We start from the raw sequence: 57,244 nt of genomic DNA on the forward strand, positions 1-57,244 counted from the left end.
TCATGTCGTCTCAAAATGTTGCGATGCCTGGAATTTCTTCGCCAACGACCTCGCCCGCGTTGCTTCTGTCACAACGCGAAGCTGGGCACAGGTCAATCTTTAAGGCCGTTGGTATAACAGGTGCGCCGAACAAGGGGTATCAAGAAAGAAACAAGGCCATAACAGGCCCCTGTTCCGGACGATCGACAATGAGAAGGAGGCCGCCGGCATCGCGACGGTCATGGGCGCGACGATGTCCTGATTCGTGCCGCGGTTGAATCACGGCAAGCCGGGTCATGCCAAATGCCATCGACGATAACTCTTCCAAGCCCCTCCATGAGAGGCGGTATCAGGTAGCGGGCCGATCCTTGGCGGCCAGCGCGTCGGCGCGCTTGCGATACGCGCGATACGCCAGCAGGCCGCCAAGGATCATCCCGCCCGGGGCAAGCACGACGAGCGCGGCAACGCCGGCCTTGTTGAGGGTCTTTCTGTCCACGCCTCGTGCTGTAGCGGCGAAAGCTGAACGGCAGCTTGATCGTCCGCGCCGCCCCGAAAGGAGCGGCGCGGATGGTTACGCCAGATCGGCGAGCACGAAATCGGCGCAGCGCTCGCCGATCATCATCGAGGGCGCATTGGTGTTGCCCGAGATGAGCTTGGGCATGATCGAGGCGTCGGCGACATACAGCCCCTCGACGCCGCGTACGCGTAGCCGCGGGTCGCACACCGCCTGCTCGTCCGAGCCCATCCGCGCGGTGCCGACCGGGTGATAGATCGTATCGGCGCGGGCGCGGATCAGCCGTTCGAGCGCGTCGTCATTGTCGAGGTCGATCGGGTAGCGATCCTTGCCCTTGTGATTGCTGAGCGGCGGCGTTTCGAGAATGCGGTACATTGCGCGCACGCCGAGCTTGAGCAGCGCGATGTCGCGCGGATCGGTCAGGAAGGCGGGATCGATCAGCGGCGCCACGCGGGCGTCGATCGAGGCGAGCCGCACGGTGCCGTGGCTTTCCGGTCGCAGCACGCAGACATGGCACGAAAAACCGTGCGACTTGAGCTTGGTGCGGCCATGATCCTCGAGCACCACGGGCACGAAGTGAATCTGGATGTCAGGCGCGGGCGCGTCGCGGTTGAGCGTCAGGAAGCCCCCTGACTCGGCAAAGGGCGAGGTCATCGTGCCGCGCCGCTTGCGCAGCCATTGCACCAGCGAGCCGGCAAAGCCGAGTGTGCCGAGCAGCGAACTGCCGAGGAAGTACCGCCCCCTGGTCTCGAATGCCGCGACGTAATCGAGATGGTCCTGCAGGTTGGTGCCGACCGCCGGGCGGTCGATATGCACGGCAATGCCCATGTCGCGCAGATGGCGCCCCGGGCCGATTCCCGACAGCATCAGCAGTTGCGGCGTGCCGAACACGCCGCCGGCGAGCACCACCGCGCGGCGCGCGCGGATCTCGCGCGATTCGCCGTCCTGCAGATAGGCGACACCCCAGGCGCGCCCCTCGTCGAACAGTACGCGCTCGGCGACTACCCCGGTCAGCACGGTGAGATTCTCCCGCCGCGCCGCGCCCTCGATATAGGCGCGCGACGAACTCCAGCGCTCGCCGCCCTTTTGCGTCACCTGGTAGAGACCGACGCCTTCCTGCCGTGCGCCGTTGAAATCGTCATTGGCCGGGATCTGCAACTGGCGCGCGGATTCGACGAACTCGACCGAGCCAGGATGCGGATCGCACTGGTCGGAAACGAACAGCGGGCCGTCGCCGCCATGAAAATCATCGGCGCCGCGCATGTTGCGCTCGGCGCGTTTGAACACCGGCAGCACCTCGTCATAGGACCAGCCGGGGCAGCCCATCGCCGCCCAATTGTCGTAATCCCATTTGTTGCCGCGCAGATAAAGCATGGCGTTGATCGCGCTCGACCCGCCAAGCCCGCGCCCACGCGGCTGGTACCCGCGCCGACCGTTGAGCCCGACCTGCGGCACGGTCTCGAAGCGATAATTGGTCGCGTCGTTCTGAAAGGCGAGGAAACCCGGGATGCGCGTGCGCAGCCCGGTGTTGCGCCCGCCCGCCTCGAGCAATGCGACGCTGTATTTGCCGCCCTCGCTCAGCCGACCGGCGGCCGCAGCCCCACCCGAGCCGCCGCCGACGACGACGATATCCGCTTCTTCCACCAGGCTATTCCCCCCGCTGTTGAGTCTCGGCCCAGCGCGCCTTGATCGTCTCGGATGTATCGCGGCTGCCGTCATGGCTCCACCCCGGCGGCATGACGAGATAGCCCAGTTTGGCACGCAAGCCGGGCGCCGCCCACATGTCGCGCGCAATGCCGACCCATTCGTGGAACGCCGCCCAAAGCAGGTTGAACGAGCCGAGATTCTTGACGATGCCATAACGGGGCCGTTCGTCGTCGCGTTCGGGCGTGAAGGTGCCGAACAGCCGATCCCAGACGATGAACACCCCGGCATAATTGGTGTCGAGATAGCGCGGGTTGGTGGCGTGGTGGACGCGGTGGTGCGACGGCGTGTTCATCACCGCCTCGAACCAGCGCGGCATCAGGCCGATCACCTCGGTATGGATCCAGAACTGGTAGATCAGGTTGATCCCGCCGACGAACAGCAGCATTTCCGGCGGAAAGCCGATCACCACGAGCGGCAGGCGGAACAGGAAGGAGAGCGAGAAGAAGCCGGTCCAAGTCTGCCGCAAGGCGGTCGACAGGTTATAATGCTGGCTTGAATGGTGGATGACGTGGCTGGCCCAGAACCAGCGCACGCGGTGCGCCATGCGGTGGAAGACATAATAGGCCAGGTCGTCGATGACGAAGGCGAGCACGAACCAGTACCAGGCATAACCGAGATCGAAGACCCGGAACTGCCAGAACCACAGCGCGAGCGCATAAGCGAAGCCGCCGGTCAGCACGCCGGCGACGGTGCTGCCCGTGCCGAGCGCGAGCGACACGAGCGTGTCCTTCGGCTCATAGCGTTTGCGGTCGCGCGCCCAGGCGACGAGCATCTCTGCCAGCACCAGCAGCACAAAGGCGGGTACGGCATAATCGACGGGATTCGGCAGCTTCATCGCGGCTTGCTTACATCAATGTCAGTGGCGCTTCCAGTACCTCAACGTCGATCGGGAGCACGCCGAGCAGCGTCACCGCGCCGAACAGCCGCTCGCCGGTTTCGACCGTGACGCCTTCGACCGCCTCGCGGATGCGCAGCGGCGGCAACAGCCGGCGCACCGCTACCTGCGCACCGTGGCGTTTGAGTACCGCGATCGCGCCATTGCCGGCGACCAAGGCGGCATTGCCATCCTGCCCGACGAGCGCGTGACGCGCCTCGAAGCCGACCAGCGCCTCCTCGGCGAAGCGGCGCGCATCGGCGGCGGTGGCGATCTTGCTCTCACCGAGCCGCAGCATCCGCGCCACGCCGGCGAGCAGCAGGATGGCGACGATCGATCCGCCGAGCTGCATCCAGTTCATGACTGGCCCGACAGCTGGTCGAGCAGCGGCCTGATCCCCGACAGGTCGTAGCCCGCGCCAGCGCCCTTGGCGACGAGCTCGGCCGGATCGCCGCCGGCGGTGGCCGAGGCCAAAGCCCAGAGATTGCACGAGCGCGTGCCCGAGCGGCAATAAGCCAGCACCGGGCCGCCGGCCGCGCCGAGCGCCGCGACCATCGCTGCGACCTGCGGGTGCGAGAAGCCGGCATGGGTGATCGGGATTTCGGTGTAAGCCAGCCCCGCCGCCTCGGCCGCCGCGCGGATCTCGGCGCCATCGGGCTGGCCGGGTTCCTCATCGTCGGGGCGGTTGTTGACGATCGCGACGAAGCCGGCCCGCGCGATCTCGCTCACGTCCCAGGGGGTGATTTGCGGCGCGACCGAGATGCGGTCGTCGATCTTCCTGATGTTTGCCATAAACTCGCCTTGCATCGCTCCGCCGGAATCGGGCGGATCAGTGCTCGCGTATCACCGCAAGGAACGCGTCGCCATAGGCCTCGAGCTTGCGCGAGCCGACGCCGGTGATGCGCGACAGCGCGTCGCGGTTGGTGGGCCGCAGCAGCGCCATCTCGCGCAGCACCGAATCGTGGAAGATGACATAAGGCGGCACCTGCGCCTCTTTGGCCAGCTCGCGGCGGCAGCTGCGCAGCGCCTCGAACAGCGGATCGCCGATCGGATTGGGCGCGGCGGCGCTGCCCTTGCCGCGCCGCCGCGCCTCGCGCGCCGGCGGGACGATCAGCGTGACGACCTCGCCGTCCTTGAGGATCGGGCGCGCGCCGGGACCGAATTCGAGCCCGCCATGCGCGTTGGCGCGCAACGCATCGCGCAGCATCAGCGCACGCCCGACCAGCTTGAGCAACGCGACTTCCGCGCCGTCGACGATACCGAACACCGACAGCGCCTCATGCCCGTTCATCAGGCTGCGCTCGCTCGACTGGCCGGTGAGGATGCTCTCGACATAACCCGCGCCGAACATCTGCCCGGTGCGGAACACCGCCGAGAGATATTTCTTCGCCGTCTCGGTCGCGTCGACGCCCTTCGGGGGATTGAGGCAATTGTCGCAATTGCCGCAGCTCTCGGCCGGGCTCTCGCCGAAATGCTTGAGCAGGATACGCCGCCGGCACCCCGCCGTCTCGACCAGCGCGCCGAGCGCGTTGAGCCGCGTGCGTTCGCCCGGCTGGCGCGCCGGCTCGACCTCGCCGATGCGCTGGCGCGCCTTGGCGAAATCCTCCGCGCCCCAGAAAAGATGTGCCACCGACGGGTCGCCGTCGCGCCCGGCGCGGCCGGTTTCCTGGTAGAAGGACTCGATCGACTTGGGCAGGCCGGCGTGTGCGACGAAGCGCACGTCGGGCTTGTCGATGCCCATGCCGAAGGCGACCGTGGCGCAGATCACCATATCTTCCGAAGCGACGAAATCGGTCTGGTTGCGCGCGCGCACCGCGGGGTCGAGCCCGGCATGATAGGCGCGTGTCGGGCGGCCGGTGCGCCCGAGCTGTTCGGCGAGCTTCTCGGTCGCGGCGCGCGTCTGGGCATAGACGATGCCCGGGCCGGGCTGTTCGGCGATGAGGTCGGCGATCTGCCGCGCGACATTGTCCTTCGGGCTGATCAAATAGCGGATATTGGGCCGGTCGAAGCCGGCGACGATCAACCCTTCATGCGGGATGCCGAGCTGATCGAGAATGTCGGCGCGGGTATGCGCGTCTGCAGTGGCGGTGAGCGCAAGCCGGGGCACATCGCCAAAGGCATCGAGCAGCGGGCGCAACAGACGATAATCGGGGCGGAAATCATGCCCCCATTCTGACACGCAATGCGCCTCGTCGATCGCGAACAGGCTGAGCCGGGCCTGGCCGAGCATGTCGCGGAAACCCCCGCCCGAGGCGCGCTCCGGCGCGACATAGAGCAGGTCGAGCTCACCAGCGCGGAAGCGCGCTATCGTCTCGGCCTGGTTGGTATCGACCGAGGTCAGCGTCGCGGCGCGAATGCCGATCGCCTCGGCGGCGCGCAGCTGGTCATGCATCAGCGCGATCAGCGGGCTGACCACGACGCAGGTGCCGTCGAGTACGACCGAGGGCAATTGATAGCAGAGCGACTTGCCCGCGCCGGTCGGCATCACCGCCAGCGTGTTGGTGCCGGCCAGCACGCGATCGACCACTTGGCGCTGGACGCCGCGGAAATCGGGAAAGCCGAAGGTCGATTGCAGGGTGGGAAGCGGATCACGCGGCATCGCGCGCTCTTGCACGTGCCGCCCGGTCCGGTGCAAGCGTGGCGGATGCAAATCGTACGCGACAACAAGGCCGAGCAGGAATTCGAACTGGTGGTCGACGGCCACCGTGCGCTCGCCGCCTATCAGCTCGAGGGCGACACGATCGTCTTCACCCACACCGTCGTGCCCAAGGCGATCGAGGGACGGGGCGTCGCCAGCACGCTGATCCGCGCCGCGCTCGACAGCGCGCGCGACCAGGGGCTGAAGGTCGTGCCGCAATGCCCGTTCGTCGCGGCCTATATGAAGCGGCACCCCGAGACGCGGGATTTGCTGGCGTAGGGCCGCAATGTCGGGCCGGGCTGGCTGGGATAACGGGCTGAAAGTTGCCGGCGGCGGGCGTTGCGACACCTGCGATCACCACCGCCATGCCGGACTTGTTCCTGCATCCACCGTTCCGCAAATCCATCGGCCTTTGGCCAGGCGGCTTAGTGGACCCCGGAACAAGTCCGGGGTGACGGATAGAGGCGTGGCGAGCGGCGGTGCGAAAGAAGTCGCCCGGCCACCGCGCGCCTACTCCGCCGCGAGCGCCTGTTCGCGTTCCTGTGCCTGGCGCGACCACATCTCCGCGTAGAGCCCCTTCTTGCGCAGCAGCACGGCGTGACTGCCGCGCTCGACCACGCGGCCGGCCTCGAGCACGACGATCTCGTCGGCATGGACGACGGTCGACAGGCGGTGGGCGATGACGATCGTGGTGCGGCCGCGCTCGATCGCCTGCAGCGTGTCGAGGATCTCGCTTTCGGTGCGGCTGTCGAGCGCCGAGGTCGCCTCGTCGAGGATCAGGATCGGCGGGTTCTTTAGCAGGGTGCGCGCGATCGCCACGCGTTGTTTCTCGCCGCCCGACAGCTTCAGCCCGCGCTCGCCGACGCGCGTTTCATAGCCGTGCGTCTGGCCCTCGATGAAACCGGCGATCGAGGCGCCCTTGGCCGCGCGCTCGATCTCGTCCTGGCCGGCGCCTTCGCGGCCATAGGCGATATTGTAGCCGATCGTGTCGTTGAACAGCACGGTATCCTGCGGCACGATGCCGATCGCGCCGCGCAGGCTCGCCTGCGTCACCTCGGATATGTCCTGCCCGTCGATCGTGATGCGCCCGCCGGTCAGGTCGTAGAAACGGTACATCAGCCGCGCGAGCGTCGACTTGCCGGCGCCCGACGGCCCGACCACCGCCAGCGTGTTGCCGGCGGGAATGTCGAGATCGATGCCGTGCAGGATCTCGCGATCGGCATCATAGCCGAAATGCACGCCCTCGAAGCGGACATGGCCATGCCCAACCTTGAGCGACGGGGCGTCGGGGATATCGACGATCTCGCTCGGCGTATCGACCAGATCGAACATCGCGCCCATGTCGAGAATGCCCTGGCGGATGGTGCGATAGACCATGCCGAGCAGATCGAGCGGGCGGAACATCTGCGACAACAAGGTCGAGACGAAGATGACGTCGCCGGGTGAGAAACGCCCCTGGCCCCAGCCCCAGGCGATCAGCCCCATGCCGAAGCCCATCATGACGTTGGTGATCAGCGCCTGGCCGATATTGAGCCACGCCAGCGAATTCTCGCTGTGCGTCGCGGCGTTGGCATAGGCAACCATCGCCGCCTCGTAGCGCCGGCCCTCGCGCTCCTCGGCGCCGAAATATTTGACCGTCTCGAAGTTGAGCAGCGAATCCACGGCATGCGCCACCGCACCGGTGTCGAGATCGTTCATCTGCGCGCGCAGCGCCGCGCGCCAGTCGGTCACCCAGCGCGTGAAAGCGATATAGGCGACGACCATCGCGACCGTCGCGGCGACCAGCCAGGCGCCGTAATTCTGGCGAAACAGGTTGAGCACCAGTGCCAGCTCGAGCACCGTCGGCGCGATGTTGAACAGCATGAAATAGAGCATCGTGTCGATGCTCTTGGTGCCGCGCTCGACCACCTTGGTGACCGCGCCGGTGCGCCGCTCGAGATGAAAGCGCAGCGACAATTGGTGGAGGTGGCGGAACACCTTCGATGCCAGCCGCCGTGTCGCCTCCTGCCCGACGCGCTCGAAGATCGCGTTGCGCAGATTGTCGAACAGCGTGGTCGAGAAGCGTGCAGCGGCGTAACCGACGACCAGCGCAACCACCAGCCATGCCGTGCTGCGATCGCCAAGCGACATCCGGTCGACGGCGTATTTGAGCGAATAGCCGATGACATAGACCTGCATGACCTTCGACGCGACGACGAAGAACATCGCACCGACGATCCGTGCCTTGAGCGCGGGTTCGCCGGCCGGCCAGAGATAGGGGAGGAAGCGGCGCAGCGTCGGTAGCATGGGACGGTCGACGCTGGGGGTTTCGGTCAATGGGGGCATCGCTACGCCATGTAGGCGCGGTCAAGCCCATCCGAAAGCGTTCCGTGGAACCTTGCGGGCATCTCATCGCTTTTATCTCCAGGAAATAGGAGACAGGGCATGGAACCGCTCTTCTACGTCATGGCGATCATGGGCTGCGGGGATGGATCGGACCAGTGCGCGCAGGCGCGCGTCGAGCCGGTGCATTACCAGTCGATCCGGGCGTGCCAGGTGGCGATGCCGGCCGCGCTCGCCCGCAACAGCGACCTGTCCTTTCCGGTGATCAGCGCCGCCTGCCGCGCCAGCGGCCAGTTGCTGGCGCAGCAGCGCGGCGACCAGCACGGGCGCGGCTAGTGGATTGATTTTTGACATTCGCGCCCCCCTAACCGGATAGGGCGTGAGCGAATGTCAAAATCTTAAAATCCACTAGCATCATACAGTTGCTAGTGGTCCGGAAGATTCTGACATTTGCCCGCAACCTAGCCGAAAGCGGTAGCAAATGTCAGAATCGGACCACTAGGCTGGCGGGCATTCTGCCGCTAAGAGCCCGGCGTTGATGTTACCGGGGGCGCGATGATCCGCAAAATTCTGGCTATCGTAGCAGGCCTGGTTGCAGCCTTCCTCATCATCCTGCTGGTCGAAGGCGTGGACGAGCGGCTCTATCCCGTCCCGGCCGATCTCGACACGACCGATGCGGCGGCACTCGGCGCCTATGTCTTCGCCATGCCGATGGCCGCCAAGTTGCTCGTCGTGGGCGGCTGGCTGCTCGGCGCGCTTGGCGGGGTGTGGCTGTGCCTGCGGATCAGCGACCGGCGCTGGACAGGCTGGATCATCGTCCTGCTGCTGATAGCGGGCGGCGTCGCCAACATGATCCAGTTCGGCCATCCGTTGTGGATGCAGGCCGGCGCGGTCATCGCCCCGCTGCTCGGCGGCTGGATCGGTGCGCGATTGCACCCGCGGCCCTATCCGGGCGAGCCTTTACTCGGGTAGCGTCGACTCGGTCTCGATCATCGGCAGTGCCCAGCGAATCTGGTCGCGCAGCAAGGCCTCGAGATCCTCGGCGCCGACATTGTGCGCCGTGGCGCGCTTGCGCAGCAAGGTGGCAAGCAGGCTCGCCCGCGTCGAGGGTGGCGGCGGCGTACGGCGCCCGCCCGACAGGGCGCGCGACAGTCTGACGGACAATGCGGTCATCGACCCGTCCCTTTGATCAAATGCGTCAACAAGCGTGCCTTATCGCGCGGCGCGGTAACCCGCATATGACCGGCAATGGTTAGCGCGGCCTTCACGCCACCGGGCGGCGCCACAGATCGGGGTCGCGCGGCCGCAACGGATAAAGGCTGTGCCGCCGCGCGGCATCGCCCGCCGCCCTGGCGATAAAGCCGAGCTTGGCCGCGGCGCTCGTCGTCACGCGGTGATCCCAGGCATGTTCGCCGCGCGCCGCCACGGCGCGGCCGATCGCGCCATAGATTCCCGCCGCCGACAACACCGCCCAGGCCGAGCGGAACGGCAGCGCGGGCGTGCCGTAGCGCGCGCTCTGCTCGAACGCCGCCGCGCGTGCCGCCAGCCGCCCGGCGAGTATCGCGAGGCGCGGGCGGAAGTGCGGCTTCATATGCTCGCCCGGCGGGATATCCATTTCGACCAGCCAGGCGACCGGCAGGTAACAGCGCCCGACACGATCGTCCTCGGCAATGTCGCGCGCGATATTGGCGAGCTGGAAGGCCATGCCGAGATCGCAGGCGCGGTCGAGCGTCGCCTCGTCGTCGGGCGCCACGCCCATCGCCACCGCCATCATGCAACCGACCGCGCCGGCGACATGGTAGCAATATTGGTAGAGATCCGCCTCGCTGTGCGGCCGCCATTCCTCAGCATCGAGCGCGAAGCCGGCGATGAGATCGCGCGCGAAACGCGGCGGCATGGCGGTTTCGGCGGCGACGATGCGCAGCGCGTCGAACGCCGGATCGCCGACGACCTGACCGGCGAGCGCCGCCTCGGTCATCGCGGTGAGGCGCACGAGCCGTGCTGGCGCATCGTCGACGCGCGTCATGCCGTGCCCATGGTCCTGCCCGTCGGCGATGTCGTCGCACGCACGGCACCAGGCGTAGAGCAGCCATGCGCGTTCACGCGTCGTGCGATCGAACAACAGGCTAGCGGCGGCGAAGCTCTTCGATCCCCGCGCGATCGACTCGCGGGCGGTCGCCACGATCGCGTCGCGGGTGGGGAGTGCCGTCATTGCCCCTCGCTCCGTTCGCCCAGCCCGAACGGGGAGAGTGATGTGGCAGACCGTGCCCTCAAAGGTCACTGGCCTTCATCTTGGTGATCGTCTCGATCGGCACATAGCCCGCCATCTTCGCGAGCAGCCCGTCGAGTGCCGCATCGACCAGCAGCACGCCCTGATGCTGCGGGCGCAGGAAACCGACCTCGCCCATCTTCGCATAGAAGGCGATCAGATGGTCATAATAGCCGGCGGTGTTGAGCAGCCCGACCGGCTTGGCGTGATAACCGATCTGCGCCCAGCTCAGCGCTTCCCACAATTCGTCCATCGTGCCGGTCCCGCCGGGCAGGTTGACGAAGCCGTCGCTGAGATCGGTAAAGGCCTGTTTGCGCTGGTGCATCGTCTCGACGACGTGGAGCTCGGTCAGCCCGCGATGCGCGACCTCGGCATTGACCAGCGCTTGCGGAATGATGCCGATCACCTCGCCGCCCGCCGCCAGCGCGCTGTCCGCCACCGCGCCCATCAGCCCGAGCCGGCCGCCGCCATAAACGACGCCGATGCCGCGCTCGGCCAGCGTCCGCCCGACCGCGCGCGCGGTCTCGATATAGACCGGGTCGCTCGGCGTGGCCGAACCGCAATAGACCGCCAGACGCTTCACTGACCTTCCTCCCCGTGGCACATGGGGAGGGGGACCGCCGAAGGCGGTGGAGGGGCAAAGCCCCAAACGCATCGCTCGCGGCGTTCCCCTCCACCAGCTTCGCTGGTCCCCCTCCCCAGCGAGCTGGGGAGGAACAACAATGAAATCATCGCGGTCCCTCCAGCATCAGCGCGGCGGTCGCCTTGGCGCTGCCGACGACACCGGGGATCCCCGCCCCCGGATGCGTGCCCGCGCCGACGAAATAGAGGTTGGAGATCTGGTCGTCGCGATTGTGGACGCGGAACCAAGCGCTCTGCGTCAGCACCGGCTCGAGGCTGAAGGCGCTGCCGAGATGCGCCTTGAGGTCGTGCGCGAAATCGTTCGGCGCATAATGGAACTTGGTCACGATGCGCTCATGGATGTCGGGGATCAGCCGCCGCCCGATCTCGTCGAGGATGCGCTTTTCGAGGATCGGCCCGATCTCGTCCCAGTCGACCGGGAACTTGCCCATGTGCGGCACCGGGGCGAGCGCGTAGAAGGACGAATGCCCCTCCGGCGCCATGCTCGGGTCGGTGACGGTCGGGTGGTGGAGGTAGAGCGAGAAATCCTCCGACAGCACGCCGTGATCGTAAATGTCGGACAGCAGCCCTTTGTAGCGCGGGCCGAACAGGATCATGTGGTGCGGGATGCCGGGCCAGGTGCCCTTGATGCCGAAATGCACCACGAACAGCGACGGCGAGTAGCGCTTCTTCTCGAGCTTCGCGCGGGTGCGCTGCGCCGAGCGCGAGTCCGACAACAGGTCGCGATAGGCATGCATGATGTCGCCATTGACCGCGACCATGTCGGCGTCGGCCGACCAGCCGCTCGCCGTCGTCACGCCGGTCGCGCGGTCGCCGAGCGTGGCGATGTGTGTGACCGCGTCGTTCAGCCGCATCACGCCGCCGAGCCGCTCGAAATGCGTCACCATGCCGGCGATCAGCTTGTTGGTGCCGCCCATCGCGAACCATACGCCGCCATCGCGCTCGAGCTTGTGGATCAGCGCATAGATCGCGCTGGTGGTGAACGGGTTGCCGCCGACCAGCAGCGTGTGGAAGGACAAGGCCTGGCGCAGATATTCGCTCTTCACGAAGCTCGACACCATCGAATAGACCGAGCGCCACGCCTGATATTTGGCCAGCGCCGGCGCCGCCTTGATCATCGAGGCGAAGTCGAGAAACGCGACATGGCCGAGCTTCTCATAGCCCTCATGATAGACCCCGGCCGAATATTCGAGGAACTTGCGATAGCCGGCGACATCCTCCGGATCGAGCTTGGCGATCTCGGCCATCAGCACATTGTCGTCGTTGGTATAGTCGAAATTGGTCCCGTCGGGCCAGTTGAGCCGGTAGAAGGGCAGCACCGGGGCGAGCGTCACGTCCTCCGCCATGTCGTGGCCCGACAATGCCCATAATTCCTGCAGGCACGGCGGATCGGTGATCACGGTCGGGCCGGCGTCGAAGGTGAAGCCGTCCTTCTCCCAATAATAGGCCCGCCCGCCCGGCTTGTCGCGTGCCTCGACCACCGTGGTTTCGACGCCGGCCGACTGCAGGCGGATGGCGAGCGCAAGGCCGCCGAACCCCGCCCCGATGACGATTGCGCGGCGGCTCATGATTGCCCCCGGATCGCGCGGATCGCCCGGCCGATCGGCACCGGCGGCTTGCCGGTCAGCACTCTTAGCTTGTCGAACATCGTCGATTGTCCCGCATAGAACCGGCCGATCAGCCGGGGGTTGAGGCGATAGAAGCGTTCCAGTACCCGATAGCGCTCCTCGGGTTCAGCAGCACGAAAAAGCATCTTGTCGAGCATCCGGTAGAAGCCGCGCCCGCGCCAGGTCCGCGATGCGACGCGCCAGGTCAGGTCGTGCAGCGCGGCGCCCGACAGGTCGGACGTGTCGGCGATCAGCGCCGCCATGCGCACGGCGTCGGGCAGCGAATAGCCGGTGGTCGGGTGGAACAGCCCGGCGCGCATCCCCGCCTTGGCCACCTTGTTGCCACCGCTCTGCCAATAGGCCGCGAAATCGCCGCCCAGCGCGACCGGCAGGACGCCGGTTTCCTCGCGTGCCGCCTGCTCGACCTGCCAGCCGCGCGCGGCGACATAATCATGGACGCGGCCGCGCAGCAGCTCGGCATCGATGTCCGGCGTGTCGCTGTAATAGGTGTCCTCGACGAACATCCGCGTCGCCGCCAGCGGCAGGCAGTAGACAAAGCGATAGCCATCATGTTGCGGCACGGTCGCATCCATCACCATCGGGCGCGGATCGTCATGCGATTCGTCGAGGCGGAACTCGACGCCGAGAAATTTCTGCCAGCCAAGCTCGAGGCAGCCAAGATCGCCCGGCCCGCGCGCATCGATCACGCCCTTGGCCTCGATCCGGTCGCCATCGGCCAGCACCACCGCGCGCGGCCCCGCCGCGAGCACCTTGCGCCCGAGCAACAGCGCGCGCTCGGGCAGTGCGCCGCGTACCACCGTGTCGAGCCGCTCCGACTCGATCGAATAATAACCCATGCGAAAGGTGCGGGCGTGCGCGGGAAAGGCGATGTCGTAGGCCGTCCAGCCATAGCTGATCAGCGGCGCGACGATCCAGCGATCCTCCGCCGCGACGTCGGCGGCGAAGAACGACCAGATGTGATTGCCACCCAGCGCGCGCGCCGACTCGACGATGCGCACGTCGAGATCGGGCCGCTTCTTCGCCAACGCCAGCGCGATCAGCGAGCCGGCGAGGCCGCCGCCGACGATCGCGAGGTCGCAGTTGATGGTGGACGGCATGCCACAGCCCTAACCGAAATAGCGGTCGCTGCAAGCGCCTCTAAGGGCTTGTGGCGCGCGCGATGGCGGTTAGGATGGCGCCGGGGAGATCGCGACATGCGCAGCGTGGCACTGGCATCTTTGCTGATGATCGTCGCCAGCCCGGCCGCCGCGCAGCGCACCATCCCGAGCGCCGATCTCGCTACGGTCAGCGCGCGCGGCCAGGCGATCTACGACTATGACCAAGCGGCGTGGCACACCACCGACGCGATGACGGAGAAGCATCTGCCCGATGCCGCGCTGCGCGCCATTCGTGGCTGGGTGGTCGAGCCGCAGGGCGACGCGCTGCGGGTGAGCTATTTCGGACTTACGGACGGCAGGCCCTATACCATCTATCTCGCCGACTACGTCCATGGCGCGGTGTCGAACGAGCGCGTCCCGGCTGCCGACAGCGATCGCGCGCTGTCGCCGCTCGCGCTGCGCCTTGCCGCAGCGCGCGTTGCGGCGGTGGCCGCCGGCGAGACGTTGCTCAAATGCAACGACCGCGCCTTCAACACCGTCGTCCTGCCGCCCGGACCGGATGGAATCATCCCGGTCTACCTGCTCTCGGCGCAGCTGGTGAACGACCAATATCCGATGGGTGGTCATCACGAGATCGACATCGCCGCCGATGGCCGCATCGTCGCGCAACGCGATTTCACCCGCTCCTGTCTGACAGTCGGCGACGCCGCAGCGCCGGCTGGTGGCAAGCCGGTGAGCATTTTCGTGACCCATCTGCTCGATCCGCACCCGACCGAGATACACGTCTTCACCTCGCTGACCGCCCATCAGCCCATCTTCGTCGGCACCCCGGACGGCGCGTTGTGGACCGTCGCCGGGGCGCGCATAGACCGGGAAGACCCACCCAAGCCTGCCCGCCGCTGACGAATTCTCACGCCGCGTTGCGCAGCGGCATCTCCTCACGCATCGCCTGGGCGACCGAGGGGCGGGTGCGCGTCTTTGCCCGCCATGCCGCGAGCACCGGCCATTCGCCGATCGCGATCCCGGCATGCTCACACCAGTTGAGGACGGCGAGCAGATAGGCATCCGCGACACTGAACGATCCGGTCAGATAATTCTGCCCGGCGAGATGATCCGACAACAGCGCGAAGCGCCGGTCGAGCAGCGAGCGCGCCCAGTCACGTGCGCCGTCGCTCGACCGCGTCGTCATCAGCGGCGCGAACACGCCCTTGTGAAGCTCGGTCGAGACGAAATTGAGCCAGCGCATCATCTGGTAGCGTTCGTCGCTATAGGGCGGCGGCGCCAGCACGCCCTCGGCGGCGAGATCGGCAATATAGGTCAGCACCGCCGATCCTTCCGACAGCGCCAACCCGCCGCGCGTCTCGATTGCGGGGACATAACCCATCGGGCTGACCGCCGCGAACGGGCGACCATCGGGCAGATTGCCGCCCGGTGTCACCATGACGAAGTCACAATCGAGCTCGGCCTCGATCAACGCGATCCGCGCGGCGAGCGAGCAGGCGAAGGGAATGAAATACAGCTTCATGACGACTCCTCCTTGATTTTCATACTATCTCGCACATAATTGAGTGGATCAAGATTTATTTTTTGCGAAGTGGTATAAAATTGAGCGACGGCACCATCGGTCACCAGGATTCGGCAAAGGCGCGACGTGGGCGCGGGCGGCCGCGCGGCTTCGATCCGGAACAGGCATTGAAGGCGGCAGGCGAGCGCTTCCGCACCCAGGGCTTCGCCGCGACGACGCTCGACGATCTGGTCGATGCGACCGGTCTTGCCCGGCCAAGCCTCTATGCCGCGTTCGGCGACAAGCGCGCGCTATACCTTGCCGCGCTGGCCGTGGTGTCGGCGCGGCTCGAGCTCACCTTCGACCGGCTGGAGGCAGCGCAACTGCCCAAGGGCGCGCTGCTCGAGGCGATCTTCGCCAACACCATCCATGGCTATCTGACCGGCGAGCGCGCGCCATCGGGCTGCGTCATGGTCAGCACGGCGACCGCCGAGGCGGTCAACGATCCCGAGATCCGCGCCGCGCTGCGCACCTTCCTGACGATGCAGGACGACCGCATGACCGCGCTGTTCGACAAGGCGTGGATCGCGCGGCCGCGCGCCGCCGCGCGGCTGGTGATGTCGGTGCTCCATTCACTGAGCGTGCGCGCACGCGCCGGCACGCCGCCGGCCGAACTCGAGGCGATCGCCGCCGACTGCATCGCATTGATCGGCTGACGCGGGCAACGTCGAACGACAACAACGTTGCCCAGCCCCCCTCATTGAGGCATCGTCTGTTCGCTTCATTCGAAGATGACTGCCCAGGGGAGGACTCGAAAACACCCTCAGCAGGAGTTTTCGAACATGAAGAAGATGCAAACAGTGTTTGTCATCGACCGCGCCACTCACCGCGCAACCAACGAGGTGCTGGCGCAATGGGTTGTCGACGGGGAAGGACACGCCACCATCAAGCATGATGGCACAGCCTGCCTTGTCGAGGACGGCATGCTCTTCAAGCGTTACGACGCAAAAATGGGCAGGTCGCTTCCCACGGGCTTCAAGGCGTGCGAGCCGCAACCCGATCCCGTGACGGGCCATTGGCCCGGATGGGTGCCGGTCGCGGCGGACGATCCGGCCAGCAAGTGGCATATCGAGGCGTTTTCTCGCGATCTCGACAATGGCACGTACGAACTGGTCGGGCCGAAAGTCCAGGGCAATCGCTACGGCCTCGATCGCCACCAGCTTTGGCGACATGGCCGGGACGAGGTCGAGATCGACCGGACGCGCGACGCCATTTTCGAATGGCTGGCGACGCATGGGGAAGAAGGGCTGGTGTTCCACCACCCAGATGGCCGCATGGCGAAAATCCGGCGCAAGGATTTCGATCTCAAATGGTGAAGCGGGAGGGGCGGCGAAAGCCGCCTCTCCTTGCCCCGATGCCACGCGACTAGGCGCAGCCCCACGGTCCGGCTAAGAGCTGGGCATGTCCCCGGCCCTCGCCATCGCCCTGTCCGCCCTGACCATGACGTTGATTGTCGGCGTGCGGTATCTCGCCGCATCGGGCGGCTTCGCGCTGGCGACGCGCATTCGCCACCCTGGCCTCTATCGCGGGCTCGACGCGCAGATGCGGCGCGAGATCGGCTGGAGCCTCGCCTCGGCAGCGATCTACGGCGCGCCCGCCGGTATCGTCGCCTGGGGCTGGCAGCAGCATGGCTGGACGCTGATCTACCGCGACGTCCACAGCATGCCCTTTTGGTATCTGCCGCTGTCGGTGCTGCTCTATCTCGCCGCGCATGACACCTGGTTCTACTGGACGCATCGCTGGATGCATCGGCCGCGCCCCTTCCGCCTCGCGCACGCCGTCCATCATGCCAGCCGCCCACCGACCGCCTGGGCGGCGATGGCGTTCCACCCGATCGAGGCGTTGACCGGCGCGGTGGTCATTCCGCTGCTCGTCTTCGTCATTCCCATCCATGTCGGCGCTTTGGGGTTGGTACTGACGATAATGACCGTTATGGGAGTCACCAATCATATGGGTTGGGAAATTTTCCCGGCGTTCATGTGGCGGGGGCGACTGGGGGGTTGGCTCATCACCGCAAGCCATCACCAGCGACATCATGAGCGGTACGGGTGCAACTATGGCCTATATTTCCGGTTCTGGGATCGCCTGTGCGGCACCGATGGCGGCATCGGCGGCTTCGCCGACGCGCATCGGCGCGCGGCTCGCGCAGCGGGTGACGCTGGGCGCGGCGGCGATGGGGCTGCTGGTCGGGGCAACGCCGACGTCTGAGCTGACGATCGACGTCGCCAAGCTGCGCTCGTCCAAGGGCATGGTCCGCATCTGCCTGACCGCCGCGCCCGACAATTTCCCGTCCTGTGTCGACGATAGCCAGGCGGTATCGCGTTCGGTCCCGGCGGGCACCCACGATCTGCGCATCGGCGGCCTGCCCTATGGCGGCTACGCCATTGCCGTGATCCATGACGAGAACAACAACAAGAAGCTCGATACCTTTATGGGCATCCCGCGCGAGGGGTTCGGCTTTTCGCGCAATCCGCCGATCGGCTTCGGTGCGCCGCGCTTCGCCGCCGCGCGCTTCGCGATCGCCGGTGATGCCGAAACGCAACAGGTCGTGATGCGCTATCTTTTGTAGCGGAGCCAAATGCACCACATGGCGTTGTCCGCGTAACAATCCCGTGGAGTGATGTTGGTGAAATTTCTGCTGCCGCTGCTTGCCGTTCCGGTCGTCCTCGTCGCTTCGCCCGTCGCCGCGCAGGACCGCCCCACTCCCACTCCTGCCCCCAATATCGCCATCGAGCCGTCGGATACCAATGACGACACGCTCACGATCGGCGCCGGCGCCGTCTATCTGCCGAGCTATCAGGGCTCGAACGACTATGTCGTGACGCCGATCGTCGCCGCGCGCGGGCAATATCACGGCCGCTCCTTCTTCACGCGCGGCGCGCAACTGTTCGTCGATCTCGTGCCGACCCCGCCGGGGCCGCGCTGGAGCTTCTCCGCCGGCCCGGTGCTGAGCGCCGACCTCAATCGCACTGGTCGCGTCGTCGACACGCAGATCAAGGCGCTGGGCAGGCGCAAGATCGCGCTCGAGGCGGGGGGCTATGTCGGCATCGGCAAGACCGGGGTGATCACCAGCGACTATGATTCGCTGTCGCTGCGCGTCTCCTATGTCCATGACGTCGGCACCGTGCACCGCAGCTACATCGTCACGCCCGCGCTCGATTATTCGACACCGCTGAGCAAGTCGGTGCTGGTCGGGCTGACGGTATCGGCCGACTATGCCGGCACGGGCTATGCCCAGACCTATTACGATGTCGATGCGCCGGGCGCGCTGCGCAGCGGCCTGCCGGTCTTTGCCGCGCGCAAGGGGTGGCAGGACATCACGGTCGGCGCGCTCGCCGGCTTCTCGCTCAGCGGCGACCTGCGCCACGGCGCGGTGCTGGTCGTCGGCGGCGGCTACAGCCGCGTGCAGGGCGATTTCGCGGCCAGCCCCGTGACACGGATCGCCGGAAGCCCAAATCAATTCTACGGCGCGCTCGGTCTCGGCTACACTTTCTAGCGGCTTCCCGAAGGGTCGGGCGGCATTCGGCTGTCGTCGCTGCGCAATATCCGCACATTCCCGCGCGCCGCCCGAAAGGTGCGCGGCGATGACACACTCCGGCGGCGCCAGACGACAGAAAGACTGTTGCCATCGCGCGCATGACGCCACATCACGTTAACCATGAATCAACCGCGTTGGGGGGCGCCGGTGAAATTCCAGCTGCTGTTCGCCATCGCCATGCCGGCCATCGCCATACCGGTTGTCGTTGCGTCGCCTGCCGCAGCGCAGGTCCGCGCGGTACCGCGAATCGTCATCGCCAAGGCGGACAATGATCGCGACATGCTCAGCGGTGGCGTCGGCTGGGGCTTTGGCCCGCGCTATCGCAGCCCACGCTCCCCGCTCATCGCCCCGATCATCGGCGTGCATGACAATTTTCACGGCATCGCGTTCTTCACCCGCGGTTCGCAGGTCTATGTCGATCTGATGCGCGACACCGGGGGTGCCGGCTGGCATTTCTCCGCCGGGCCGGTGCTGGGTGCCGGCCTCGCGGATGACGGCTATATCGACGACCGGCGCACCACCGCGGCGCGCACCACCGGCATTGCACTGGGCGCGGGCGGCTATCTCGGCGTTACCCGGACGGGCGTCGTGACCGGCGACGATGCGCTGACCTTCCGCCTTTCCTACATCCGCGGCATCGGCAATGTCACCGGCGAAGCCTTCACCCCGGCGATCGACTATGCGACCCCGCTCAACCGCAAGTTGCTGCTCGGCGTGTCGGTGTCGGCGGACTATGCCCGGCCGCGCCGCGGCTGGCGGACGGTGAATGTCACCGGCTTCACCGATATCGCGCTGGCCGGCGATCTGCGCCATGGTCTGCTGCTGCTCCTCGCGGTCGGTCGTGGCCGGATGGAAGGCGAATTCGTGGCGAGTCCCGTCACGCCGATCGCCGGCAATCCCGATCAGGTCTTTGGCGCGGTCGGGCTGGGTTACGCTTTCTAGCGCGCATACGGCGTGCAATGACCTGATTCATCGCAATTTTGCCGCGGATCGCGGTTCGGTGCACGACGGCGGTTGATGTTTGCCTGCCAGTTCGGCTACCTCGCCACTCGACGTGTCGTCCGGTGCCCGCTTCTTTGCCCGATCTCCGGCAAAATGGTGAACCCGGTGGACGCGAACAACAGCGCTTCCGCCCGATGGCGGGCGACAATGCATCCAAGGGAAGGTCCGCCCCGCATGACCGACGACCAGCTGCCGATCGACCCTCTCATGGCGGAGCGGGCGAGCGAGCGCCGCCAGTTCTTCCGCACCGCGCTCGGTGCGGCCGCGGTCACCGTCGCCGGTGCCGCCGCGCTGACGGTCGGGCCGCGCGCCTTTGCCGACACGTCGAACGACGTGGATTTCCTCAACTTCGCGTTGCAGCTGAAATATCTCGAGGCGCAATTCTATAATTTCGCCGCCTTCGGCACCGGCCTGTCCGCCGGGCAGATCACCGCCGGCAGCACGACCCTTACCGGCACCAATGTCGCGGGTGCCGCGACCGGCGCGCGCCAGGTCAGCTTCACCGATCCGGTCGTCGCGCAGATCGCCGGCGAGATCGCGCAGGATTCGGCCGCGCACGTCGCATGGCTGCGCACCGAACTCGGCACACAGACCTCGGCCCAGCCGGCGATCGACCTCAGCACCACCGCAACCGGCGCGTTCAGCACGGCGATGCGCGCCGCCACGGTCATCTCGGGCGCCAGCGCGACCTTCGATCCCTATGCCAGCGACGGCAATTTCCTGCTCGCGGCCTTCCTCCTCGCGGATATCGGCGTGACGGCGCTGCGCAACGCGTCGCCGCTGCTCGCCGATACCGGCCATGTCGAGGTCCTTAACGGTGCGATGATCACCGACGCCTATCATTCGGCGGCGATCCGCACCCTGCTCTATGCCAAGGGCGCGACGACCGCGTCGCTGCGCAGCAATGCCGACCTGATCTCCAACCTGCGCGATGCGCTCGACGGCACGACCGACGACGACCAGGGCATCTCGCCGACGACGGGCACGAACCCGGTGTCGAACGTCGTACCGACCTATGCCGACGGCACGGTCTATGCGCGCGGCGCCGGCAACGTGCTCAACATCCTGTTCCTCAATTCCGCCCAGGTCACCAAGGGTGGCTTCTTCCCGAGCGGGGTGAACGGCACCGTCACCACCAGCACGGCCAATTGATCGCGGCGACCCGCGCAGGAGAAACTTCCGTGACCGATACTCCCACTTCCGAGCAGCTCGTCGCCGCGATCGCGCAGAACCGCGCCGCGCGTCGCAAATTCCTTGTCGGCGCCAGCCGCACCGGCCTCGCGCTCGGCACCGTCGCACTGCTTGACGCCTGTGGCGGCGGCAGCAGCGGCTCGGGCACCGCGACCCCGACGCCGACCGGCAGCACCTCCCCGACCGCGACGTCGACCTCGGTCACGATCGATCAGAACGCGTTCAACTTTCTGATCAATCTCGAATATCTCACCGCGCAATTCTACGCGCTGGCGAGCAGCGGCACCGGCCTTGCCGCCTCGCTGCTGAGCGGCGCCGGCACCGCGGGCAGCGTCACCGGCGGCCGCAAGGTCACCTTCACCGACGCGACCGTGGCAGAATATGCCCGCGAGCTTGCCGCCGACGATCTCGCGCATGTCGGCCTGCTGCGCTCGATCCTCGGCAGCGCCGTCGTCGCGCAGCCGGCGATCAACATCGATGGCGGCGTGGGCGGTGCCTTCACCACCGCGATGCTCAACGCCGGGGTGATCGGCAGCGGGACCTTCGATCCCTATGCCAGCGACGAGAATTTTCTGCTCGCCGCCTATTTCCTCAGCGACGTGCTGGTCACCGCCTATAAGGGCGCTGGGCTCCTCGTCACCGGTGCGGCGACGCTGCCGCCGCTGGTCGGCATCATGGCGGCCGAAGCCTATCATGCCGGGCTGATCCGCACGACGCTCTACGCCAAGGGCGTGGCGACGCCGTCGCTGCGCACCAATGCCGACCTGATCAGCAATTATCGCGACTCGCTCGACGGCGCGTCCGACGACGACCAGGGCATCACCGGTACGGCCACCGCAGCGAACATCGTGCCGGCCGATGCGAACGGTTTCGCCTTCACGCGTACGGCGGGCCAGGTGCTCAACATCCTCTATCTCACCAAGACCGCGGTGGTCGGCGGCGGCTTCTTCCCGGCCGGCCTCAACGGCGTGACGAAGACCAGCGCCGCCAACTGAACCCTTCATCCTTTCCCGAGACGCCGACGCGGGGCGGCGGGGCCGGTGCGCTTATTCCCTTGGGCGCATCGGCCCTTCCCTTGTCCGGCGCGGGAGATGACGGCAAAACGGCACCAGATCGCCCCTTTCAGGCTCTTGTCCGCCACCACGAAACGTCGCAACGGGATCGCATGCCGCCGATCGCCCTGTTCTACGAACACCCCGCCTGGTTCACGCCGCTGTTCGACGCGCTCGACCGTCGCGGCATCGCGCATCTCGACCTGAAACCCGAGGGCGGTTGGGACCCCGCGGCCATCGCCCCCCCAGCCCGCCTGGTGTTCAACCGCATCGCCATGTCGAGCTTCCTGCGCGCTACCGAGCATCCGATCTTCGACGCGATGGCGCGGCTCGATCACTGGCGCCGCGCCGGCGCGCGCGTCATCAACGGCGCCGAGGTGATGGCGGTCGACGCCTCCAAGGCGCGCCAGCTCTCGCTCATCGCCAGCCTCGGCCTCGCCATCCCCGCGACGCGCGTCGTCCACCGCGCCGCCGATGTCGCGGAAGCCGCCACGGCGATCGGCTTCCCGCTGGTCGTGAAGGCCAATATCGGCGGCGCCGGCGCGGGCATCGTCCGCTTCGATTCAATCGACGAGCTGCGCGCCGCGATCGCCGACGCGACGCTCCCGACCAGCGTCGACGGCGTGCTGCTGGTGCAGGATTATGTCCCCGCGCGCGGCGGCACCATCACGCGCATCGAGACGCTCGACCGCGCCTTTCTCTACGCGCTCGATATCGCCGGCGCCGGCGCCTTCGATCTCTGCCCGGCCGATGCGTGCGTCGTCCCCGGCACGGCCATCACCATGGCCGCGACGACCCCACCGCCCGCTTTGGTCGACGCCGCCGAGCGCATCGCTACCGCCGCCGGGCTCGATGTCGGCGGGGTCGAGGTGATGATCGATGATCGCGACGGCACGCCGCGTTTCTACGACATCAACGCGCTGTCCAACTTCGTCGCCCGCCCGCTCGACGTCCTTGGCTGGGACCCGCACGAGCGGCTGGTCGATTATCTCGAAACCGTGATCGAAGAGGTGAGCCGCTGATGCGTTACGGTTACTGGATGCCGGTGTTCGGCGGCTGGCTGCGCAACGTTCCCGACGAGGGGATGGAAGCCAGCTGGGATTACGCGAAACGCCTGACGCTCGACGCCGAGCGCTGGGGTTACGACCTCACGCTGATCGCCGAGCTGAACCTCAACGACATCAAGGGCGTCGACCAGCCCGCGCTCGATGCCTGGTCGACCGCCGCCGCGCTCGCCGCCGTGACCGAAAAGCTCGAGCTGATGGTCGCGGTGCGCCCCAATTTCCACCACCCCGCCTTGTTCGCCAAGGCCGCCGCCAATATCGATCGCATCTCGGGCGGGCGCCTCTCGCTCAACGTCGTCTCCTCCTGGTGGGCCGACGAGGCGCGGCAATATGGCCTGCAGTTCGACCAGCATGACGATCGCTACGCGCGCACCGCCGAATGGCTCAGCGTCGTCGACGGGCTGTGGACGCAGGAGCGCTTCAGCTTCGCGGGGCAGTTCTACACCACCGACCAGGCGATCTGTTCGCCCAAGCCGGCGCGCAAGCCGATCGTCTATGCCGGCGGCGAGAGCGACAAGGCCAAGGCGATGATCGCCGCGCAGTGCGACGCCTATGTCATGCACGGCGATCCCGTCGAGGCGATCGCCCCCAAGATCGCCGACATGGCCGCGCGCCGCGCCGCCGCCGCGGGCAAGCCGATGACCTATGGCATGGCCGCCTATGCCATCGTCCGCGACAGCGAGGCCGAGGCGCAGCGCGAACTGGCGCGGATCACCGCAGTCGGCGAGCTGCCCGCCGGCTATGCCAATTTCGACCAGTGGCTGTCGGGCACGCAGCTCGAGCGCGAGCTCAGGATCCAGGAATATGCCGTCTCCAACCGCGGCCTGCGCCCGGGCCTCGTCGGCACGCCCGAGCAGCTGCGCCAGCGCATCGCCGACTTCGAAGGCGCCGGGCTCGACCTGCTGCTGCTCCAGATGAGCCCGCAGGCCGAGGAAATGCACCGCTTCGCCGTGCAGGTGATGGGTACCGCCTGAGTTTTTTTCATTACGGTGCCGTAATTTATGACCGCGCGTTCAGACCCTCGTGCGATAAACCGGCTGATTCCTTCAACGATTGGGCCTAGGCGCTCCTTTGTAAGGAATGAGACGAAAATGATTCGGTTCAATCGCTGGAAACTGATGTCGGATGCGCTCGACCTGCTCGGACGCGCCGATTCGGTCGACGACGCGCTCGAGATCCTGCGCTGCCATGCCCGCGCGATCGGCGGCGCCGACGGCGTCACGCTCAGCCGCCGCGATGGCGACACGGTGCTGTTCGTCGGCGAGGACGCGGTCGCCCCGCTCTGGACCGGGCAGCGCTTCCCGATCGGCGACAGCATGTCGGGCCTGGCGATGCTCGAGCGCCGCCCGATCTATGTGCCCGACGTCCATGCCGATACGCGCGTCTCGGTCATGCCCTATCACGCGACCTTCGTCGCCAGCCTCGCGGTCTTCCCGCTCGGGCGCGGCGTGTCGGTCGCCGCGCTCGGCGCCTATTGGGCGAAGGACAATCCCGTCCAGCCCGATGCGCTCGCGCTGCTCGATACGCTCGCCCGCTCGGCCAACGCCACCTTCGAGCGCCTCGCCGTCGCCAGCGAGATCGCCGACAGCCGCCGCAGCGGCAGCGAACGCGCCTGAACACCACGCCGCGACATTGACGCCTCCGCCGCGCTGCCCCAGTCCGGCAGGCGAAAGGAACCGCACATGGCCGGCCTGTATTTCGAGCAATTCACGATCGGGCAGCGCTTCGCGCACGAGATCCGCCGCACCGTCACCGACATGGACAACATGCTGTTCTCGTCGCTGACCTTCAACCCGGCCGCGCTGCACATCGACCATGCCTATGCCGCCACCACCGAATTCGGCCGCCCGCTGATGAACTCGCTCTTCACCCTCGGCCTCGTCATCGGCTTGAGCATCCAGGACACCACCTTCGGCACCACCGTCGCCAATCTCGGCATGACCGAGACGCTGTTCCCCAAGCCCGTCTTCGCCGGCGACACCATCCATGTCGAAACCGAGGTCAAGGCCTTACGCCCCTCCGCCTCGCGCCCCGGCCAGGGCATCGTGACGTTCGAACATGTCGGCCTCAACCAGCGCGACGAGGTGGTGTGCCGCACGACGCGCCAGGCGCTGATGCTGGCCAGGCCGGCGGGGTGACACGGGCCCGTGCTCCTGCGCACGCAGGAGCCCAGGTTTGTCACGCGCTGCGGACGCCAAAACCCCTATCCGTCACCCCGGACTTGTTCCGGGGTCCACCGTGCCGCGTGAGCAGAGGCTGGTTGGTTTGCGGCCCGGTGGATGCCGGAACGAGTCCGGCATGACGAAGAAGGTTGAGCCCTTCTTAAGCCCCACACCCCCCCTCAATAACGCCGCGGCAACCCCAGCACCTTCCCCACCCCCAACCACAGCCGTGATGCTGAACTCGCGCGCATGACCCATCGCGCTGAAAAGTGGGAACCGGTTTTCAGCAAAAGCGATGCGACCACCCATTCAGCCCGCGACCTGCGCGGTCGAGGTCCACACCTTCTGCCCGCTGACCAGATAGCCGCCATCGACCTTCTCGGCAAAGGTCGTGATCCGCGTCGTGTCGAGCCCGGCATCGGGCTCGGTAAAGCCGAACGCGACCTGGTCCGCCCCCGCCACCAGCCGCGGGATCCAGCGCGCCTTCTGCGCGGCCGTCCCCGCCACGATGATAGGGTGCGGCCCGAACAGGTTGATATGGACAGACGACGCCGCCGTCATCCCGCCGCCATGCGAGGCGACCTCGTGCATCATCACCGCCGCCTCGGTCACCCCCAGCCCGGCGCCGCCCTGCGCCACCGGCATGGTGATGCCCAGCCACCCGCCCTCGGCCATCGCGCGGTGGAATTCGGTGGGAAAGGCCCCGTCCGCATCGCGCGCCAGCCAATAGGCATCGTCGAACCGCGTCACCACCGCGCGCACGCCCGCGCGGATCGCGGCCAGATCATCGCGCTCGGGGTAGGGGGTCATGGCGGGCTCCTGTGGCGGGTGGCGGTATCTGGCGGGTTTTGGGGGAGGCCGTCACCCCCTAATGCGTCGCTGATCCGGCGTTGGTCCGTCGTTAGTCCGTCATGTCGGACTCGCTCCGGCGTCCACGGTGCCGGGAGAGCGCAGGCTGGACACCGTCGAAGCCCAGCGGCCGCGACTGCACCTGCAGTGTTCAGTCGCCAAACGCCGCGTCAGCCTCTGCCAACGTTCGGACCGGATTGAGGCGATTGTCCCAAACGTCCTGTCGCACGAACAGCGGGCGATAGCGGTTAGGTGCGTCTTGCGTGCTGGCGTCCTCGCACCACAGCTTCAGCCGCTCCCACTTGCGAGGGTCTTCGAGATCCTCCCGCCCTTTGGTCTCGATGACCCAGATCGTGCCGTCAGTGTCGCGCGCTATGAAGTCCGGCCGATAGTCGCGAACGATGCCACCACCCGCCGACTGATATTCGATGGTGAAGTTCGTGGCCTCTGAGTTTTTGTAAAAGGCCTGCACGTCGCCCGCAGCTTCAAGGAACGAGGCGAAGCCAAGCTCAAAGGGGTTGTCGCCCGTCACCTTGTTCATGAGCGACTTGGTAGCGTCAATCGTCGCGCACCGACGCACGACTTGCGGGCGCGTTTCGGACAGCTTGATCCGATCGATGACGTGCGTGGCGCCGCTGTCGTGAATAGTCAGCCGGTTGATCGCGCCTTTGATCGTATCGAACAGGGCGCGGGTGACGGCGACCTCGGAAAGGTTGCGGAGCACGTTCGGATCGTCGAGCGATACCGGAGCGGCGAACAGTCCATCCTCAATGAAATGCTTCAGTTTGCCAAACAGCACATCATAGCCGCCCACCAGCCGCAGATCGTCCTTGATCGACTTGGCGAACCAGCCGACGACGTTGCGCCAATCCGCGACCGCGCCGGCGTCGAGCTGCGTCACATGGCTGATTTCATCGGTGTGAATATCGCGGAACACGATTTCACGTTGTTCGGCCTCGGTGAACATCCGCAATGTAAGGCGCGGCGCGGGCAATTCTGCGTGGTCGATTTCCTCGAAGCGATAGAATTGGCGTTCGATGCGCGGCTTGAGCTTGGGCAATTCGATATCGAGCGCCGCAACATCCTTGTCAGGGTTGCTACGGTCTATTTCGATCACCATCGGCCCCACAGGCTCGGTGCCCGGCCCCATCGGCCGGCGCTCTAATTCCACGCCTTCGTTCTTGATCGTCTCGACAAATTCGAGAAATCCCTCGGTGCCAAGCACACTGACTTGCTCTTTGACGTCCTGCCCGAAGAACATGCGCCGCAACCCGCGCCCGATGGTCTGTTCGGGAAGGATGTTCGACGCCGCCTTGAACGGGCGCAGCCCGACGATCGTCGTCACGTTACGCACGTCCCACCCTTCGCGCAGCACCATAACGGAGACGACTACGGTATAGGGGCTTTCCCACGAATCGATTTCGCGGCTTTGCTTTCGCAAATCGTCCAGCGCCGCCTTGTCGGCCTTGCTCGAAGCACCTTCGGCAATGTCACCCGACTTGTTGGTGTGAATGACCAACACCTTGCCCTTGAGGTCCGGGTACCGCTCTTGCAGCCAGTCCGCCACCCTGTCGCAATTGGCGGTATCGGTCGTCATCACGAACAAGACGGACTTCTTGTCCGCTTTCTTCAACTCCTCGAAGCTGCGCCGCCATTCGAGCACGCCGAGATCGAGATGGTCCTGATACTGTTCGACGAAATCGTCGCTTTGCCGCACGGTCAGGCGCGCACGGCTGGCGGCGTCGGGCAGCACCGGGGTCTTGACGACGCCTTGGGCGATCGCCTCAACCAGCGGATAGTCCGAAATGGTCTGCGGGAATATCGCGCCATTCGTGTGCCTGGGCGTCGCGGTCAGATCGAATTGCGCCGATAGGCCGCTGCCCCGCCGCCGCAACCCTGCGTCCAGCCCCTCAATCTGCTTGAACCAGTCGGTTTCCACGCGGACATGGTGCGCCTCGTCATTGATGACGATCAGGTCGGGCACGGAACGGACGAGCGCGCCAAGATCGACCTTGCTGTCGGTGGTTTTGGCAACGGGCTTCGGCCCCAGGAATTGGTCGCGTAAATCCCATGCCGGTGTCGCGCGACCGCCTTCGTCCACCCGGTGGATGTTCGTCAGGAACAGATTGCCCGTCGGCGCGACATGGCCGATTTCATCCTGCACATGCACGGTCAACTGGAAGTCGCCCGTCCAGTCTTTGCCCTCATAGCCGTTCGGCGGCAAAATCGGATCGCTGTAAAAAATGCGCCCGCCGTCAAAATCGACGCGAAGCCGGTCCAGCACGATGATGTTCGGCGCAATCAACAGCGTGTTTGTCGAAAGGCCGGAACTTTCCTCATAAAACTTGTGGAAATAGCTCCAAGCGATCAGCAGGCTGGCGACCTTGGTCTTGCCCGCGCCTGTCGCAAGCTTAAGAACATAGCGGGTCCAGACTTCATCGAACATTTGTTCGGTGACACCCCCCGAGCTGAAGCGCAGCAAGCTGTAGGGGTCGCGCGCCGCCGCCACTTCATATAGCCAGATCGCGCTTTCCACGGCCTCACGTTGCGCGAAATACCAGCGAAATAAGGTTGGCCCGTCTGCGCCGTAAACGAAATGGTCGCGGTCGAACCACCATCGCAACAACGCACGCGTCGTGTCGCTCGCCCCTGCATAGCCTGCCACCCGCCATTCGCAGACGCCGCGCCGCACCTTGTCCACCAGCGGCGGGATAAGTTTCTCGCGGACGATATCGCCCAACATGGCATCGCCCGGATACCAGCGCACATCGGGAGACAGGATCGCAAAGGGGTCGGCGGGGAAGGCGGGGTTGAGTGGCATCAGACTTCGACCCCGATAATCTTGGTCGTGTCATTACCGAAAATGTCGATCACCTTGACCGCAATCTGTTTGCGTCCCGGTGTGGCGTAGCAGTGTGTCGCGCTGGTGAGTTCCAGCCCACGACTCTTGCGGGTGCGAAAGCTCTGCCATTCATTTTCAAAGATATAGCGGCCCGTCCATTGCGGCACATGCTTGGTGCTGCCATCGGGCTGCGTCACCGTTACGAGGATTGTTTCGGGGCGGCTGGCATAGTCGAAATCAACCGCCCAATAATCGATCCAGTCGGTCCACTCTTTGGTCAGCACGTCCCGGGTAACGCTGCCATCCTTGGCCTTCACAATCTTGACGATCTGCCCGCCTTCGACCGTTACCCGCGTTCCGGCCTTCATCCCCTCGATCATGCTGTCCAGCCCGTCTTGGCGATAGCTGACGCCAAAGTCGGTCAGGCTCACCGTGATCGACCGGTCCTTTTTGGACAGCACGGCGGCGCTTGCTTCGACATAGGCCAAGTCGTGGAAACTAACCTGTCCGTTGTCCACCGCGCGCCGGTCAAACACGTCCTTGGGAATATAACGCAATGCCACCGCCACGCCTTTGGCCCGCGCCTCATCGACCAGTCGCGGGGCGAGGCCCATTTCGAATTCGAAGCCAAGTATGTCGATCCGCGCAATCGCCATCCGCCGCGCCGCTTCGACGGCATCGTGAACCACGGCTTCCGTGACGGGCGAATCGAGAGCACCGATTACCACGAACGCCCCCGCCTTGTGCCCGTGGAACGGTGGTGATTGCTCGACCCTTTCCGCTTTGTAGGCTTCGAGGATAAGTGTGACATAAGCCTCTTCCGCCCGTGCCGCAGCTGCTAGCCGCATTGGTTCGGGCAGGGTCGGATCGATCCCGGCGAACCACTGGCGCTCGTATTTGCCCAGATTAAGAATTTCGAAGGAGCGCCACGGCTGCCCCGCCGCCTTCAATTCGCGCTGCACCCCGATCAATCGCTTGCGGCTGGTATGAATTGCAAAGCGGCCAAGGTCTGCTCCGATCCATTTGCGGCCCAGCTTTTCGGCGACGGCAAGCGTGGTACCGGAGCCGCAGAAGAAGTCGGCTACAAGGTCGCCTGGATTGGTTGATGCGCAAATTATACGATCTAAGAGTGCTTCAGGCTTTTGAGTATCATAGCCCGTATCCTCAATAGCCTGAGAGTTTAAGGGGCTAATTTCAGACCAAACGGTGCCGACCGGCGAACCTTCCATTTCGTCTAGATACCTTCGAAGCTGAGGTCTCCCGCCATCTTTCCTCGGCATCTCGATGCGCCCTTCACCATATAAGCGCTCCATTGTTTCCAGCTCATAGCGCCAACCCAATCTCGGCGGCTTATTTCCGCGCCACTCGTACATCATGTTCGGTCTTGGGTTTGGGCTGGTTATATTATCAAGGCGATATCTGCGGCCCGACTCATCGATGTTTGTATATTTTCCAGAAACATACTTTTCAGTATAGGCTTCAAATTGTGGATTCCAAACAAACGATGCACTCTTAGTTCGCCAGTAAATATTGTCGTGCGTTACGCCCCATCGTTTACTGTCACCATGTGCGGTCACTCGTTTCCAAACAATGTCCGCAGCAACGCCCGATGACCCAAAAATTTCGTCAATAACCTGTCGCACAGCGGCCCCAATTCTAGGTCCGACATGAACGTAGATGCTGGCGTCACTCGCCATTAGGCTGCTGATGAGTCGCAGGCGTTCGGCGATCATGTGCAAATATGAATCGAGTCCGCGGCCCCACGTGTCTCGATATGCAATTTCCTCGATAGTATTTGACGATCGCGTCAAACGATCGTCACCAATATCCAATTCGATGCTGAAGTCGGCGCCAATATCAAACGGTGGATCGATATAGACTAGCTTCAATCCTCCCGCCGCCTCGATTTCGCGACGCAGCGGCCCGCCTTTCAGGCTTGCCAGCACCAGCTTGTTATCGCCCCAGATCAGCTTGTTGGACCATCCGCCACCCTGCCGCCCGCCCGCGCCAATTTGGAATAGATCGCCTACTTGCGCGCCGCTTTCCGCGCGCGGTTCGTCAATCTGCTCGATGGACTGAAACGGCAACACGACATTGGTGACGTCGCTGGTCTTCCCCGGCCAAATCAGCTCGGCCTCGCGCGGTTCGCGGAAGAGTGTCCACCGGAATCTGTCGGGGAGCGGTTCCCCACGATCCAGATAATCGCGGATCAATGCCTTGTCGTCTTCCGTCAGGTCCACCGTCTGCTCCAGTTTATCGTCACGCATCGAAGGCGCGAGGTTCCCGATCACGTTTACGCGGCGCTTATTCCCGCCTGTGATCGCCAGTGGTCAGCGAGCACCCAGCCTTCGCGTGCCCGTAGCTCCCAGTCGTTCCAGCCGTTTCGACTCGTTTTCGTTACCGCCCACGAGGCTCCTGAAAAGGAGCTGTGCGCGCCGTCGATACCCTTGACTTCGATTTTCCTGTTCTTGACGAGTCCGACGAACGTCTCTCCCGCATACTCGAAACGGCATGTCGTTCCCTCGGCTGGGAAATTTCCATTTTCGCCTAGCCGCCCCAGCTCAGGAAAGTCGCTCTTGAGTTCCAAAGGTGGCATCCAGATTTGGCGTGCGATTTCAAATAGCGCTGCTCCTCGCGTTGTCACGCTATCTTCGTCCCAGTGGTCGAAATCGTTCAGCTGGCGATTGAGAGCAAGGCTTGCATGGGCGCGTAGCGCCGGAAGCTTCGCCGAGAACGGCCCATTCGACATCGTTGAGTTCAGAGGGGACGTGACCAGCGTCAAGTTGCCTAGTTTGTTGATGCACCCATCTCGCATCATTTCCGCCGCCATCTGGTCTACATCGATTTCTCCATCTTCGAGATGGTCGAAGCCAGCGACCGGCCAATTATCCCGCCATTTCTGGGGCATGACATGCTCTACAGTGAGAGCGGATTTGATCTCAATTTCTTCACTCAGTGTGGTCCGCTTGGCCTGTTCGATGTGCTCAAAAACATAGCGGAGCCTTGGCTGTCGGGCGGATTTATATTGATCACGCCCCATCCACCCCTGCCGAAATTCGATGTCGTTGGGCCAACGGTCAGTTTCGTTCGGCCGCGTTGAGAGCCACCGAGCCAATGCGTCTACCTTGCAACCCTCACTCTCGCGTAGGCGATCAATTGTCCCGACAAAGAAGCGGTTGTAGCTCTTGGTAGAGAGCCCCGCGATGTCACGCCGCAAGATGTAACTCTCCAGCATCGCCAAGGCGTTCGATAGCTTCCCGCCTATGTCTGCTTCAGTGGCTAAATAAACCACCAGTGGAAAGGCCGTGCTGACATCGAAGGCTTCCGCGAGAAGACCGAACTTGCCAACCGGGTCGCGCTTGTCCTGTTCGAAGATTTTTCGTTCGATGCCTGCCGATGCAGTTATCGCCTCCAGCTCTAAATCTACCCCTGAAAATGGCCGCTCGTCGATGATCCAGCGACGATACCCTTCGAAAAGGTTCTCCTTGGAGACAATGTCGGCTTTCTCCATCGAAAGATGGTCAGTGAGCATCCAATCTAGCCGAGTAGCCCCTTGTCTGCCCCGATACGCAAAGGTACCCCAGAAGGGGCCGTCGAGCGGCAACCAATGCTCTTCGTAGAGGTCATCGACCTTTAGCGAACCTTCTTCCTGCCCCATGCCCTTTGCGCGCTGGAAAATGAAATTGCGCATTAGATCCCCGGGCGTCAGATCGACGCCACGACTGTTGAGCGTTTCGAAAATGGTCTGTGGATCATCTCCCCCTTCAAGCTCAATTGAGACGACCGCTAAGCCTTCTTTCATGGCCTCGAACAGCTTCTCCAGCTTGGCTTCATCGTATTTATCGCCGTCGCCAACATGACCATTAATTTGATCACGGAACCACTCATAAGCCTGTGCCGCTTTGCGGACGAAGCCGTCTTCCTCGATTGGCTTCTTGGCTATCGTGTCAAGGTTAGCTTTGGGATCGACGACTTGAGCAAATGACCGACGATCCATGAGCGACGGCCAAACCTTGAAACGCTCGACGTGAGGCGTCTCCATGATCCCCTCATTGAGGAGGTATTTCTGGATTTCATCGGCATAGGATGAACCATTCGCCGCCGCCACGTCGCGTAGCGCCGCGAGCAGAAGCTGAAAGGTGGTCAACCTCTGCTGGCCGTCAATGACCTCGAACGCCTGCACCTCTTTCCCGAACGTCTTGATCTGTGCGATGACCATTGCGCCCATGAAATGGGGCACGACGGACGTGCGATCAGCCAACAGGCGTTGGTATGCGCGAGTAATGTCTTCCCACAATAGCCTGAGCTGTGGTTCAACCTTCCACGCGTATTGCCTTTGGTAGAGAGGAATCAGATAGCGCTTCTTGCCATCAAACAGCTCGATGATCGATCGCGTGTATGGCTTCATAATCCCCCCAAATCGAATTAGGGGGTCTTACCAATTCAGCGGCTCGCTGTGAAATGTTCTTTCAAGATGTGATATTGATCAACCAGGCAGCTTGCAGATATGCCGCATCGCTGCGGCATCGCCGTGTTTTCGGTTCTTGTCGCGACCTCGTACCACTGCCCCCCCAGTAAAACCCCCAATACCCACACCCCCACCCACCCCGCATCCTCCCCCGGCGCCAACCCGGGGAGCCACCACATGCAGAAACTCGGCTACACCGCTGCCCTCGCCGCCGCCGTGGCGAGCATCGCCTATGATGTGCCGCAGCTGCTGCAGGTTGCCGGGCTGCTGCCCACCCCGCTCGATCGCTGGCTCATCTTCGCGCCCTCGCTCGCGCTCGCGCCGTGCTTCGTCGTCGCGGTCGCCGCCCTGCATGAGCCCGCCACGCCGGCGCAGCGCCCGTGGCGGCTCGCCGCGCTGGCCTTTGCCGTGCTGTATGCCGCCTGCGCCGGGCTGGTCTATGTCAACCAGCTCGGCGTCGTCCTCCCGCGCGAGGCGGCCGGCGCGGCGCGCGGTTATGAAATCCTCGCCTGTTGCGGCTTCCGTAACCCGCTCACCGTGGTCGATCTGCTCGGTTACACCTGGATGAGCCTCGCCACCCTGTTGCTCGCGCCCACCTGTCGCGGCGCGCTGCGCTGGGCGCTCGCGCTCAACGGTGTGCTCGCGCTGCCGATCTTCCTGCAACTCGCCTGGCCCGCGCTCATCTGGGTGGCGGCGCCGTGGATCGTCACCTTCCCCGTCGCCATGCTGCTGCTCGCGCGCGATTTTCGCCGCGCGCCCGGCTGATCGTTACGCGGCGCGGAGGCGGGGCGTCCCCTCGATCATCGAGCGATAAACCTCAACCGTTCGTGCTGAGCCTGTCGAAGCACCGTTCTTTCTTTCACCGGTTGAGAAGAAGAACAGCCCTTCGACAAGCTCAGGGCGAACGGGGGTAATAAGGTGATCGAGGCTTAATGCCCCCCTCACCCCGCCTTCCGGCACCGATAACTCGCCAGCGCCCGCGGGTCGCCGCCCTCATACCCGGCAAAGGCCGGATAGGGGCATAGCGGCCGCTCGCCGCCGGCCGGCGCGCGGCGCCGCGCGGGGATCGCGTCGGGCGCCTTGCCCTGTTCCACCCAGTCGACCAGCGGGGTCAGCAGGTCGAACTGGTCGAAGGCGTCGCCGCCCTGGCAGTGCATCATGCCCGGCACCATGTAGAAACGGCTGGCATCGGTGAAGGCCGCGCCGTTCGTCGCCGCCGCGCGCTGGTAATAATCCCATGTCGCGAGCGGCGAAAACCAGAAGTCCGATACGCCGTGATAGAACAGCATCTTGCCGCCATGGCCGAGAAAGCTGTTGAGATTGGTCCAGTAATTGGTGTCGGTCAGCCGCCCGGCCGCGTCGTCGCGAATGGCGTGGATCCGCGCGTCGAGGTCGATCGCCATGTCGCTGTTGGCCGGGCCGAACGGCCCCGGCGCCCCGCTCGGCAGATAGCCGCCCTGCATCGCGACGATCCCCGTGTCGTACGGCACCGGCGCGTAGATCGCATATCCCGCCTTGTCGAACGGCCCGGCAAAGGCCTTGTCCAGCGCTTCGGCCAGCGCCGGGCTGATGCACCCGTCCTTCGCCGCGCCATCGCGGCACGCGATCGATTTCGGCGTGAAGCGGCACCCCGCGACATTCTCGATCATCCCGTCGGCCCGCCCGTCAAGCGCGTCGCACTGCGCCAGCAATCCGTTCAGCAACGTGCGCCGCACATCCGGGGTCAGCAGCGCGGCGATGTCGGGCTTGCCGTCCGCGCGCTTCGGCGCGACCTGGTTGAGCAGCACCTGCGTATAGGCGATCGCCAGGTTGGAATCGCCCGCGCGCATCGCCGGCGCGCCAACGATGATCCCGTCGAACAGCTCGGGGTAACGCTGCGACGCCAGCATGCTCTCGCGCCCGCCGGTCGAACATCCCGCCATATAGCTGTGCGCAATCGCCTTGCCATAATATCTCTGCGTGATCGCCTTGCCGAGCAGCGCGACCGTCCGCACCGAGCTCTCCGCGAAATCGAGCGCGGCGCGCTGGTCGGCCATGAAGCTCGGGTCGAACACCGCGCCCTTGTGGCCGCTGTCGTGCGAGATCACCGCAAAGCCCCGCGCCAGCGCCGGCCGCCCGCCGCTCGCCACCGGCCCGGTCGGCGGCCGCACCGATCCGTTGAGGCCCCCGCCGCCCTGCATCAAAAAGCGCCCGCCCCACGCATCGGGCAGCGCGATCGCGAAGTGGATGCCATAGGTCTTGCCGCCCGCGCCGACGCGCTCGTTGATCACCCCGTCGATCCGGCAATGCGCCGGCAACGGCCCGTCGCCCGCCTCGGCGCCGGGCTTCGCGGCCGCCGCATCGGGCGCTGCGGGGGTGGTGGCGTCGAGATGCACCGCCGACAGGATTTTGACATCCGCCCCCAGCGCTGCCCGCACCATCGCCGTACACTTCGCCGCGCTGGCGGAGGCAGTGGCGCCGACGCGAGCCCGCCCAGCCACACCCGCCGCCCCAGTCCCCGACGCCGCCCCGCTTATCGCCAGCGCACCCCCCGCCAGCAACACTGCCCGAACCACCCCACCAAACCGCCGCATGACGCTCTCCTTCTTTTGGGGTGACGTTAGAACGGGCTGCGTGAAAGCTGAACCGCGAAGCGCATGGCAGCACGATCTACCCGCCCTTCTGCCTTTCCGATTTCGCGGCTTTCTACCTTCCTGCCTTCCCCGGCGAAGGCCGGGGCCCAGTTGGTATGGAGGATATGATGAGCGGCAACGCCCTTCGCAGCGTCCCCCAACTGGGCCCCGGCCTTCGCCGGGGAAGTGATGAGAGACGCGACGATAGAGACCGGATTTTCAGCCGGATGCTCTGGCCGGGCCGTCGCTCATCAACGCAGCGCATCATGCCGGACGCGTCCCGCCCCCGTTCGTTTCGAGCGAAGTCGAGAAACGGCCACCGGCGCCATCCCATGTTTCTCGACGACGCTCGAAACGAACGGTTCAAGGGAACGATCAGCTCAAGATATGGTCATCCCGCTTCTGGGCCATCGCATGGCCATCCCCCAGCTACGCAGCGGCCGCCCTCAGGCGGCGCGGCGGATTCGGTCGGATTGCTCCACGCGCAGTTCGCCGACGCCCTCATGTCGATCGGTGGCAACGGTGATGATCACGTCATGCCCAAGCTGCTGGAGACAATCCTCGAGCCGTTCGCGCGAAATGTCCTTCAGCTTTCCGCGGCAGATCTCCGAGATCCGGGCTTGCGGGATACCGGTACGTTGTTGAACCTGGCGCTGGGTAAGCCCGAGCTCCGCGATCGTCTTGGCGATGATCACCGCAAGCTTCGCCTTGGCGGCGAAGGAGCGGCTGCGGCCGAGATGGTCGAGCACGCTTTCGCCGGCCGGAACAATGTATCCGCTGTCGGTCGTCATCTTGCCTTGTCCTTCCTCAATTGCTCGATCCTGCTCCGCGCTGTCGCCAGCCTCGCATCGATCGTCGCCTTGTCGGCCGCCGGAATCGCCCCGCCCTTGGTCGACTTCTTCTTGAAACAATGCAGGACGAACACGACGTCTTCGTGCCGCAGAAAATAGACGGCCCGATAGGCATCGCCATCGTGGCTGTCCCGTAATTCCCACACACCGTTTTCAAACGTCTTGGTGAGCGGTTTGGCACCTTCCGGGGTCATGTCATTCTGGACGAGGCCGAGTTCGAAACCGAACTGATCGATCACCTCCTCCGGCATATCGAGCAAATCCCGATACGAGGATCCAAGAAACTCGACCCGCTTATTGTCCACCGCCGCGCCCCATTTGACGGTGTTTGATATCATTAATGATATCAGCGTGTCAACTGCCCGTGGCAATGCCGCACGCCCCCGCCCTGCGTTCCACCCACCACCGCCTCACACCACGCGCGACATCCCTCGTCGAAAGACCCCGCCCCGGCATGATTCACCACCGCCGCCCCCGCGCCTATCCTCCCGCTCGCCCCGCGCCCACCCCGGCGCCCGAAGGAGACAGGCCATGTTGGATTCCCCGCCACCCCGCCGCCAACGCCCGCAAGCAGCGCGGCGAAATACCCTATGCGGCTCCAAAACGCGTCAAGTCCTCGTGCTGAATTCCGGCGCATGATTCACCGTAAAACCCTGTTGGAAATCGCGCCCTCTTCGCTGCCCGTCTCGGCGCAGCCAAATAAAAGCGCGCGCTTTCCAACAGTGGAGCTACACCCCCGTCGGTCTCCAAAAATACCCCGTTACTTGGCCCCCGCAAGTCACGCCTCGGCACGAATACTATCCCCCGCCCCACGCCGCCCCCGTAACGAAATCGCTGGTCGCATCGCCTCGGCGAGGTTACCCTCGCGGTCCCACGCAGGGGAGACAAACGATGACCTTTGGCCTTTCGTTACCGGCGTTTACCGAGCTTCATGTGATCATCAGCCTGGTCGGCATCGCCGCCGGCCTGGTCTTTTTCGCCGCGCTGATCGCGGGGCGCTGGCTGGCCCTGTGGTGCGCGCTGTTCCTCGCCTTCACCATCCTGACCAGCGTCACCGGCTTCCTCTTCCCGCCCAAGCCGATCGGCCCGCCCTTCATCTTCGGCGTCGTCTCGCTGATCCTGCTCGCCGCGTCGCTGCTCGCGCTTTATGGCCGGCGGCTCACCGGCTGGTGGCGCGTGGTGTTCCTCGTCACCGCGCTGCTGGCGCAGTGGCTCAACATGGTCGTGCTGGTGGTGCAGAGCTATCAGAAGCTCCCCGCGCTCCACGCGCTCGCGCCGACCGGCGGCGAGCCCGCCGTCCTCGCCAGCCAGGCGGTGGTGCTGCTGCTCGTCCTGTTCGCCGGCTGGAAGACGTTGCGCCGCCGCGCCTGATCGCTAGGCGCGGGGCATGCCGCACATCGCCCACCTCGCGCTCGTCGTCCGTGATTATGACGAGGCGCTCGCTTTCTATGTCGGCAAGCTCGGCTTCACTTTGGTCGAGGACAGCTGGCAGCCCGAACAGGACAAGCGCTGGGTGGTCATCGCCCCGCCCGGCGCGCCACCGGGTGCGACCACCCTCCTGCTCGCCCGCGCCGCCACGCCCGAACAGGCACGCTTCATCGGCGATCAGGCCGGCGGCCGCGTCTTCCTGTTCCTCGCCACCGACGATTTCGCGCGCGACCACGCCGCCTTCACCGCCGCCGGGGTCGAGTGGGTGCGCCCGCCGACGGTGCATGATTACGGCACCGTCGCGGTGTTCGCCGATCTCTATGGCAATCGCTGGGATCTGGTGCAGTTCAGCGACGGGCGCTGATCGATCAACGCTTGCGCACGAACTCCGCGCGCAGCACCAGGCCCTTGATGCCCTCGAACTTGCAGTCGATCTCCTGCGCGTCGCCGGTCAGGCGGATCGACTTGATCAGCGTGCCGCGCTTCAGCGTCTGCCCCGCGCCCTTGACCGTCAGGTCCTTGATCAGCGTCACCTGGTCGCCATCGGCGAGCAGATTGCCGACCGAATCGCGCACCTCGACCGCACCCTCGGTCGCGCCGCCGGCCTTGGCCGCGGCATCGGCCGCGCTGATCCATTCGCCGCTCGCCTCGTCATAGACGAACGCGTCTTCCTCTTCCGCCATTGTCGCGACCTTCAGCTCTTGATGTTGACCATCGCGACCGGGTTGCCCTTGGTCGTCGGGTTGGAGGCGTTCTGCTTCGGCGCCTTCTCGGCCTTGGGCTTGCGCACTTCCTTGTTCGTTTTCTTCTGGCTCTTGGCCATGATCATTCCTCGGCGAGCGGAGCGCTCGCCTCGCCCTACACGCTTGGAGCGTGCTGCGAATAGGTGGAATCCGGCTATTCGCTACCAAGCACGCGACCACAAAGACTCTGGAGCGAGCTGCGTTTCCATCGAAATGCAGTTCGCTCTAGCCGCGCGCTGGCCCCTATTATCTCGCCGGGGCGACCGCGAAGGTCCCGGCCGGCGCGGGCGCGAGCAGATCGTCGACCGAAGCCGCCGGATCGAGCCAGCGCGCCCAGGCGTCGCGCGGCGGGACGATCACCTGGCGGTGGTGATAGGGCAACACATCCGGCCCGGCATCGGTCGTCAACATGGTATAGGCCTCGCCCACCGCCGGATCGTCGCGCCAGATGCCGGCGATGCAGAACCATGCGCCATCGGTCAGCGTGAAGGCCCATTTGTCCTTGCGCTTCGCCTTGGGCTGGCCCGGCACGGCTTCGGGCGTGGTGAATTCGTAAAAGGCGTCGGCGACGATCAGGCAGCGGTTCGCGCCGAAATGCCGCCCCTCGCTGCGAAAGTTGTAGACCGGCTTGCCGTGCGCGCCCGGCCAGCTCCAGCGCCGCACCACCAGCTCGGCGCCGCCCTCGGGCGCGGCGCGGAGGATGGCGTTGCGGTCGGTGATGCGGATGCTCGGCGTCGGTTCGAGATTGGGCACGCCCTCGGGAAAGCGCAGCGGGATGCGCAGCTGCTGGATGTCGTCGCGCAACTGCCCGGCGGCAACGCGCCGCGCCTGTTCATTGCACATGCGCCGGCCTCCGCCTCATCCGCCGATAGAGCCGGCGCAGCAGCACCAGCATCGCGACCGCCCCCGTCGCGAGCAGGATCGCGATCGCCACCGCCGCGACGGGGCTGGCGATCGCCGCGGCGAGCAGCCCGGTCGTCACGACATCCTCGCCGGTCGAGACGATGACGTTGCTGAACGGTTCGGGGCTGACATTGACCACGGCGCGCGTGCTCGCCTTGGCGCCGTGGCTGAGCAGCGCCGCGCTGCCGCCGAGCAGCAGGCTGGCGACCTGCCAGCGCATGTCGTGCGGATCGATGATCGCGAGCGCGAGCAGCGCGCCGCCGACCGGGCGGACCAAAGTGTGGATCGCATCCCAGAGCGAGTCGAGCCACGCCACCTTGTCGGCGAAGAATTCGGCGACCATGCCCAAGCCGGCAATGGCCAGCACCCAGGGACTGGCGAGCGCGTCGAGCCCGGTGAGGTGCGCCGGGGCGACGATCCAGCCGAAGCGCATCGCCAGCCCGGTCGCGAAGACGCACAGATATAGCCGCCAGCCCGACAACAGGCTGATGCTGCTGGCCAGCCCGAGGAGCGCGACGACGCCCATTCAGGCGGCCGGCAAGGAAAAGGCGCGGATCATCGCCCCCGTCCTACCGCATCCGCCCGGCGCCGGTCACCAAAAAGCCGCCACCGCGCTTGGCGTCGCGCCCGCTTTGGCGCTAGCGCTGCACGGCAGCGGAGGAACGCACGGTGAGCGATCGGGAAAATTTCGACGATATCCGCGCCGCGGTGCGGCGGCTTTGCGCCGACTTTCCGGGGTCCTATTGGCAGGCGCTTGACCGCGACCGCATCTATCCGACCGAGTTCGTCCAGACGCTGACCCGCGAAGGCTGGCTGTCGGTGCTGATCCCCGAGGAGTTCGGCGGCGCCGGCCTCGGGCTCGGCGCGGCGACCGCGATCCTCGAGGAGATCCACCGTTCGGGCTGCAATGGCGGCGCGTGCCATGCGCAGATGTATGTCATGGGCACTTTGCTCAAGCACGGCTCGGCGGCACAAAAACAGGCTTATCTGCCGCGCATCGCCAGCGGCGAATTGCGGCTGCAGGCCTTTGGCGTGACCGAGCCGACCTCCGGCACCGACACGACGCGCATCCGCACCTTCGCGCGGCGCGACGGCGGCGATTATGTCGTGTCGGGGCAGAAGATCTGGATCAGCCGCGCCGAGCATAGCGACCTGATGGTGCTGCTGGTGCGCACCACCGCGCGCGAGGACGCCGCGCGCCCGGCCGACGGCATGAGCGTGCTGCTGGTCGACATGCGCGAGGCGGTCGGCAACGGCCTGACGATCCGCCCGATCCGCACCATGCTCAACCATGCCACGACCGAATTGTTCTTCGACGATCTCCGCGTCCCCGCCGCCAATCTGATCGGCGAGGAGGGCAAGGGCTTTCGCTACATCCTCGACGGGATGAACGCCGAGCGCATCCTGATCGCCAGCGAATGCATCGGGGACGGGCGCTTCTTCATCGACCGCGCCGCCGCCTATGCGAAGGACCGCAGCGTTTTCGGCCGTGCGATCGGCGAGAATCAGGGTGTGCAATTCCCGATCGCCCGCGCTTATGTCCAGCTCTCGGCGGCGGCCGAAATGGTCGACAAGGCGGCGCGGTTGTTCGATTCAGGTGTGGCCTGCGGCACCGAGGCCAACATGGCCAAGATGCTGGCATCCGAGGCGAGCTGGTATGCCGCCGACATGTGCGTCCAGACGCATGGCGGCTTCGGCTTTGCCGAGGAATATGACGTGGAGCGCAAGTTCCGCGAGACGCGGCTCTACCAGGTCGCGCCGATCTCGACCAATTTGATCCTCAGCCATGTCGCGACGCACGTGCTGGGGCTGCCCAAGAGCTTCTGACCGCGCCGCTCAGGCCACTGCCGGTGCCGTCGTCGCGTCGGTCTGCCGCCGCCGGCTGAACAGCAGCACCAGCGTCGGCAGCATCGCCAGCACCAGCGGCGCGCCGGCCGCGAGGCCGAAGATGATCGCGGTGGCGAGCGGCCGTTGCAGCCCCGATCCGCGCGAGATGCCGAGCGCGAGCGGCGCCAGCGTCAGGATCGCGATCAGTGCCGACATCACGATCGGCCTGATCCGCGCCTTGCCGGCCTGAAGCATCGCCGCCGCATCGACGGCCGCCCCGGGCACCAGTTCGGCAAGGAAGAAGATCGCCAGCTCGGTGACCATGCCGACGACCATCGTCAGCCCCATCAGCGCCGAAATGTCGAGCTCGGTCCCGGTCAACCACAGCCCGAAGAACACCGCCGTCGTCGCGAGCAGCACGGTCGATATCACCGCCGCGGTGAACGCCCAGGTCTCGAACAACAGCGTGAGCAGCAGCGCGGAGAGCAGCAACGCGGCGACGAACACCGTGGTCAGGTCGGTGAAGGATTGCTGCTGCTGGCGGTAGAGGCCGCCATAGTCGACCCGTACCGATGGCGGCAGATGCAGCGCGGCGACGGCGGCCCTGACCTGCGTCATCGCCGTGCCGAGATCGATGCCCTCGAGCCGCGCGGTCACCGGAATGAACGGCGCGAGATCCTCGCGCGTGATCTGGCGCTGCCCGGCGGCGATGCTGATCGTGGCGATCGAGCGCAGCGCGACCGAGCGGCCATCGGCCGCGCGCAACGTCAGCGCGCCGAGCGCGTCGGTGCGCTGACGCAGATTCTGCGGCAGGCGGACGCGCACGCCGATGACCTGCTCGCCCGCGAGGATCTGCGTCGCGACCGTGCCGTCGATCTGCGTCTCGACCTGTTTGGCGACGAGGTCCGGGTCCAGCCCGGCCATCAGCGCGGCGGCGCGATCGACCTTGATCATCACCGCGTCGCCGGCAACGCGCAGCCCGCTCGCCACCTCGACCACGCCATCGATGCGGCGCGCCGCTGCGGCCACCTTGCCCGCCGCATCGGCGAGCTGCGCGGGGTCGTCGCCGAACAATTTCACCTCGATCGGCTGCGGCACGGCGGTGAGATCGCCGATCAGATCCTCCATCAGCTGCGCGGTTTCGATCTGCAGCCCCGGTACCTGGGTCTCGATCTTCTGCCGCACCTCGGCCATCACCTCCTCGATCTCGCGGCGCGATCCGCCCTTGAGGCGGATGAACATGTCGCCCTCGTCCGCCTCGGTCAGCCCGCCGCCGAGCTGGATGCCGGTGCGGCGCGAATAGCTCGACACCTCGGGGGTCGCCTGGATGATCTTCTCGACCTGACGCAGCAGCCGGTCGGTGTCGGTCAGCGAGGCGCCCGCCTTGGCCTTGTAGTCGAGGATGAAACCGCCCTCATCCATCTCGGGCATGAAGCCGGAGGGGAGATGCGTCCAGGCGAAGCCGCCCGCGGCGATCATCAACGCGGCGCCGAGCGCGGCGACGAGCCCGGGCCGCGCCAGCGCGCGGCTGACGATCCGGCCATAATGCTCGGCCATCGGCCCGGTGAACCGCTCCGCGCGGTCGGCGGCATCGGCATCCTTCACCGTCAGCCAGCGCTCGGCGATGATCGGCAGCACGACCCGGGCAAAGAACAGCGAGGCGGCGAGCGCGGCGACCATCGTCACCGCCAGCGCCTTGAAGAAACCGCCGGGCACGCCGGTGATGAAGGCGAGCGGCACGAACACGACGATCGTCGCCATGGTCGATCCGAACAGCGGCCGCGCCATCTCGCGCGCGGCGGCGAGCATCGACGGCCGCGCGCGCCCGGCATGATGCGCTTCCTGCAGGCGGCGCATGAGATGTTCGAGCATCACCACCGCATCGTCGACCACCAGCCCGACCGCCGCCGCCATGCCGCCGAGCGTCATCATGTTGAAGCTCATGTGCAGCGCGTAGAGCGCGAGGCAGGTCGCCGCGAGCACCGCCGGCAGCAACGCCGCGGTGATCACCATCAGCCGCCAGCTGCGCAGGAACAGGAACAGCACCAGCCCGGCGAGCACCGCGCCGAGCAGGATCGCGTCGCGCACCGCGTCGGCGGCGCCCGTCACCAGTTCGGACTGGTCGTAGAACGGGCTGACCTTGACGTCGGCGGGCAGCGCGACGTCCTTCAGCCGCGCCTGCACCTGCCTGACCAGCGCGACCGCATCGGCGCTGGGCGTCTGGCGGATGTTGACCAGCACCGCATTGGCGCCGTTCGCGGTGACCTTGGTCCATACCGGCGCGGGCGCGCGGCGGATCGTGGCGATCTGGCCGAGCGTCGCGACCCCCGCGCCCGCCGCCGCGCCGGCCTTGATCGGGATGGCGGCGATATCGGCCTCGCTGCCGAGCCGGTCCTCGACCAGCGCGAGGTACAGGCGGTGACGGTCCTCGATCCGGCCGACCGCCGCGACGGTGTTGGCGCTGCCCAGCGCCGCCGTCACCTCGCTCATCGTCATGCCCAGCGCCTGGAGCCGCCCGGGATCGACCGCGACCTCGATCTCCTGGCTGGCGCCGCCGAGCACGTCGACCCCCGCCACGCCCGGCACGCTCGACAGCACCGGCCGCAACTTCAGCTCGGCGAGCTGCGCCAGCGCGACGCCGTCGCGCTTGTCCGAGGTGAGCGAGATGCCCAGCACGGGGAAGATCGTCGGATCGCTGCGATGCACGCTGAAGCGCGTGCCGGCCGGCAGATCGGGCAGGATCGTCGCCAGCGCACCCTGCGTCGCGTTGGTCGCCGCGACCATGTCGTCGCCCCAGGCGAAGGTCAGCGCGACCTCGGCCGAACCGCGACTGGTGGTCGAGCGGATCTGCGTCACGCCGGGAATCGCGCGCAACGCGATTTCCGACGGGCGGGTGATGTCGGCCGCCATCTGCTCGGCATCGCGCTCGCCGGCATCGATCGACACGACGACGCGAGGATAGTCGATATGCGGGAACAAAGTGACCGGCAGGCGCGTCGCGGCGACCAGCCCGGCCAGCGTGACGAGAAAGACACTCAGCCAGATCGAGCGCGCATGGCGCTGCATCGCGGCCATCATTTCGTCGGACCCGCCGCGCTTTCGCGCACCTTCATGCCATCCTCGAGCGCGGTGCCGCCTTCGGTGACGACGCGGTCGCCGGGGTTGAGCCCGCTTAGGATCTGCAGGCTGTCGCCCGACGAATTGCCCGGCGCGACCGCGACGCGCGTGGCGACGCCATGCCGCACGACGAAGACATAGGAGCGGCCGCCATCATCGAGCAGCGCGGCATAGGGGATGCTGACCCCGGCCGCGTTGGTCGCGACCGACAGTGCAGCGCGCAACGGCTCGCCGGCGCCGAGCCCTGCGCCCGGCACGCGGGCATAGACCGAGGCGAGCCGCGTCGCCGGATCGATCTGCGGATCGACGCCGACGATCGCGACGGTCGCTTCATGGCTGCCATCGACCGCCATGATGCGGATCGTCTGGCCGATGCGGATGCGCCGCGCCACCGCCGGATCGACGCCGAAGCGCGCGCGCACATCGCCCGTCGTGCCGATCGTCGCAATGGTCGCACCGGCGGCGAGCTGATCGCCGACCCGCGTCGCCAGGCCCTGCACGGTGCCCGCGACCGGCGCGCGCAGCACCGCATGCCCGCCGCGCAGGCCGAGATTGTCGCGCGTCGCGGTCGCGGCGGTCAGCGCGGCGCGCGCGGTTTCGACTTCGGCATCGCTGACCAGCCCGTCGCCGCGCAGCCGCTGCGCGCGGCGATAGGCGGCGGCGGCGGTCGTCGCGTCGCTCGCCGCCTTGGCCATTTCGGTGCGCGTTGCCGGGCTCGGGCGCAGCGTGACGATCGCCTGGCCGGCGCGGACGGCAGTGCCGGTCGGCGCATCGATCGCCGCGACGATTGCCTCGGCCGGCGCGACGATCCCGCGCGCGGCCCCCGGTCCGGCTTCGGTCGCGCCATACAGCGTCAGGCCATCACCCGGCGCACCGGGCGTCGCGGGCGCGGTCCGGACCAGAGCGACCGCCTCAGGCTTCTTCTCCTCTTCGGCCGCGCCGCCGCAGCCGGCGAGCAGGGCAAGGAGGAGGAGCGGGAGGCACGGCTTCATCGGGTCCATCCTTCATACGGGCCGCCCGACAGCAATTCGAGCGCGATGGTCTGTTCGGCGATCTGCTGGCCGAGCTGGAGCAGGCTCAGCCGGCGATCGCGCAGCGCCTGGAGCGCGGTGTCGGCGGTGGCGCGCGACAGGTCGCCGCGCGTCGCCGCGCGCTCGGTCGCCGTCGCATAGCGGTCGAGCGCCGGCAGTTGCGCGGCGAGCTCGCCTTGCTGCCGGCGCAGCGCGGCGAGGCCGGTGACGGCGGCGGCGATGTCGGCGCGCGTCTCGAACAGGCGCGCCTCATATTCGGCGCGGAGTTGCTCGCGCGTCGCCCGCGCAATGGCGATGCCGCCGCGATTGCGGTTCCACAGCGGCAAAGTGAAGCCGATCTGCGGCCCGAGCGTGCGGTTGTCGGCGGTGTCGCGGGCATAGGCCGCAGTCAGCGACAGATTGGGGAACTGGTCGAGCACCGCCTTGTGCAGTTCGGCTTCGGACACGCCATAGCCGGCGCGCAAGGCCTGCAGATCGAGCCGCCGCGATATCGCCTGCGCGACCAGCGTCGCGGCCGATGGGGGGACCGGCGCGGCGTCGGGCGGGGCGAGCCGCAGCACCGTCTCGGGCGGCAAGCCGAGCTGTTTGGCGAGATCGGCGCGCGCGGTGGCGAGGTCGCTGTCGATCGTGCGTGCCCGGCTGCTCGCATCGAGCAGCGCCTGGCGCCGCGTGTCGAGTTCGCCCGCCGCGATATCGCCGCGCCCGGCGGCGCGCTGGCTGGCGTCGAACAGTTGTTGCGCCGTCGCGGCACTGGCGCGGATCAGCGCGCGCTGTTCCTCCAGCGCCAGCACGCGCACGCCCTGCAACCGCGCCTGCCCGGCGACCTGCCACTCCGCCCAGGCGAGATCGAGCCGCACCTGGCGGCGCGATGCCTCGCCCGCCGCGCGCGTCACGCGCGCGGTGCGCAGCTGGTTGAGATCGAGCCCGATCTGGCCGGCAAAGCCGTTGAACTCGTCGGCCCCGCTGAGCAATTTGTCGACGCTCGCCTGCACGGCCGGATCGGGCAGGAGCCGCGCGGCAAAGACCTGCGCATCGGTGACGCCGGCCTTGACGCGTTGCGCCTTGAGGGCGGGATTCTCCAGCACCGCGATCACCGCGAGCGCGTTGGGCGTGAGCGGTGCCGACAGGTCGATCGGCTGCGGCGTCAGATACGGCCGGTCGATCGCCGCCGCATCGGCCGACAGGATCGCCGCGTCGGGCGCGGCGAGCAGGGCGGCGGGCGCCGCCAGCGGCCGTGGCGCATAGCGCGCACAGCCGGCGAGCAGGCTCGTCGCGAGTAAGGTGAGGAGAACGCCGCGCGTCATCGCGGCAGGGTGGCCGGCATGTCGATGGCGAACGATAGCATGAGCACCGGCATTCCCCTCGCGGCCGGCTTGTGCCTGACCGGATGGAGTGCGGTTAGCGGGGAACGCGGCTTTCGGCCATATCGGGGCACGAGGATTCTTTGGGACGGTGTGGTGCTATCGCGCGGCATGTCCGACGAACGGCAGACACGTCGGCCGAACGGTCAGCGCACGCCGTGATCACCCGCTCGCAGCCAATGGCGATTCGCGCACTGCCGCGCCCGTTAGTGAGCGACCGTGACCGATGTTGCGTGGGGGTATGACTGGATGCCCCGTGAATTTCTAAACCTCGTCCGGCGGCATCCGCTGCTGTCCAAAACTCGTGTAAAATAAACTAGATAAGTTCAAGCCGATCCGCTACAATTCGCCATAATCCAGGCTAAGCCGCGACAAACTGTGGGAACAGCGTGGGAACGAAAAAGTATGGATCTCGTATGGGCATTCTGACCTCTCTGGCGGTCCAATCTGCCAAGCCCGGACGGCATGGAGACGGGGAGGGATTGTACCTCCTGGTGAAGCCGTCCGGCGGTCGTTCGTGGGTGCTCCGTATCCAGGTTAACAAGCGTCGACGCGATATCGGCCTCGGCTCCGCCAAGATGGTTACGTTGCGCGAAGCCAGGTCGAAAGCGGCGATGCTGCGCTTGTCCGCTTTCAGCGGAAAGGATCCTGTCCATCAGCGCGACCGGGACCGGCGGATTATTCCCACCTTCCGACAGGCGGCGCTTGCGACCCATGATGAACTCAGGCGAGGATGGTCCGAAAAACACGCAGCGGCTTTCCTTTCATCGCTGCAAGATCACGCCTTTGGATGGCTCGGCGATCACCGCGTCGACACTCTGGAATTGTCTCACATTCGCGACATGCTGGCGCCGATCTGGACCACGAGGCCGGCCATGGCGCGAAAAGTCCGTCAGTGGGTCGCGACCGTGCTCTATTTTGCTCAGTCTAAAGGCTGGCGGACCAGCGAAATTCCGACAAAGACGATTACCATGGGCCTGCCTCGTCAGGCGGCGGGTCGAAACTTCGCGGCCATGCCTTTCTCTGAAGCGCCGGCCTTCTTCAAGGAAACGCGCTACAAGCCCGGCACGCCGGGAAGAAGCGCACTGCTGTTCCTCATCCTGACCGCAGCGCGCTCAGGCGAAGTCCGCTCGGCGCGGTGGAAGGATATCGATTTCAACCGCAAGGAATGGAACCGGCCGGCCGATCTCATGAAGAACCGCCTGGCGCACACAGTGACGTTGAGCGATCCTGCCATTGAGTTGCTCAAAGCCGTGAAAGGAACCTCCGAGCCGAATGGGGAGAGCGTGATATTCGCTGGCGCATCCGGGAAGGCGCTGTCCGACATGACGCTGACCAAAGTACTCAAGACCGCGAAGTGCGCCTTCACGGTTCACGGATTTCGCAGCGCTTTTCGGGATTGGGCCGCCGAGCGCATGCCGGAGGTTCCGGACTCGGTGGCCGAGGCTGCGCTTGCCCATGTGGTACCCGATCAAGTCGTTCGAGCCTACAAACGCACGACGTTTATCGAGATGCGGCGTACCTTGCTTGAGGCATGGGGGCACTACCTTCTTGGCTCAGCGCGCGACGCTCCTTCTGCCGCCCTCGACAGCTAGTAGCGAAACCGCTGGAGCTGGTCGTCGACTCGCGCGGGGTCAGAAACTGCGCCTCGAAATTGCCGAAGATCTGGATCCGGAATCGGGTGACGGCGACCTGGATTTGTAGTCATAGCCTGAATCGGCTCGATATCGGGCTGGCTGATAACGACTGCTCCTGCCGGCAAACATCTCGGGCTGGCTGTCTATGACGCTACCTGCCGGCGCTGGAAGTGGGGCTTCTTTGCGCCGACAGTTCGCGGACCATGCAGGTCACTTACGACCGGTTTTCGGTATCGTCCTTCTTGCGCTGTCGCTTCCAGCGCCTTAATTCAGCCAGCAGCGGTGCGGCAGCAGCGACCACGGCGGCGCCAGCGGTTACGTAGTTCGGGTCCATCGTTTTTCTCCTGGTCTATGATGAGGAGAGCGCGGCAGCGGCGCATTCTTCGCCGAACTTTCTTTTTTATCCGCCGGGGTGAAATCCGGGGCGTTGGCGCGCTATGTCTGTAGGAATGCTTCTGCGGAGAATACCGCATGCCGAGTATGCGCCGTTTCTGGGTCGAGGTAGACAGTCGCGTCCGCTCGGCTGCGCGCCTGGTCGTCGCCGGCACGAACGCGGTCCCTCGCGCGGAATATGAAGACCTAGCGCAACTCACCATGCTCGATCTCCACCGATTCGTCGCAGGCAAGCTCTCAGAGGAGCCCGACATCGGGCTGGGAGAATTGCAGCGGCAGGTGTTTGCCTTTGGCGCGACCTGTCTCAATCACAATTTTCTCGACCTAGTGCGCAAGTCGCGGCGCCGACAGATCCGCGACATCGAGCTTGCCGGCAATTCGAACGAGATCGAAGGCTTTGCGGATTTCTCGCGTCGGCGTGGCAGCACGCCGGAGGAGCGCCAAATCGCGCTCGACTGGATCAGGCGCCTCCGCGAGCGCTCGAAGTCGGTCCGGTTCCAGGCTATTCTCGATGCACTCGAAGAGGTTACCGTCGAGGAACTCGAAGGCGTGACGCCCAAGGACATCACACTTCTCGCAAAGGTCAGTTCGAACGATATCCACAAATTCAGACAGCTCGTCAGCGAGTTTGATCGCGTGACCGAAACGGGCGGGAAGTGACCATGCGCAGCGCCAAGAAACTGAAGCCGCAGGGCAAGCTCTCCATCAAGCTCTCCATCAAGGAGGCAACCATGCCGGACCCCGGCGCGGCGATCGAGCCGGGCTTTGTTCAGAGTGTATGGGATGCGGTATGGGCGGCGACGCCCGAGGAACTGGCCGCGCTCGACGAGGCGCTCGATCAGGCCGACCGGCCAGTCAAGCAAGGCAACCGCTATTTCGGCATGCTGAAGGGGATCGACAAGCACGGCGACCGGCTCCGTGTCGATACGTCCAAGGTCAAATTCAACGGCGAGCCCAAGATCGATTATAAGGATGTACGGCTGCTACAGGGCTTTGTGTCGGAGCGCGGCAGGATCGTTCCGTCGCGTATCACATCCGCATCGGGTAAGAAGCAGCGCGAACTGAACCAGGCGATCAAGCGCGCCCGGTTTTTGGGATTGTTGCCCTATATCATCAAATAACCGTCTCGGCGGACCGCCAGCCGCTTCTATTTTTAACCAGTCCTGCGCTGGCTACAGTCGCTTGTTGCAGCGGCGACTTTTCCGCCCCTTCTAACGATCCCTTGGCCGGATCGCCTTTTCGGCGATCCGACCAAGGGATTCAGTTCATATCGGGATTAGCGGTCAGGCGGGAGGCGACAGCGCGCGGTGCGCGCATGCTGCACACCGCGCTCGGCCCTGCCGTTGCCGAGTGGCTTGACGATCCGGAGATCGCCGAGTCATGCTCAATCCCAATGGTCGGTTTTGGATCGACCGGCTTGCCGGCGGCCTCGCCGAAACCGGCGCGTCTCTCGCCAGCTGATGGCGAGCGCATCATTCGCCTGAACTCGACCTACGATTTCAGCGCTGATCAACCACGATAATTGGCCGTTTGCCGACCGCCGGTTTCTGAGCGAATTTATCAGAAAAGCTGACATTTATTTTGGTGCGCCGATGAGTTGATTCCGAGGCTTGACCTTCAGGAAGGCGGCGCGAGACGGCTAATGAGCTAGTGGAAGCGCTATGACAGGTCGGTACGCGCGCGACTGACAGTGAGTTTCTGAATTATTACCAGTCCGTGGTGGTGTTAGACAAACCAATCCCGCTACAGATGCCTTTCAGGGAGGCGATATTCAAGGTGACGCAAGCGTTGGGAGAACGGCCGATGGTGCCAGTCGCTCGACATTTCCGCGACATCGAATCGTCGGAACTGAGCGATCCGCAACAGGTCTCCATTCTCAGTGCCTGGGACCTTCCGACCGGTGCGGATTGGGAAGAGTTGCTCAAAAGTTCACGCATCGTCATTCTTGCAGAGGCAGGCTCGGGCAAAACCCGTGAACTGCAGGAACGCGCCCGGCGCATGTCCGGCGACGACAAGGTCGCCTTCTTCATCCCGCTCGAAATGCTTCAGGACGACGATGTGCCGGGCATCCTCGCGATGGAACCGGGGCTGCTTGAACGGTTCGAGGCGTGGAAGAATGACGACGCACGCCATGCCTGGTTCTTCCTCGATGCCGTGGATGAACTGAAGCTGCGAAGCGGCTCGTTGAAAACGACCTTGGGGCGGGTCTCGCGCGCGTTGGGAGAGGCAAGGCGGCGGACTTCGGTGATCCTGGCGTCCAGGCCTTCCGACTGGCGACCAGTGGCCGATCTCGAATGTTTCCGGAAATATCTGCCGGCGCCGGAAGGTGCGGCCGAAATTCCCCCCGACCCGCAAACGGCGTTCATCGCCGCCTTTGTCGACGATACGCCCGAAGAAAGACCGGCAAGCGTTGCGGCAGGCGAAAGGGTCGTCGCGCTGCTGCCGCTCGACAAGAAGCAGATCAGGGCGTTCTGCGAAGTCGAGGATGTCCGGGATCCCGAAGCCTTTCTGCGGGCCATCGACAGCCAGGATGCATGGTCGTTCGCCGCCCGACCGCTCGATCTTTTGGGCCTGATCGATGGATGGAAGATCGAGGGCGTTCTGCCGACCCGCCGGGTCCAGCATCAGCGCGATGCCGAGCGGTCGCTCAGGGACGACCCGGACCGGATGGACGCCAATCTGCTGACGGGCGAGGACGCACTGGAGGGCGCCGAGAGGATCGCGCTTGCGCTCGCGCTGACGGGATGCCGAACGATCGCCGTGCCGGAAGGAGCTGCGTTCAGCGAACAGGCGGTTCTCGACGCGGCCCAGATCCTCCCCGACTGGACGCCCGCCAAACTGGCGGCCCTTTTGCGGCGGCCGATCTTCGATCCGGCAACATACGGCAGGGTAAGGTTCCATCACCGGTCGATCCAGGAGTATCTGGCGGCGTCTCGCCTCGCGAACCTGCGGGCGTCGGGGCTGACGGCGCGCTCATTGCTGCGTCTGTGCTATTCCGATCTTTACGGCGAGCGGGTCGTCATCCCGTCGATGCGCCCGATCGTCGGCTGGCTGGCGCTGCTCGACGATGACGTTCGCAACGAGGCGCTTGAACGCGAGCCCGAGGTTCTCATCCTCGAGGGCGACCCGACGTCGCTCTCGGTCGATGCGCGGCGCGTCCTGCTCGATCTGTACGGCGCGCTCTATGGCAAAGGCGGCTGGCGGCGGCTCGCCATGCCGATCCATGAATTGCGCCGCCTCGCAAATCCCGACCTTGCCCCGGACATCCGGGCGCTGTGGGAGCAGGATATCGAGAATGAGGAAATCCGCGAGTTTCTGCTGAAGCTCATCTGGCTCGGCCCTATCGCCGAATGCGCCGACATCGCCGAACAGGCTGCCCGGTCGCGCGCACTCGGCTCCTATGGACGAACACTCGGCATCCGCGCTGTCGGCGCGACCGAGCGGGCCGATCTGGCGCGCAAAATTGCCGACGACATGCTCAAGGACCGGGCCGGATGGCCGGCGCGCACCGTTTATGGAGCCATCGACGACCTCTACCCCGGCGCTCTCACGCTCGATGAACTCGGAAGGCTGATCAGACGGACCCCGGAGCCGGCCGACACCGTCAACGGGTTTCGCTGGGCGCTCTATTCCCTGGTGGAAGACCTCGATCCGCGCGGCGCCGATGCTATCGCCCTGCGCAGCCGGCTCGCCAATATGATCGCCCGCGGCCACGACAAGGCATCGCAGCGACATCAGCCGGTCAGCCGCTTCTCCTATCTCGCGCCGGCCCTGGCGCGCCTTTGCGCCGCCCAGCTCGAAGCAGATCTCGATGACGATGATCTCGTACAGGCATGCATCATCGTGTCGCGCTATCACGGCCGTCAGACGCTCGGACGCGAAGACCTGGACGGCCTGACCCAGGCGCTTCGTGGATCGACGATGCGGCAGCGCGTCTTCGAAGCCGAGCTGGCGACGAACGATCGCCTGCTGCCGACCGAAGACCCGCAAAGGCGCCTGTTCTACACCCTTTATCACGGGTTGCTCCGCCAACTGGTCCCGGGCGATACCGACTGGTTGAACGCTGCGTTCGAGGGCGCGAAGCGCAAGAAGGACCGCGCACTATATCTCCACGCGATCCTGGAGCGCTGGGCCGCGGACGGCAGCAATATCGATACGCGAACGGCTCTCCGGAAACTTCTGCGGAACCCTGCTGAACGAAAGATCTTCGACAATCAGGCGAAACCCGGGCCACGCTCGTTGCCGCCCGACGAGATCGCCCATCTTGCGGAGCGCGCGCGGCAAGAGGCGCAGGAAGCCGCGTCGGAAGAGGCGGAGCTGTCCAAATGGCGCGCCTGGTACGAGAAAGCGGTCAGCTATCCCGCCGGTCTGTTCGAGGGTGACGAGGCGGCAAAGACCGTCAACAATCTGGTCTTTTGGCTGCAGCAACTGGGCGGGCAGGATAGTGTCATCGCGCTGGTGCGCTGGCGGCTCGTTCGCCAGACCCTGGGCGACGCGGTTGCCGATCGGTTCGAAGCGGCTCTTCGCAGCTTCTGGCGCGATGAACCGCCTCCGCTGCTTTCAGGGCCCGACAGCGAAGGTTCGATGATCAGTGGCCGGCGCAAAAAGGCGCTGACCGGCATGCTCATCGAGGCTGCCACCGGTGACGGGTGGGCGCGTGCCCTGACTACTGACGACGCGCTCCGCGCCGCGGAATGGGGCACGCTCGAGCTCAACGGCTTTCCGGAATGGTTCGCGGACCTCGCCTCGACGCGGCCCAACATCGTGCAACCGGTGCTTGAACAGGAGATCCGCGCGGAACTCGGTCCTGCGAGCGCCGCCCCGCATGCCCATGTCCTGAGCGCCGTCCACCGCGGGCCTGCTCACATCCAGGGCCTGCTGGCGCCGTTCTTCCGCGAATTGCTGCACGCATGGCCCGAACCGTCCGACGAGGAGACGCATCTCTTCAATCAGTTGCACAACCTCGACGTCGTGCTGACCATGCTGGTGAGGCTGGAACTGGGCGATTCGGATATTGCCGACCTTTGCGAGCAGCGGTTTCAGAATGATCCGTCGGGCGGGACTGCCAGCCTGTGGCTTCAGGGACTTTGCGCCTGCGATTTCGAGCGCGGTGTCGCCGTCATGGCACGGATACTCGGTCAGCTCTCCGCGTCCGACCGGGCGACCCATGGCGTGCGGTGGCTTCGCGATCTGTTCGGCGACAGGGATTATTACCGCGTCCCGATCGTGCTGGATGCGCCCGCTGCGGTGTTGGAGGGTCTGGCGAAAACCGCTTATGCGATCGTTCGGCGCAACGACGATCACCCGTTACGCGAAGGAACATATTCTCCCGACGCGCGCGACGATGCACAGGGCGCCCGCAATCGGATCATCGATCGCCTGGTCGGTACGTCGGGGCCTGACGCGCACCGGGCGCTCCGCGCGCTGGCGTCGGATCCCCTTTTTGCCCATATGCCGGATCGACTGAGGCTGCTCGCTCGCGAACGGGCCGCGCTCGACAGCGAACCCGCCCCACTCAGCCCGAGTGCGTTTCGCGAATGGGAGCGACGTTTCGCATCGCCGGCAATGGATGCAGACGAGCTGTTTCGCGTTGTGGTCGATCGGCTGGAGGATATCGAATTCGACATCCGCCACCGCGATTTCGGGGCGCGGCAATGGCTGCAGCCGATTTCGGATGAGAAGCAGATGCAGCCGGTGCTCGCATCGCATCTGCAGAACCGCCAGCGCGAGGATTTCCAGGTCATTCGCGAGGACGAAGTGGCCGACAACAAGAAGCCCGACATCCGTCTCGTTGCTCGGGGTTTTGCCGGAAAGGCCGTGATCGAAATCAAGATAGCCGATAGCTGGTCGATGAAGCAGCTCGAGGAAACGGTACGCGATCAGCTTATAGCGCAATATCTGCGGGCGCCGGATTGTGCGGTCGGCTGTCTCTGGCTCGTTTATGCCGGTCGAAAGAAGCGCTTTCGCGATCCGGTCAGCGGAAAACTCATCCGCTTCGAGGACGTCGTCACGCACCTGCGGGCGTTCGCCGATCGGCTTGTGGCGGGCGAGCCCAGGCCGGTGCGCATCGCGATCGCGCCGCTGGATCTCCGACCGCCGCTCGACCGACAAGCATCGACGACCATGGTGCGGGCATGACCAAGTACAATATCGACGTTCAGAACCGCCGTGTCGGCGGTCGATCGAGCGGAGCGGCCTGATATGCCCGTCGCGCCAGGCGAAGGCGAACGCCGTGCCCAACGCGGCTATGTCAGCCAATATGGCAAGGCCGGTGCGGCGATCTATGCCGCGCTCGACTGCGACAATCTGATCTGGGTCGGGCTCGCCGATCGCGCCGCCGGCAATGCCGACGATGTCGTGCTGGGCCTGTCCGACCGCGTCGTCGGACATCAGTTCAAGTTCGAAAAACATCCCGACAAGTTCAAGCTGCCGACCTTGCTGCTCGGGGCACAGAACCAGCTCGCGCTTCTCGCCGATGCCTGGACCAGGCTGAGAAAGGCCTCCCCCGGAGTCGCTGTCGAAATCCGGTTCGTGACCAATAACTATCCGGCAGCCGATGATCATCTGGTCGACGGGACCGGCGCCAGCAGCGCGGCGTTCCTGGAACAGTTAGCCGGCCATGGCGGCCGGAGTCTCTCCGACTGGCGCTCGACCAGATGGGCTCCCTTCATCGAGACCCTGATCCCTCCATCCGGCCTGGCCGAGGATCAGTTCGAACAATTCCTCCAGTCCTTGCGCATCCTGACCGGCCCGGAATCGGATTTTGCGCAGCTCCACCGATTGTCGCCGGACGGGGCGCGTCTCGCCGCCAAGATCGCTCTTGTCCTGCCGACATTGATAGCTGACCGGCGCGACCTCGATCGGTGGCCGCGCAAGCTGTTGCTGGACGAACTTGGCTGGCGTGACGGGTTCGCGTTGCGCCGCTCACACGAGTTTCCGGTCGGCACCTATGTCCAGCGCAATATTGCGACGGAGGAAGCCCTGCAGGCCGCGATCAGGAACGCGGGCAGCGGCTATGTGGCGCTGGTCGGGCCGCCGGGATCGGGCAAGTCGACACTGCTTCAGACCTGCATCCTGCCGGACCCGAAGGTCGTGCTCGCACGCTACCTCGCTTTCGTGCCCGGCGAAGGTCAGGGCGTCGGCCGGGCGGAGGCCGCCGATTTTCTCGACGATATCAACGCGCAGTTGAAGCGCGGCGGCCTCACCCCGGTGAGATTTCGCGACGAGACGCTCAATGAGAGTCGCGAGCAGTTCGGCACGCTCATCAAACGCGCCGGCGTGCGGTTCGCGCGTGAGGGCATTCGTACCATCATCATCGTCGATGGCCTCGACCATATACCGCGCGAGGAGACCCCCGAGCGGTCGCTGCTGACGGAATTCCCGGCGCCCGCAGCGGTGCCGGCCGGCGTGTTGTTCGTCCTTGGAACCCAGCGGCTCGATCTGACCGGATTGAAGGTCGCGGTGCGGGAGCAGGCGGCGCTTCCCCCGCGCAGCATCACGGTCGCGCCGCTGACCCGGGAATCGGTGTTCAGGATGGCGAACGCCCTGAGTCTCGACCCGGACATTTCGCGCGATACGATTTTCGACATCTGCCACGGCCACCCGCTCGTCTCGCATTATTTCATCGAGGCACTGCGCGGCGGCGACGCAGCAAGGCGGGAAGCGCTGTTGCAGGGGGAGTTTAGCTTCGACGGCGATATCGAGGCGGTCTATAATTCGGCGTGGCGCGAGATCGGGACCGGTTCCGATGCCGACAAGGTGCTAGGCTATATCGCCCATGCCGAGGGGCCGATGCCACCCGAGCTCCTTGCCGAGGCGGTCTCCGAGCATGCGGTCGAGCAAGCGCTGCGATCGGCCCATCACCTGCTCAGCCTGGGACCCCATGGCTGGACCGTCTTCCACAACAGCTTTCGCCTCTTCATCCTCGCCAGGCCGCGAT

The 57,244-nt window shown here is 65.6% G+C and carries 51 protein-coding genes and 2 pseudogenes (1 of these 53 cut by a window edge); 26 read left to right on the plus strand and 27 right to left on the minus strand.

Annotated features, from left to right (window positions below; all coding sequences use genetic code 11):
- Nucleotides 1-328 precede the first annotated feature (328 nt).
- The 6 genes from U1839_RS18820 to recQ all read right to left on the minus strand — a co-directional run bounded on the left by U1839_RS18820 (nt 329) and on the right by recQ (nt 5,673).
- Nucleotides 329-475 carry a hypothetical protein gene (locus U1839_RS18820; RefSeq protein WP_332805120.1) on the minus strand — a complete coding sequence of 49 codons (147 nt, stop codon included), beginning with the start codon at nt 473-475 and terminating at the stop codon, nt 329-331.
- Nucleotides 476-550: 75 nt separating this feature from the next.
- Nucleotides 551-2,137 (minus strand): GMC family oxidoreductase, encoded by a 1,587-nt coding sequence (locus U1839_RS18825; protein ID WP_332805121.1) that lies wholly within the window; start codon nt 2,135-2,137, stop codon nt 551-553.
- Between the two features lie 4 nt (nt 2,138-2,141).
- Complete coding sequence (locus U1839_RS18830; protein ID WP_332805122.1) at nt 2,142-3,035, minus strand: sterol desaturase family protein; 894 nt, start codon at nt 3,033-3,035, stop codon at nt 2,142-2,144.
- 10 nt (nt 3,036-3,045) lie between these two features.
- A complete protein-coding gene (locus tag U1839_RS18835; RefSeq protein WP_281128101.1) occupies nt 3,046-3,435 on the minus strand; it encodes a hypothetical protein in 390 nt (129 codons plus the stop codon).
- A complete protein-coding gene (locus U1839_RS18840; RefSeq protein WP_332805123.1) occupies nt 3,432-3,866 on the minus strand; it encodes a TIGR01244 family sulfur transferase in 435 nt (144 codons plus the stop codon). The genes U1839_RS18835 and U1839_RS18840 overlap by 4 nt, the downstream gene beginning before the upstream one ends.
- Before the next feature lie 37 nt (nt 3,867-3,903).
- Complete coding sequence (gene recQ, locus U1839_RS18845) at nt 3,904-5,673, minus strand: DNA helicase RecQ (protein WP_332805124.1); 1,770 nt, start codon at nt 5,671-5,673, stop codon at nt 3,904-3,906.
- 45 nt (nt 5,674-5,718) lie between these two features.
- On the opposite strand from recQ, the gene U1839_RS18850 reads away from it, so the two are divergent.
- Complete coding sequence (locus tag U1839_RS18850) at nt 5,719-5,991, plus strand: GNAT family N-acetyltransferase (RefSeq protein WP_281128106.1); 273 nt, start codon at nt 5,719-5,721, stop codon at nt 5,989-5,991.
- Nucleotides 5,992-6,222: 231 nt separating this feature from the next.
- Here U1839_RS18850 and U1839_RS18855 read toward each other — a convergent pair whose 3' ends face one another.
- Nucleotides 6,223-8,037 carry an ABCB family ABC transporter ATP-binding protein/permease gene (locus U1839_RS18855; RefSeq protein WP_332805125.1) on the minus strand — a complete coding sequence of 605 codons (1,815 nt, stop codon included), beginning with the start codon at nt 8,035-8,037 and terminating at the stop codon, nt 6,223-6,225.
- Between the two features lie 99 nt (nt 8,038-8,136).
- Here U1839_RS18855 and U1839_RS18860 point away from each other — a divergent pair, with 99 nt between their 5' ends.
- A complete protein-coding gene (locus U1839_RS18860) occupies nt 8,137-8,370 on the plus strand; it encodes a hypothetical protein (RefSeq protein WP_332805126.1) in 234 nt (77 codons plus the stop codon).
- A gap of 219 nt (nt 8,371-8,589) precedes the next feature.
- Nucleotides 8,590-9,006: a hypothetical protein gene (locus U1839_RS18865; protein ID WP_332805127.1), complete on the plus strand. Its 417-nt coding sequence runs from the start codon at nt 8,590-8,592 to the stop codon at nt 9,004-9,006.
- Here the strand turns inward: U1839_RS18865 and U1839_RS18870 are convergent.
- From U1839_RS18870 to crtY, 5 genes are all read right to left on the minus strand, one after another.
- Nucleotides 8,995-9,207 carry a hypothetical protein gene (locus U1839_RS18870; RefSeq protein ID WP_332805128.1) on the minus strand — a complete coding sequence of 71 codons (213 nt, stop codon included), beginning with the start codon at nt 9,205-9,207 and terminating at the stop codon, nt 8,995-8,997. The two genes, U1839_RS18865 and U1839_RS18870, sit on opposite strands and share 12 nt — an antisense overlap.
- Before the next feature lie 91 nt (nt 9,208-9,298).
- Nucleotides 9,299-10,246, minus strand: coding sequence for a phytoene/squalene synthase family protein (locus tag U1839_RS18875; RefSeq protein ID WP_332805129.1), 948 nt, complete (start codon nt 10,244-10,246; stop codon nt 9,299-9,301).
- Between the two features lie 58 nt (nt 10,247-10,304).
- Complete coding sequence (locus U1839_RS18880; RefSeq protein WP_332805130.1) at nt 10,305-10,886, minus strand: LOG family protein; 582 nt, start codon at nt 10,884-10,886, stop codon at nt 10,305-10,307.
- A 145-nt stretch (nt 10,887-11,031) separates the two neighbouring features.
- A complete protein-coding gene (locus U1839_RS18885) occupies nt 11,032-12,513 on the minus strand; it encodes a phytoene desaturase (protein ID WP_332805131.1) in 1,482 nt (493 codons plus the stop codon).
- A complete protein-coding gene (gene crtY, locus U1839_RS18890) occupies nt 12,510-13,670 on the minus strand; it encodes a lycopene beta-cyclase CrtY (RefSeq protein WP_332805132.1) in 1,161 nt (386 codons plus the stop codon). Before crtY ends, U1839_RS18885 begins: the two co-directional genes overlap by 4 nt.
- A gap of 96 nt (nt 13,671-13,766) precedes the next feature.
- Between crtY and U1839_RS18895 the strand changes: the two genes are divergently transcribed.
- Entirely contained in the window at nt 13,767-14,573 is an 807-nt protein-coding gene (locus U1839_RS18895) for a hypothetical protein (protein WP_332805133.1), read from the plus strand.
- Between the two features lie 7 nt (nt 14,574-14,580).
- On the opposite strand, the gene U1839_RS18900 is transcribed toward U1839_RS18895, so the two are convergent.
- Nucleotides 14,581-15,195 (minus strand): glutathione S-transferase C-terminal domain-containing protein, encoded by a 615-nt coding sequence (locus tag U1839_RS18900; RefSeq protein ID WP_332805134.1) that lies wholly within the window; start codon nt 15,193-15,195, stop codon nt 14,581-14,583.
- Nucleotides 15,196-15,275: 80 nt separating this feature from the next.
- Between U1839_RS18900 and U1839_RS18905 the strand changes: the two genes are divergently transcribed.
- From U1839_RS18905 to U1839_RS18960, 12 genes are all read left to right on the plus strand, one after another.
- The gene (locus tag U1839_RS18905; protein ID WP_332805135.1) at nt 15,276-15,890 is read left to right on the plus strand and encodes a TetR/AcrR family transcriptional regulator; all 615 of its coding nucleotides are present in this window, start codon (nt 15,276-15,278) and stop codon (nt 15,888-15,890) included.
- A 75-nt stretch (nt 15,891-15,965) separates the two neighbouring features.
- Complete coding sequence (locus U1839_RS18910; RefSeq protein WP_332805136.1) at nt 15,966-16,550, plus strand: hypothetical protein; 585 nt, start codon at nt 15,966-15,968, stop codon at nt 16,548-16,550.
- An 85-nt stretch (nt 16,551-16,635) separates the two neighbouring features.
- Complete coding sequence (locus tag U1839_RS18915) at nt 16,636-17,442, plus strand: sterol desaturase family protein (protein ID WP_332805137.1); 807 nt, start codon at nt 16,636-16,638, stop codon at nt 17,440-17,442.
- Nucleotides 17,387-17,803 carry a DUF2141 domain-containing protein gene (locus U1839_RS18920; RefSeq protein ID WP_443030641.1) on the plus strand — a complete coding sequence of 139 codons (417 nt, stop codon included), beginning with the start codon at nt 17,387-17,389 and terminating at the stop codon, nt 17,801-17,803. The genes U1839_RS18915 and U1839_RS18920 overlap by 56 nt, the downstream gene beginning before the upstream one ends.
- A 57-nt stretch (nt 17,804-17,860) precedes the next feature.
- Nucleotides 17,861-18,730 carry a MipA/OmpV family protein gene (locus tag U1839_RS18925; RefSeq protein ID WP_332805138.1) on the plus strand — a complete coding sequence of 290 codons (870 nt, stop codon included), beginning with the start codon at nt 17,861-17,863 and terminating at the stop codon, nt 18,728-18,730.
- Nucleotides 18,731-18,892: 162 nt separating this feature from the next.
- Nucleotides 18,893-19,714 carry a hypothetical protein gene (locus tag U1839_RS18930; RefSeq protein ID WP_332805139.1) on the plus strand — a complete coding sequence of 274 codons (822 nt, stop codon included), beginning with the start codon at nt 18,893-18,895 and terminating at the stop codon, nt 19,712-19,714.
- 234 nt (nt 19,715-19,948) lie between these two features.
- Complete coding sequence (locus U1839_RS18935; RefSeq protein WP_332805140.1) at nt 19,949-20,926, plus strand: ferritin-like domain-containing protein; 978 nt, start codon at nt 19,949-19,951, stop codon at nt 20,924-20,926.
- Nucleotides 20,927-20,955: 29 nt separating this feature from the next.
- Nucleotides 20,956-21,960: a ferritin-like domain-containing protein gene (locus U1839_RS18940; RefSeq protein WP_332805141.1), complete on the plus strand. Its 1,005-nt coding sequence runs from the start codon at nt 20,956-20,958 to the stop codon at nt 21,958-21,960.
- Between the two features lie 170 nt (nt 21,961-22,130).
- Complete coding sequence (locus U1839_RS18945) at nt 22,131-23,039, plus strand: ATP-grasp domain-containing protein (RefSeq protein WP_332805142.1); 909 nt, start codon at nt 22,131-22,133, stop codon at nt 23,037-23,039.
- Nucleotides 23,039-24,055 (plus strand): LLM class flavin-dependent oxidoreductase, encoded by a 1,017-nt coding sequence (locus U1839_RS18950; RefSeq protein ID WP_332805143.1) that lies wholly within the window; start codon nt 23,039-23,041, stop codon nt 24,053-24,055. The genes U1839_RS18945 and U1839_RS18950 overlap by 1 nt, the downstream gene beginning before the upstream one ends.
- A gap of 117 nt (nt 24,056-24,172) precedes the next feature.
- Nucleotides 24,173-24,697 carry a GAF domain-containing protein gene (locus U1839_RS18955; protein ID WP_332805144.1) on the plus strand — a complete coding sequence of 175 codons (525 nt, stop codon included), beginning with the start codon at nt 24,173-24,175 and terminating at the stop codon, nt 24,695-24,697.
- Nucleotides 24,698-24,730: 33 nt separating this feature from the next.
- Nucleotides 24,731-25,219 (plus strand): MaoC family dehydratase, encoded by a 489-nt coding sequence (locus U1839_RS18960; RefSeq protein WP_332805182.1) that lies wholly within the window; start codon nt 24,731-24,733, stop codon nt 25,217-25,219.
- 333 nt (nt 25,220-25,552) lie between these two features.
- Here the strand turns inward: U1839_RS18960 and U1839_RS18965 are convergent, their stop codons facing one another.
- The 4 genes from U1839_RS18965 to U1839_RS18980 form a co-directional block, all read right to left on the minus strand.
- Entirely contained in the window at nt 25,553-26,053 is a 501-nt protein-coding gene (locus U1839_RS18965; RefSeq protein ID WP_332805145.1) for an acyl-CoA dehydrogenase family protein, read from the minus strand.
- A gap of 190 nt (nt 26,054-26,243) precedes the next feature.
- Complete coding sequence (locus U1839_RS18970) at nt 26,244-28,913, minus strand: DEAD/DEAH box helicase family protein (protein ID WP_332805146.1); 2,670 nt, start codon at nt 28,911-28,913, stop codon at nt 26,244-26,246.
- Nucleotides 28,913-31,201, minus strand: a complete 2,289-nt coding sequence (locus U1839_RS18975) for a site-specific DNA-methyltransferase (protein ID WP_332805147.1) — start codon at nt 31,199-31,201, stop codon at nt 28,913-28,915. The genes U1839_RS18970 and U1839_RS18975 overlap by 1 nt, the downstream gene beginning before the upstream one ends.
- Nucleotides 31,202-31,227: 26 nt before the next feature.
- On the minus strand, nt 31,228-33,342 hold the full coding sequence (locus tag U1839_RS18980; RefSeq protein WP_332805148.1) for a DUF262 domain-containing protein: 2,115 nt from the start codon (nt 33,340-33,342) through the stop codon (nt 31,228-31,230).
- 237 nt (nt 33,343-33,579) lie between these two features.
- On the opposite strand from U1839_RS18980, the gene U1839_RS18985 reads away from it, so the two are divergent.
- The gene (locus U1839_RS18985; protein ID WP_332805149.1) at nt 33,580-34,167 is read left to right on the plus strand and encodes a hypothetical protein; all 588 of its coding nucleotides are present in this window, start codon (nt 33,580-33,582) and stop codon (nt 34,165-34,167) included.
- A 176-nt stretch (nt 34,168-34,343) separates the two neighbouring features.
- Here the strand turns inward: U1839_RS18985 and U1839_RS18990 are convergent, their stop codons facing one another.
- From U1839_RS18990 to U1839_RS19000, 3 genes are all read right to left on the minus strand, one after another.
- Nucleotides 34,344-35,975: a DUF6351 family protein gene (locus tag U1839_RS18990; RefSeq protein WP_332805150.1), complete on the minus strand. Its 1,632-nt coding sequence runs from the start codon at nt 35,973-35,975 to the stop codon at nt 34,344-34,346.
- Nucleotides 35,976-36,460: 485 nt separating this feature from the next.
- A complete protein-coding gene (locus U1839_RS18995; protein ID WP_332805151.1) occupies nt 36,461-36,805 on the minus strand; it encodes a helix-turn-helix domain-containing protein in 345 nt (114 codons plus the stop codon).
- Complete coding sequence (locus U1839_RS19000; protein ID WP_332805152.1) at nt 36,802-37,170, minus strand: type II toxin-antitoxin system RelE/ParE family toxin; 369 nt, start codon at nt 37,168-37,170, stop codon at nt 36,802-36,804. The genes U1839_RS18995 and U1839_RS19000 overlap by 4 nt, the downstream gene beginning before the upstream one ends.
- A gap of 586 nt (nt 37,171-37,756) precedes the next feature.
- On the opposite strand from U1839_RS19000, the gene U1839_RS19005 reads away from it, so the two are divergent.
- Together U1839_RS19005 and U1839_RS19010 are read left to right on the plus strand one after the other, a co-directional pair.
- On the plus strand, nt 37,757-38,236 hold the full coding sequence (locus U1839_RS19005) for a hypothetical protein (protein ID WP_332805153.1): 480 nt from the start codon (nt 37,757-37,759) through the stop codon (nt 38,234-38,236).
- Between the two features lie 16 nt (nt 38,237-38,252).
- Entirely contained in the window at nt 38,253-38,657 is a 405-nt protein-coding gene (locus U1839_RS19010) for a VOC family protein (RefSeq protein WP_332805154.1), read from the plus strand.
- A gap of 4 nt (nt 38,658-38,661) precedes the next feature.
- Here U1839_RS19010 and U1839_RS19015 read toward each other — a convergent pair whose 3' ends face one another.
- From U1839_RS19015 to U1839_RS19030, 4 genes are all read right to left on the minus strand, one after another.
- On the minus strand, nt 38,662-38,976 hold the full coding sequence (locus U1839_RS19015) for an alkylphosphonate utilization protein (RefSeq protein ID WP_332805155.1): 315 nt from the start codon (nt 38,974-38,976) through the stop codon (nt 38,662-38,664).
- An 11-nt stretch (nt 38,977-38,987) separates the two neighbouring features.
- A complete protein-coding gene (locus tag U1839_RS19020; protein ID WP_332805156.1) occupies nt 38,988-39,116 on the minus strand; it encodes a hypothetical protein in 129 nt (42 codons plus the stop codon).
- Nucleotides 39,117-39,282: 166 nt separating this feature from the next.
- Nucleotides 39,283-39,879 (minus strand): SOS response-associated peptidase family protein, encoded by a 597-nt coding sequence (locus tag U1839_RS19025; protein ID WP_332805157.1) that lies wholly within the window; start codon nt 39,877-39,879, stop codon nt 39,283-39,285.
- Nucleotides 39,869-40,465: a DUF4126 domain-containing protein gene (locus tag U1839_RS19030; protein WP_332805158.1), complete on the minus strand. Its 597-nt coding sequence runs from the start codon at nt 40,463-40,465 to the stop codon at nt 39,869-39,871. The genes U1839_RS19025 and U1839_RS19030 overlap by 11 nt, the downstream gene beginning before the upstream one ends.
- A 143-nt stretch (nt 40,466-40,608) precedes the next feature.
- Between U1839_RS19030 and U1839_RS19035 the strand changes: the two genes are divergently transcribed.
- A complete protein-coding gene (locus U1839_RS19035) occupies nt 40,609-41,766 on the plus strand; it encodes an acyl-CoA dehydrogenase family protein (RefSeq protein ID WP_332805159.1) in 1,158 nt (385 codons plus the stop codon).
- A 9-nt stretch (nt 41,767-41,775) separates the two neighbouring features.
- Here the strand turns inward: U1839_RS19035 and U1839_RS19040 are convergent, their stop codons facing one another.
- Genes U1839_RS19040 through U1839_RS19050 form a run of 3 tightly spaced genes read right to left on the minus strand, consistent with a single transcriptional unit; the run spans nt 41,776 to nt 47,218 of the window.
- Nucleotides 41,776-44,844 (minus strand): efflux RND transporter permease subunit, encoded by a 3,069-nt coding sequence (locus U1839_RS19040; protein WP_332805160.1) that lies wholly within the window; start codon nt 44,842-44,844, stop codon nt 41,776-41,778.
- Nucleotides 44,841-45,875 carry an efflux RND transporter periplasmic adaptor subunit gene (locus U1839_RS19045; protein WP_332805161.1) on the minus strand — a complete coding sequence of 345 codons (1,035 nt, stop codon included), beginning with the start codon at nt 45,873-45,875 and terminating at the stop codon, nt 44,841-44,843. Before U1839_RS19045 ends, U1839_RS19040 begins: the two co-directional genes overlap by 4 nt.
- On the minus strand, nt 45,872-47,218 hold the full coding sequence (locus tag U1839_RS19050; protein WP_332805162.1) for a TolC family protein: 1,347 nt from the start codon (nt 47,216-47,218) through the stop codon (nt 45,872-45,874). The genes U1839_RS19045 and U1839_RS19050 overlap by 4 nt, the downstream gene beginning before the upstream one ends.
- A gap of 473 nt (nt 47,219-47,691) precedes the next feature.
- On the opposite strand from U1839_RS19050, the gene U1839_RS19055 reads away from it, so the two are divergent.
- From U1839_RS19055 to U1839_RS19080, 6 genes and pseudogenes are all read left to right on the plus strand, one after another.
- The gene (locus tag U1839_RS19055; protein WP_332805163.1) at nt 47,692-48,870 is read left to right on the plus strand and encodes a tyrosine-type recombinase/integrase; all 1,179 of its coding nucleotides are present in this window, start codon (nt 47,692-47,694) and stop codon (nt 48,868-48,870) included.
- Nucleotides 48,871-49,383: 513 nt separating this feature from the next.
- Nucleotides 49,384-49,965, plus strand: coding sequence for a hypothetical protein (locus U1839_RS19060; RefSeq protein ID WP_332805164.1), 582 nt, complete (start codon nt 49,384-49,386; stop codon nt 49,963-49,965).
- A gap of 293 nt (nt 49,966-50,258) precedes the next feature.
- Nucleotides 50,259-50,426: pseudogene (gene rpsR / locus U1839_RS19065) on the plus strand (30S ribosomal protein S18); the annotation flags it as partial.
- A gap of 194 nt (nt 50,427-50,620) precedes the next feature.
- Nucleotides 50,621-50,788 (plus strand): annotated as a pseudogene (locus tag U1839_RS19070) (P-type conjugative transfer ATPase TrbB); the annotation flags it as partial.
- A 320-nt stretch (nt 50,789-51,108) separates the two neighbouring features.
- Nucleotides 51,109-55,443: a hypothetical protein gene (locus tag U1839_RS19075; RefSeq protein WP_332805165.1), complete on the plus strand. Its 4,335-nt coding sequence runs from the start codon at nt 51,109-51,111 to the stop codon at nt 55,441-55,443.
- Nucleotides 55,444-55,506: 63 nt separating this feature from the next.
- Nucleotides 55,507-57,244, plus strand: partial view of an ATP-binding protein gene (locus tag U1839_RS19080; protein ID WP_332805166.1) — the start only. It continues 4,271 nt past the right edge of the window; 1,738 of the gene's 6,009 nt are visible here — the first part of the coding sequence; the start codon lies at nt 55,507-55,509; its stop codon lies off the right edge, out of view.

Origin of the sequence: Parasphingomonas halimpatiens (assembly GCF_036663795.1) — a bacterium.
Taxonomy (GTDB): domain Bacteria; phylum Pseudomonadota; class Alphaproteobacteria; order Sphingomonadales; family Sphingomonadaceae; genus Sphingomonas.

What these genes read in the sequence shown, in the direction of transcription:
- U1839_RS18830 (WP_332805122.1), bottom strand. Translation starts at nt 3,035, where the DNA reads ATGAAGCTGCCGAATCCCGTCGATTATGCCGTACCCGCCTTTGTGCTG.
- U1839_RS18835 (WP_281128101.1), bottom strand. Translation starts at nt 3,435, where the DNA reads ATGAACTGGATGCAGCTCGGCGGATCGATCGTCGCCATCCTGCTGCTC.
- U1839_RS18840 (WP_332805123.1), bottom strand. Translation starts at nt 3,866, where the DNA reads ATGGCAAACATCAGGAAGATCGACGACCGCATCTCGGTCGCGCCGCAA.
- recQ (WP_332805124.1), bottom strand. Translation starts at nt 5,673, where the DNA reads ATGCCGCGTGATCCGCTTCCCACCCTGCAATCGACCTTCGGCTTTCCC.
- U1839_RS18850 (WP_281128106.1), top strand. Translation starts at nt 5,719, where the DNA reads ATGCAAATCGTACGCGACAACAAGGCCGAGCAGGAATTCGAACTGGTG.
- U1839_RS18855 (WP_332805125.1), bottom strand. Translation starts at nt 8,037, where the DNA reads ATGCCCCCATTGACCGAAACCCCCAGCGTCGACCGTCCCATGCTACCG.
- U1839_RS18860 (WP_332805126.1), top strand. Translation starts at nt 8,137, where the DNA reads ATGGAACCGCTCTTCTACGTCATGGCGATCATGGGCTGCGGGGATGGA.
- U1839_RS18865 (WP_332805127.1), top strand. Translation starts at nt 8,590, where the DNA reads ATGATCCGCAAAATTCTGGCTATCGTAGCAGGCCTGGTTGCAGCCTTC.
- U1839_RS18870 (WP_332805128.1), bottom strand. Translation starts at nt 9,207, where the DNA reads ATGACCGCATTGTCCGTCAGACTGTCGCGCGCCCTGTCGGGCGGGCGC.
- U1839_RS18875 (WP_332805129.1), bottom strand. Translation starts at nt 10,246, where the DNA reads ATGACGGCACTCCCCACCCGCGACGCGATCGTGGCGACCGCCCGCGAG.
- U1839_RS18885 (WP_332805131.1), bottom strand. Translation starts at nt 12,513, where the DNA reads ATGAGCCGCCGCGCAATCGTCATCGGGGCGGGGTTCGGCGGCCTTGCG.
- crtY (WP_332805132.1), bottom strand. Translation starts at nt 13,670, where the DNA reads ATGCCGTCCACCATCAACTGCGACCTCGCGATCGTCGGCGGCGGCCTC.
- U1839_RS18895 (WP_332805133.1), top strand. Translation starts at nt 13,767, where the DNA reads ATGCGCAGCGTGGCACTGGCATCTTTGCTGATGATCGTCGCCAGCCCG.
- U1839_RS18900 (WP_332805134.1), bottom strand. Translation starts at nt 15,195, where the DNA reads ATGAAGCTGTATTTCATTCCCTTCGCCTGCTCGCTCGCCGCGCGGATC.
- U1839_RS18910 (WP_332805136.1), top strand. Translation starts at nt 15,966, where the DNA reads ATGACTGCCCAGGGGAGGACTCGAAAACACCCTCAGCAGGAGTTTTCG.
- U1839_RS18915 (WP_332805137.1), top strand. Translation starts at nt 16,636, where the DNA reads ATGTCCCCGGCCCTCGCCATCGCCCTGTCCGCCCTGACCATGACGTTG.
- U1839_RS18930 (WP_332805139.1), top strand. Translation starts at nt 18,893, where the DNA reads ATGAATCAACCGCGTTGGGGGGCGCCGGTGAAATTCCAGCTGCTGTTC.
- U1839_RS18935 (WP_332805140.1), top strand. Translation starts at nt 19,949, where the DNA reads ATGACCGACGACCAGCTGCCGATCGACCCTCTCATGGCGGAGCGGGCG.
- U1839_RS18945 (WP_332805142.1), top strand. Translation starts at nt 22,131, where the DNA reads ATGCCGCCGATCGCCCTGTTCTACGAACACCCCGCCTGGTTCACGCCG.
- U1839_RS18950 (WP_332805143.1), top strand. Translation starts at nt 23,039, where the DNA reads ATGCGTTACGGTTACTGGATGCCGGTGTTCGGCGGCTGGCTGCGCAAC.
- U1839_RS18955 (WP_332805144.1), top strand. Translation starts at nt 24,173, where the DNA reads ATGATTCGGTTCAATCGCTGGAAACTGATGTCGGATGCGCTCGACCTG.
- U1839_RS18965 (WP_332805145.1), bottom strand. Translation starts at nt 26,053, where the DNA reads ATGACCCCCTACCCCGAGCGCGATGATCTGGCCGCGATCCGCGCGGGC.
- U1839_RS18970 (WP_332805146.1), bottom strand. Translation starts at nt 28,913, where the DNA reads ATGCCACTCAACCCCGCCTTCCCCGCCGACCCCTTTGCGATCCTGTCT.
- U1839_RS18975 (WP_332805147.1), bottom strand. Translation starts at nt 31,201, where the DNA reads ATGCGTGACGATAAACTGGAGCAGACGGTGGACCTGACGGAAGACGAC.
- U1839_RS18980 (WP_332805148.1), bottom strand. Translation starts at nt 33,342, where the DNA reads ATGAAGCCATACACGCGATCGATCATCGAGCTGTTTGATGGCAAGAAG.
- U1839_RS18985 (WP_332805149.1), top strand. Translation starts at nt 33,580, where the DNA reads ATGCAGAAACTCGGCTACACCGCTGCCCTCGCCGCCGCCGTGGCGAGC.
- U1839_RS18990 (WP_332805150.1), bottom strand. Translation starts at nt 35,975, where the DNA reads ATGCGGCGGTTTGGTGGGGTGGTTCGGGCAGTGTTGCTGGCGGGGGGT.
- U1839_RS18995 (WP_332805151.1), bottom strand. Translation starts at nt 36,805, where the DNA reads ATGACGACCGACAGCGGATACATTGTTCCGGCCGGCGAAAGCGTGCTC.
- U1839_RS19005 (WP_332805153.1), top strand. Translation starts at nt 37,757, where the DNA reads ATGACCTTTGGCCTTTCGTTACCGGCGTTTACCGAGCTTCATGTGATC.
- U1839_RS19010 (WP_332805154.1), top strand. Translation starts at nt 38,253, where the DNA reads ATGCCGCACATCGCCCACCTCGCGCTCGTCGTCCGTGATTATGACGAG.
- U1839_RS19015 (WP_332805155.1), bottom strand. Translation starts at nt 38,976, where the DNA reads ATGGCGGAAGAGGAAGACGCGTTCGTCTATGACGAGGCGAGCGGCGAA.
- U1839_RS19020 (WP_332805156.1), bottom strand. Translation starts at nt 39,116, where the DNA reads ATGGCCAAGAGCCAGAAGAAAACGAACAAGGAAGTGCGCAAGCCCAAG.
- U1839_RS19025 (WP_332805157.1), bottom strand. Translation starts at nt 39,879, where the DNA reads ATGTGCAATGAACAGGCGCGGCGCGTTGCCGCCGGGCAGTTGCGCGAC.
- U1839_RS19030 (WP_332805158.1), bottom strand. Translation starts at nt 40,465, where the DNA reads ATGGGCGTCGTCGCGCTCCTCGGGCTGGCCAGCAGCATCAGCCTGTTG.
- U1839_RS19040 (WP_332805160.1), bottom strand. Translation starts at nt 44,844, where the DNA reads ATGATGGCCGCGATGCAGCGCCATGCGCGCTCGATCTGGCTGAGTGTC.
- U1839_RS19045 (WP_332805161.1), bottom strand. Translation starts at nt 45,875, where the DNA reads ATGAAGCCGTGCCTCCCGCTCCTCCTCCTTGCCCTGCTCGCCGGCTGC.
- U1839_RS19050 (WP_332805162.1), bottom strand. Translation starts at nt 47,218, where the DNA reads ATGACGCGCGGCGTTCTCCTCACCTTACTCGCGACGAGCCTGCTCGCC.
- U1839_RS19055 (WP_332805163.1), top strand. Translation starts at nt 47,692, where the DNA reads ATGGGCATTCTGACCTCTCTGGCGGTCCAATCTGCCAAGCCCGGACGG.
- U1839_RS19060 (WP_332805164.1), top strand. Translation starts at nt 49,384, where the DNA reads ATGCCGAGTATGCGCCGTTTCTGGGTCGAGGTAGACAGTCGCGTCCGC.
- U1839_RS19075 (WP_332805165.1), top strand. Translation starts at nt 51,109, where the DNA reads ATGGTGCCAGTCGCTCGACATTTCCGCGACATCGAATCGTCGGAACTG.